Source organism: Streptomyces sp. NPDC022910 (assembly GCF_055561075.1).
The window spans coordinates 54,047-108,575 of sequence record NZ_JBVHHL010000026.1; the positions used below are offsets into that span (position 1 = coordinate 54,047).

54 protein-coding genes, 1 rRNA gene and 2 pseudogenes are annotated in these 54,529 nt (G+C 70.0%); 27 read left to right on the forward strand and 30 right to left on the reverse strand.

What is annotated here, in order from left to right; genetic code table 11:
• Window positions 1–11: 11 nt before the first annotated feature.
• From ACZ3TS_RS23995 to ACZ3TS_RS24005, 3 genes are all read right to left on the reverse strand, one after another.
• A complete protein-coding gene (locus tag ACZ3TS_RS23995; protein ID WP_467621266.1) occupies window positions 12–404 on the reverse strand; it encodes a hypothetical protein in 393 nt (130 codons plus the stop codon).
• A gap of 562 nt (window positions 405–966) precedes the next feature.
• Window positions 967–1,233: a hypothetical protein gene (locus ACZ3TS_RS24000; protein WP_467621269.1), complete on the reverse strand. Its 267-nt coding sequence runs from the start codon at window positions 1,231–1,233 to the stop codon at window positions 967–969.
• Between the two features lie 60 nt (window positions 1,234–1,293).
• Window positions 1,294–1,710: a hypothetical protein gene (locus tag ACZ3TS_RS24005; RefSeq protein ID WP_467621272.1), complete on the reverse strand. Its 417-nt coding sequence runs from the start codon at window positions 1,708–1,710 to the stop codon at window positions 1,294–1,296.
• A 211-nt stretch (window positions 1,711–1,921) separates the two neighbouring features.
• Here ACZ3TS_RS24005 and ACZ3TS_RS24010 point away from each other — a divergent pair, with 211 nt between their 5' ends.
• Complete coding sequence (locus ACZ3TS_RS24010; RefSeq protein WP_467621275.1) at window positions 1,922–2,284, forward strand: DsrE family protein; 363 nt, start codon at window positions 1,922–1,924, stop codon at window positions 2,282–2,284.
• A gap of 33 nt (window positions 2,285–2,317) precedes the next feature.
• On the opposite strand, the gene ACZ3TS_RS24015 is transcribed toward ACZ3TS_RS24010, so the two are convergent.
• The 8 genes from ACZ3TS_RS24015 to ACZ3TS_RS24050 all read right to left on the reverse strand — a co-directional run bounded on the left by ACZ3TS_RS24015 (window position 2,318) and on the right by ACZ3TS_RS24050 (window position 7,467).
• Window positions 2,318–2,575 (reverse strand): DUF3099 domain-containing protein, encoded by a 258-nt coding sequence (locus ACZ3TS_RS24015; RefSeq protein ID WP_467621277.1) that lies wholly within the window; start codon window positions 2,573–2,575, stop codon window positions 2,318–2,320.
• A 122-nt stretch (window positions 2,576–2,697) separates the two neighbouring features.
• Window positions 2,698–2,985 carry a DUF1416 domain-containing protein gene (locus ACZ3TS_RS24020; RefSeq protein WP_467621280.1) on the reverse strand — a complete coding sequence of 96 codons (288 nt, stop codon included), beginning with the start codon at window positions 2,983–2,985 and terminating at the stop codon, window positions 2,698–2,700.
• 36 nt (window positions 2,986–3,021) lie between these two features.
• Entirely contained in the window at window positions 3,022–3,867 is an 846-nt protein-coding gene (locus ACZ3TS_RS24025) for a sulfurtransferase (protein WP_467621282.1), read from the reverse strand.
• 141 nt (window positions 3,868–4,008) lie between these two features.
• Window positions 4,009–4,089, reverse strand: a complete 81-nt coding sequence (locus ACZ3TS_RS24030) for a putative leader peptide (RefSeq protein ID WP_355139345.1) — start codon at window positions 4,087–4,089, stop codon at window positions 4,009–4,011.
• A gap of 201 nt (window positions 4,090–4,290) precedes the next feature.
• Window positions 4,291–5,028: an LmeA family phospholipid-binding protein gene (locus tag ACZ3TS_RS24035; RefSeq protein ID WP_467621285.1), complete on the reverse strand. Its 738-nt coding sequence runs from the start codon at window positions 5,026–5,028 to the stop codon at window positions 4,291–4,293.
• Between the two features lie 126 nt (window positions 5,029–5,154).
• Complete coding sequence (locus tag ACZ3TS_RS24040) at window positions 5,155–6,312, reverse strand: hypothetical protein (RefSeq protein WP_467621288.1); 1,158 nt, start codon at window positions 6,310–6,312, stop codon at window positions 5,155–5,157.
• A gap of 8 nt (window positions 6,313–6,320) precedes the next feature.
• Window positions 6,321–6,575: a MoaD/ThiS family protein gene (locus ACZ3TS_RS24045; RefSeq protein ID WP_467621405.1), complete on the reverse strand. Its 255-nt coding sequence runs from the start codon at window positions 6,573–6,575 to the stop codon at window positions 6,321–6,323.
• Between the two features lie 37 nt (window positions 6,576–6,612).
• On the reverse strand, window positions 6,613–7,467 hold the full coding sequence (locus tag ACZ3TS_RS24050; RefSeq protein WP_467621291.1) for an alpha/beta hydrolase: 855 nt from the start codon (window positions 7,465–7,467) through the stop codon (window positions 6,613–6,615).
• Window positions 7,468–7,719: 252 nt separating this feature from the next.
• Here ACZ3TS_RS24050 and ACZ3TS_RS24055 point away from each other — a divergent pair, with 252 nt between their 5' ends.
• Both ACZ3TS_RS24055 and ACZ3TS_RS24060 read left to right on the forward strand, forming a co-directional pair.
• Window positions 7,720–8,499, forward strand: coding sequence for a winged helix-turn-helix transcriptional regulator (locus ACZ3TS_RS24055; protein WP_467621293.1), 780 nt, complete (start codon window positions 7,720–7,722; stop codon window positions 8,497–8,499).
• A 49-nt stretch (window positions 8,500–8,548) separates the two neighbouring features.
• Complete coding sequence (locus ACZ3TS_RS24060; RefSeq protein WP_467621296.1) at window positions 8,549–9,574, forward strand: LacI family DNA-binding transcriptional regulator; 1,026 nt, start codon at window positions 8,549–8,551, stop codon at window positions 9,572–9,574.
• 19 nt (window positions 9,575–9,593) lie between these two features.
• Here the strand turns inward: ACZ3TS_RS24060 and ACZ3TS_RS24065 are convergent.
• Window positions 9,594–10,553: pseudogene (locus ACZ3TS_RS24065) on the reverse strand (S1 family peptidase); the annotation flags it as partial.
• A 163-nt stretch (window positions 10,554–10,716) separates the two neighbouring features.
• Here ACZ3TS_RS24065 and ACZ3TS_RS24070 point away from each other — a divergent pair.
• The 5 genes from ACZ3TS_RS24070 to ACZ3TS_RS24090 all read left to right on the forward strand — a co-directional run bounded on the left by ACZ3TS_RS24070 (window position 10,717) and on the right by ACZ3TS_RS24090 (window position 15,333).
• Window positions 10,717–11,853: a S1C family serine protease gene (locus ACZ3TS_RS24070; protein ID WP_467621299.1), complete on the forward strand. Its 1,137-nt coding sequence runs from the start codon at window positions 10,717–10,719 to the stop codon at window positions 11,851–11,853.
• 37 nt (window positions 11,854–11,890) lie between these two features.
• Window positions 11,891–12,136: a hypothetical protein gene (locus ACZ3TS_RS24075; protein ID WP_467621302.1), complete on the forward strand. Its 246-nt coding sequence runs from the start codon at window positions 11,891–11,893 to the stop codon at window positions 12,134–12,136.
• Window positions 12,137–12,265: 129 nt separating this feature from the next.
• Window positions 12,266–12,997 carry a response regulator transcription factor gene (locus tag ACZ3TS_RS24080; RefSeq protein ID WP_467621304.1) on the forward strand — a complete coding sequence of 244 codons (732 nt, stop codon included), beginning with the start codon at window positions 12,266–12,268 and terminating at the stop codon, window positions 12,995–12,997.
• Window positions 12,994–14,451, forward strand: coding sequence for a sensor histidine kinase (locus ACZ3TS_RS24085; protein WP_467621307.1), 1,458 nt, complete (start codon window positions 12,994–12,996; stop codon window positions 14,449–14,451). The genes ACZ3TS_RS24080 and ACZ3TS_RS24085 overlap by 4 nt, the downstream gene beginning before the upstream one ends.
• Window positions 14,452–14,631: 180 nt before the next feature.
• Entirely contained in the window at window positions 14,632–15,333 is a 702-nt protein-coding gene (locus ACZ3TS_RS24090) for a response regulator transcription factor (protein ID WP_467621310.1), read from the forward strand.
• A 10-nt stretch (window positions 15,334–15,343) separates the two neighbouring features.
• Here ACZ3TS_RS24090 and ACZ3TS_RS24095 read toward each other — a convergent pair whose 3' ends face one another.
• The 3 genes from ACZ3TS_RS24095 to ACZ3TS_RS24105 form a co-directional block, all read right to left on the reverse strand.
• Window positions 15,344–17,122, reverse strand: coding sequence for an ABC transporter ATP-binding protein (locus ACZ3TS_RS24095; RefSeq protein WP_467621313.1), 1,779 nt, complete (start codon window positions 17,120–17,122; stop codon window positions 15,344–15,346).
• A 96-nt stretch (window positions 17,123–17,218) separates the two neighbouring features.
• Window positions 17,219–17,341 carry a hypothetical protein gene (locus ACZ3TS_RS24100; protein ID WP_467621315.1) on the reverse strand — a complete coding sequence of 41 codons (123 nt, stop codon included), beginning with the start codon at window positions 17,339–17,341 and terminating at the stop codon, window positions 17,219–17,221.
• Between the two features lie 475 nt (window positions 17,342–17,816).
• Window positions 17,817–19,601: a bifunctional metallophosphatase/5'-nucleotidase gene (locus ACZ3TS_RS24105; RefSeq protein WP_467621318.1), complete on the reverse strand. Its 1,785-nt coding sequence runs from the start codon at window positions 19,599–19,601 to the stop codon at window positions 17,817–17,819.
• Window positions 19,602–19,800: 199 nt separating this feature from the next.
• Between ACZ3TS_RS24105 and mshD the strand changes: the two genes are divergently transcribed.
• Window positions 19,801–20,739 (forward strand): mycothiol synthase, encoded by a 939-nt coding sequence (gene mshD / locus ACZ3TS_RS24110; RefSeq protein WP_467621321.1) that lies wholly within the window; start codon window positions 19,801–19,803, stop codon window positions 20,737–20,739.
• A gap of 30 nt (window positions 20,740–20,769) precedes the next feature.
• On the opposite strand, the gene ACZ3TS_RS24115 is transcribed toward mshD, so the two are convergent.
• The 5 genes from ACZ3TS_RS24115 to ACZ3TS_RS24135 are packed head-to-tail and all read right to left on the reverse strand — an operon-like array spanning window position 20,770 to window position 25,241.
• On the reverse strand, window positions 20,770–21,435 hold the full coding sequence (locus ACZ3TS_RS24115) for an ABC transporter (protein ID WP_467621324.1): 666 nt from the start codon (window positions 21,433–21,435) through the stop codon (window positions 20,770–20,772).
• Window positions 21,423–22,970 (reverse strand): ABC transporter permease, encoded by a 1,548-nt coding sequence (locus ACZ3TS_RS24120; RefSeq protein WP_467621327.1) that lies wholly within the window; start codon window positions 22,968–22,970, stop codon window positions 21,423–21,425. Before ACZ3TS_RS24120 ends, ACZ3TS_RS24115 begins: the two co-directional genes overlap by 13 nt.
• Window positions 22,967–23,836: an ABC transporter ATP-binding protein gene (locus ACZ3TS_RS24125; protein WP_467621330.1), complete on the reverse strand. Its 870-nt coding sequence runs from the start codon at window positions 23,834–23,836 to the stop codon at window positions 22,967–22,969. The genes ACZ3TS_RS24120 and ACZ3TS_RS24125 overlap by 4 nt, the downstream gene beginning before the upstream one ends.
• Entirely contained in the window at window positions 23,833–24,705 is an 873-nt protein-coding gene (locus ACZ3TS_RS24130) for a zf-HC2 domain-containing protein (protein WP_467621333.1), read from the reverse strand. Before ACZ3TS_RS24130 ends, ACZ3TS_RS24125 begins: the two co-directional genes overlap by 4 nt.
• Window positions 24,702–25,241 (reverse strand): RNA polymerase sigma factor, encoded by a 540-nt coding sequence (locus ACZ3TS_RS24135; protein WP_467621335.1) that lies wholly within the window; start codon window positions 25,239–25,241, stop codon window positions 24,702–24,704. The genes ACZ3TS_RS24130 and ACZ3TS_RS24135 overlap by 4 nt, the downstream gene beginning before the upstream one ends.
• 228 nt (window positions 25,242–25,469) lie before the next feature.
• Between ACZ3TS_RS24135 and ACZ3TS_RS24140 the strand changes: the two genes are divergently transcribed.
• The 7 genes from ACZ3TS_RS24140 (at window position 25,470) to pstB (ending at window position 34,151) form a co-directional block, all read left to right on the forward strand.
• Window positions 25,470–27,881 (forward strand): RNA degradosome polyphosphate kinase, encoded by a 2,412-nt coding sequence (locus ACZ3TS_RS24140; protein ID WP_467621338.1) that lies wholly within the window; start codon window positions 25,470–25,472, stop codon window positions 27,879–27,881.
• Window positions 27,862–28,962: a CHAD domain-containing protein gene (locus tag ACZ3TS_RS24145; protein ID WP_467621341.1), complete on the forward strand. Its 1,101-nt coding sequence runs from the start codon at window positions 27,862–27,864 to the stop codon at window positions 28,960–28,962. The genes ACZ3TS_RS24140 and ACZ3TS_RS24145 overlap by 20 nt, the downstream gene beginning before the upstream one ends.
• Window positions 28,963–29,062: 100 nt before the next feature.
• Complete coding sequence (locus tag ACZ3TS_RS24150) at window positions 29,063–29,479, forward strand: NUDIX hydrolase (RefSeq protein ID WP_467621344.1); 417 nt, start codon at window positions 29,063–29,065, stop codon at window positions 29,477–29,479.
• Between the two features lie 550 nt (window positions 29,480–30,029).
• Window positions 30,030–31,166: a phosphate ABC transporter substrate-binding protein PstS gene (gene pstS / locus ACZ3TS_RS24155; protein WP_467621347.1), complete on the forward strand. Its 1,137-nt coding sequence runs from the start codon at window positions 30,030–30,032 to the stop codon at window positions 31,164–31,166.
• Window positions 31,167–31,270: 104 nt separating this feature from the next.
• Window positions 31,271–32,278 carry a phosphate ABC transporter permease subunit PstC gene (gene pstC, locus ACZ3TS_RS24160; protein ID WP_467621350.1) on the forward strand — a complete coding sequence of 336 codons (1,008 nt, stop codon included), beginning with the start codon at window positions 31,271–31,273 and terminating at the stop codon, window positions 32,276–32,278.
• The gene (gene pstA / locus ACZ3TS_RS24165; protein WP_467621354.1) at window positions 32,275–33,336 is read left to right on the forward strand and encodes a phosphate ABC transporter permease PstA; all 1,062 of its coding nucleotides are present in this window, start codon (window positions 32,275–32,277) and stop codon (window positions 33,334–33,336) included. The genes pstC and pstA overlap by 4 nt, the downstream gene beginning before the upstream one ends.
• A 38-nt stretch (window positions 33,337–33,374) precedes the next feature.
• On the forward strand, window positions 33,375–34,151 hold the full coding sequence (pstB, locus tag ACZ3TS_RS24170; protein ID WP_467621357.1) for a phosphate ABC transporter ATP-binding protein PstB: 777 nt from the start codon (window positions 33,375–33,377) through the stop codon (window positions 34,149–34,151).
• A gap of 103 nt (window positions 34,152–34,254) precedes the next feature.
• Here pstB and ACZ3TS_RS24175 read toward each other — a convergent pair whose 3' ends face one another.
• From ACZ3TS_RS24175 to ACZ3TS_RS24185, 3 genes are all read right to left on the reverse strand, one after another.
• Window positions 34,255–34,455, reverse strand: coding sequence for a DUF5988 family protein (locus tag ACZ3TS_RS24175; protein ID WP_467621359.1), 201 nt, complete (start codon window positions 34,453–34,455; stop codon window positions 34,255–34,257).
• A gap of 537 nt (window positions 34,456–34,992) precedes the next feature.
• Entirely contained in the window at window positions 34,993–35,991 is a 999-nt protein-coding gene (locus tag ACZ3TS_RS24180) for an inorganic phosphate transporter (protein ID WP_467621362.1), read from the reverse strand.
• Window positions 35,992–35,998: 7 nt separating this feature from the next.
• Window positions 35,999–36,619 carry a DUF47 domain-containing protein gene (locus tag ACZ3TS_RS24185; protein ID WP_467621365.1) on the reverse strand — a complete coding sequence of 207 codons (621 nt, stop codon included), beginning with the start codon at window positions 36,617–36,619 and terminating at the stop codon, window positions 35,999–36,001.
• A 293-nt stretch (window positions 36,620–36,912) separates the two neighbouring features.
• On the opposite strand from ACZ3TS_RS24185, the gene ACZ3TS_RS24190 reads away from it, so the two are divergent.
• A complete protein-coding gene (locus tag ACZ3TS_RS24190; RefSeq protein ID WP_467621408.1) occupies window positions 36,913–37,266 on the forward strand; it encodes a metal-sensitive transcriptional regulator in 354 nt (117 codons plus the stop codon).
• A gap of 54 nt (window positions 37,267–37,320) precedes the next feature.
• Here ACZ3TS_RS24190 and ACZ3TS_RS24195 read toward each other — a convergent pair whose 3' ends face one another.
• Entirely contained in the window at window positions 37,321–37,497 is a 177-nt protein-coding gene (locus tag ACZ3TS_RS24195; RefSeq protein WP_467621367.1) for a hypothetical protein, read from the reverse strand.
• Between the two features lie 117 nt (window positions 37,498–37,614).
• A complete protein-coding gene (locus ACZ3TS_RS24200) occupies window positions 37,615–38,457 on the reverse strand; it encodes an SCO4651 family lipoprotein (RefSeq protein ID WP_467621370.1) in 843 nt (280 codons plus the stop codon).
• A gap of 121 nt (window positions 38,458–38,578) precedes the next feature.
• On the opposite strand from ACZ3TS_RS24200, the gene ACZ3TS_RS24205 reads away from it, so the two are divergent.
• Together ACZ3TS_RS24205 and ACZ3TS_RS24210 are read left to right on the forward strand one after the other, a co-directional pair.
• The gene (locus ACZ3TS_RS24205; RefSeq protein ID WP_467621372.1) at window positions 38,579–38,797 is read left to right on the forward strand and encodes a hypothetical protein; all 219 of its coding nucleotides are present in this window, start codon (window positions 38,579–38,581) and stop codon (window positions 38,795–38,797) included.
• A 121-nt stretch (window positions 38,798–38,918) separates the two neighbouring features.
• Window positions 38,919–40,463, forward strand: a complete 1,545-nt coding sequence (locus tag ACZ3TS_RS24210) for an FAD-binding oxidoreductase (protein WP_467621375.1) — start codon at window positions 38,919–38,921, stop codon at window positions 40,461–40,463.
• 72 nt (window positions 40,464–40,535) lie between these two features.
• Here ACZ3TS_RS24210 and ACZ3TS_RS24215 read toward each other — a convergent pair whose 3' ends face one another.
• From ACZ3TS_RS24215 to ACZ3TS_RS24225, 3 genes are all read right to left on the reverse strand, one after another.
• Complete coding sequence (locus ACZ3TS_RS24215; RefSeq protein ID WP_467621378.1) at window positions 40,536–41,234, reverse strand: phosphatase PAP2 family protein; 699 nt, start codon at window positions 41,232–41,234, stop codon at window positions 40,536–40,538.
• Between the two features lie 277 nt (window positions 41,235–41,511).
• Complete coding sequence (locus ACZ3TS_RS24220; RefSeq protein ID WP_467621381.1) at window positions 41,512–42,519, reverse strand: C40 family peptidase; 1,008 nt, start codon at window positions 42,517–42,519, stop codon at window positions 41,512–41,514.
• Between the two features lie 205 nt (window positions 42,520–42,724).
• Complete coding sequence (locus ACZ3TS_RS24225) at window positions 42,725–43,480, reverse strand: trypsin-like serine peptidase (protein WP_467621384.1); 756 nt, start codon at window positions 43,478–43,480, stop codon at window positions 42,725–42,727.
• 586 nt (window positions 43,481–44,066) lie between these two features.
• On the opposite strand from ACZ3TS_RS24225, the pseudogene ACZ3TS_RS24230 reads away from it, so the two are divergent.
• The 8 genes and pseudogenes from ACZ3TS_RS24230 to ACZ3TS_RS24265 form a co-directional block, all read left to right on the forward strand.
• Window positions 44,067–44,324, forward strand: a pseudogene (locus ACZ3TS_RS24230) (peptidase S8); the annotation flags it as partial.
• Between the two features lie 279 nt (window positions 44,325–44,603).
• Window positions 44,604–45,935, forward strand: coding sequence for a S53 family peptidase (locus tag ACZ3TS_RS24235; RefSeq protein WP_467621386.1), 1,332 nt, complete (start codon window positions 44,604–44,606; stop codon window positions 45,933–45,935).
• 474 nt (window positions 45,936–46,409) lie between these two features.
• Window positions 46,410–46,718: a hypothetical protein gene (locus ACZ3TS_RS24240; protein WP_467621411.1), complete on the forward strand. Its 309-nt coding sequence runs from the start codon at window positions 46,410–46,412 to the stop codon at window positions 46,716–46,718.
• 232 nt (window positions 46,719–46,950) lie between these two features.
• On the forward strand, window positions 46,951–47,781 hold the full coding sequence (locus ACZ3TS_RS24245; protein ID WP_467621389.1) for a DUF8175 domain-containg protein: 831 nt from the start codon (window positions 46,951–46,953) through the stop codon (window positions 47,779–47,781).
• Window positions 47,771–49,108, forward strand: a complete 1,338-nt coding sequence (locus ACZ3TS_RS24250) for a hypothetical protein (protein WP_467621391.1) — start codon at window positions 47,771–47,773, stop codon at window positions 49,106–49,108. Before ACZ3TS_RS24245 ends, ACZ3TS_RS24250 begins: the two co-directional genes overlap by 11 nt.
• Window positions 49,105–50,664 (forward strand): SCO6880 family protein, encoded by a 1,560-nt coding sequence (locus ACZ3TS_RS24255; RefSeq protein ID WP_467621393.1) that lies wholly within the window; start codon window positions 49,105–49,107, stop codon window positions 50,662–50,664. The genes ACZ3TS_RS24250 and ACZ3TS_RS24255 overlap by 4 nt, the downstream gene beginning before the upstream one ends.
• A 7-nt stretch (window positions 50,665–50,671) precedes the next feature.
• Window positions 50,672–52,096 (forward strand): ATP-binding protein, encoded by a 1,425-nt coding sequence (locus ACZ3TS_RS24260; RefSeq protein ID WP_467621395.1) that lies wholly within the window; start codon window positions 50,672–50,674, stop codon window positions 52,094–52,096.
• 13 nt (window positions 52,097–52,109) lie between these two features.
• Window positions 52,110–53,732 (forward strand): type IV secretory system conjugative DNA transfer family protein, encoded by a 1,623-nt coding sequence (locus ACZ3TS_RS24265; protein WP_467621397.1) that lies wholly within the window; start codon window positions 52,110–52,112, stop codon window positions 53,730–53,732.
• On the opposite strand, the gene ACZ3TS_RS24270 is transcribed toward ACZ3TS_RS24265, so the two are convergent.
• Together ACZ3TS_RS24270 and rrf are read right to left on the reverse strand one after the other, a co-directional pair.
• Window positions 53,729–54,274, reverse strand: coding sequence for a GNAT family N-acetyltransferase (locus tag ACZ3TS_RS24270; RefSeq protein ID WP_467621399.1), 546 nt, complete (start codon window positions 54,272–54,274; stop codon window positions 53,729–53,731). The two genes, ACZ3TS_RS24265 and ACZ3TS_RS24270, sit on opposite strands and share 4 nt — an antisense overlap.
• Before the next feature lie 170 nt (window positions 54,275–54,444).
• A 5S ribosomal RNA gene (gene rrf / locus ACZ3TS_RS24275) occupies window positions 54,445–54,529 on the reverse strand; the annotation flags it as partial.

The window sequence follows — 54,529 nt, forward strand, 5'->3', positions numbered from 1 at the left end:
TGCCCGCAAGCTCAGTCGAGCAGTTCGGTCTGCAGGGTCACCGTCTGCTGGAAGGGAACGGCGGGGGCGGTGCCCTTGCGGGACTGGAGGATCACCGCGAGGGTGTCCCCCGCCGAGAGGTACGCCTGGCGCACCTGTTCGGCGCCGTACGGCTTGGCCTCGACGTAGACAGAGTCCGGGATGTCGGCGATCTTGGCCGCCTCGGGGAATTTCTCGTCGTAGACGCTGGCGTCGGCGCCACGCACCTGGTAGTTCGGGCTGTTGCACTGGGCGAGTGCCTCGACCAGATCGTCCACGAGGGCTGCGCTGTCGAACTGGAGCAGGTAGATCCGCGTGTGCGTGCCCTCCTGCGTCGTCCAGCCGCGGGCGGCGATGTGCCGCAGGCCGTCCATCTGGGACAGCACGATCTCGACGCTGAAGGCTGCTCCGCGTACGACGTGGAGTTGGCCGCGTTCTCGGTGCTGAGGTAGCTGCGCAGCACCATGCCCGTGATGTGCTGCTTGTCGATCTGCTTCTCCAGCAGCCGCCGCTCGGAGCGGGGCAGGTTCCGCAGCGACTCCTTGCGCAGCGCGGTGGCCTGCGCGCCGCTCAGCTCGGCGTCGGAGCCGAACTCACCCATGTCCGGACCACGCCCGTAGCCGCTGGTGCCGAAGGGCAACAGCATGCCCTTGAGGCCGACGGCCCGGGTCTTGACCTTCTTGTCGGCCTCTGCCTTCGGCAAGCGCCAGACCGGCGCGCCGGCGTCGTGCTCGGCGTTCTGCACGGTGACCACGGTGAAGCCGGTGCCGCCGACGACTGCGGCGAGCAGCACGACGCACCCGGCGACCACGCCGGCGCGTCGACGCCGGGGGGACTTCGCGGGTGCGGCGGGCTGCGGCGCCGGGGGCGACCCGGCCTGCGCCACGAGGTCCACCGGCCCTACCTCACCGACCGGGCCGCTGGTCGCCTCCGTTCCCGGGTACTCGCTCACAGCCGCCCCACCTGCTGCTCGGCCAGACTCATGATCTCCTTCTTGGAAATCGGCTTGGTGTCGTAGATGTAGATCTCCATGGCGATGTCGCCGCGCCAAGCGTGTGCCTCGGCCGAGTACAGCGGGACGTAGCCCGACTTCCGGTCGGGCGTGCTGTCCGCGTACGCCATGCCGTCACCCGTGCCGGGGACGGGCCAGCTGCGGACACCGGAGCTCCGCTCCGCCCAGTACATCCCGTTGTCGGCCTGGTCCGAGGCCGCCACGGCCTCCTCCTGGCGGTACTGCGCGAGGCGGATCTCGACGAAGTGCGTGTCGCTCGTCCGTCAGGAGGTGACGGCCGCACGCCGGAACTCGCTCGCGATCTGGTCGGTGAAGGCCACGGCCGGCTTCTCATAGTTCTCCGCGTACTCAGCGAGGCCCATCCAGCCGTCGTCACCCTGTGGGTACGGGGTGTTCCGGGCTCCTTGCGGGTGTGCGACCAGCAGCTTGCGCAGGTCCCCGTCGGTCTTCACGCGGCGGTCCTGCACCGCAGTCAGCGGCTCCACCTCACCCTTGGCCTGCTTGACCACCGGCTGGGACAGCGGCGGCAGCGCGGTGGGCTCGCGGCCCGCCTGCACGACGTAGCCCGTACAGGTTCCGGCGACGACGCCGAGCACGGCGGCCCCGCCGACCAGCATCGCGCTCCGGCCGCGCCGACGACGGCGGGGTGCGCCCTCCACGGGCCCGGCCGGTGTCTGCACGGACCCTCCGGCCGGGTCCTCGGCACCCTCCGACGGCTCGGCTTCCGGACTCTCCGGTGCCGCGCCAGGACTTTCCGGCCGCTCTTCGGGTCTTTCCGGTTCTTCCAAGACGTCCCCCACAGAACGTTGAAACGCGCCTTCCGTATAGGCGCCTCGCAGGAGACCCATGGCTGAGGTCCGGAGTTGTAAGGGACTTGATTACGATTCGGGTATGGCAAAGAAGCTCGTGATCAAGGTGACGGCCGGAGTGGACGCCCCCGAGCGCTGCTCCCAGGCGTTCACCGTCGCTTCCGTGGCCGTTGCCAGCGGGGTCGACGTCTCACTCTGGTTGACCGGCGAGTCCTCGTGGTTCGCGCTGCCCGGCCGGGCCGCCGAGTTCGAACTGCCGCACGCGGCGCCGCTGCCCGACCTGATCGAGTCGATCATGGCGGCCGGGCGGATAACCCTGTGCACGCAGTGCGCGGCCCGCCGTGACATCACGGAGAAGGACGTCATCGAAGGCGTACGGATCGCGGGTGCGCAGGTGTTCGTCCAGGAGGCGCTGGCGGACGGCACGCAGGCACTCGTGTACTGAGCCGTGCCCCGGCGGCAGCCGCGGGGGCACGGCCTAGTGCCGCTTCTTCCCGTCCAGCTCGTCCCACCACTCGTCGGACTGCTGGTCCCCGGACGGGTCGTCCCACCAGCGGTCCTTGGGGCCGCGCCGGTTCGCCACCATCGCGGCCAGCGGCGGGATCACCATCGCGACCACGCACATCCCCACCGCCACGGGTACCGACCAGATACGCACGACTCCCCACGCCAGGACGAACAAGCCGATGCAGGTCCCCATCATGGCGAAGTAGATGTGACGTCGCCGTGCGTACATACCTCCAGGCTATGCCCGGACAGGCCGAAGGGCCGCACCCCGTCCGGCAAGCGTCCAACCCGCGGCGGATGCGGCCCTTCGGCCGTGCACGTACAGTCCCTCGACCGTCGTGGAGTGCGCCGTCAGACGGCGATCGCGACCTCCGCGAGGCCGCCCGTCTGCGCGACGACCGTACGGTCCGCGGTGGCGCCCGGCACCAGGGCGCGTACGGTCCAGGTGCCCTCGGCCGCGTAGAAGCGGAACTGTCCGGTCGCCGAGGTCGGGACCTCGGCGGTGAACTCGCCGGTCGCGTCCAGCAGGCGCACGTACCCGACCACGGGCTCGCCGTTGCGGGTCACCTGGCCCTGGATCGTGGTCTCACCGGGCTTGATCGTCGAGGCGTCGGGGCCACCGGCCTTCGCTCCACACATGGTTCTTCCTTCGGGGTAGGTCCGGGGGATCTTGGATTACTTGGCGGCGCCGAGCTCGATCGGGACGCCGACGAGGGAGCCGTATTCGGTCCAGGAGCCGTCGTAGTTCTTGACGTTCGGGACCTCGAGCAGCTCGTGCAGGACGAACCAGGTCAGCGCGGAACGCTCACCGATGCGGCAGTACGCGATGGTGTCCTTGGCCAGGTCGACGTTCTCCTCGGCGTAGAGCTCCTTGAGCTCCTCGTCCGACTTGAACGTGCCGTCGTCGTTGGCGTTCTTCGACCACGGGATGTTGCGGGCACTCGGCACGTGGCCCGGACGCTGCGACTGCTCCTGCGGCAGGTGCGCGGGAGCCAGCAGCTTGCCGGAGAACTCGTCGGGCGAGCGGACGTCCACCAGGTTCTGCGCGCCGATCGCGGCGACCACGTCGTCACGGAAGGCACGGATGGAGGTGTCCTGCGGCTTGGCCTTGTAGTCGGTGGCGGCGCGCTCGGACACCTCGGTGCCGTCGACCAGCTCGCGGGCGTCCAGCTCCCACTTCTTGCGGCCGCCGTCCAGCAGCTTGACGTTCTCGTGGCCGTACAGCTTGAAGTACCAGTAGGCGTAGGACGCGAACCAGTTGTTGTTGCCGCCGTACAGGATCACCAGCGTGTCGTTGGCGATGCCCTTCGACGACAGGAGCTTCTCGAAGCCGGCCTGGTCGATGAAGTCGCGGCGGACCGGGTCCTGAAGATCCTTCGTCCAGTCGATCCGGATCGCGTTCTTGATGTGGTTCTTGTCGTACGCGGACGTGTCCTCGTCGACCTCGACGATGGCGAGGTTCGGGTCGTCCAGGTGGTCCTGCAGCCAGTCGGCGTCTACCAGGACGTCGCTGCGGCTCATGCTCTTTCTCCTCCGGGGCAGTTGCGGCGGGATGTGCGAGTCAGAAGGGGCGCGGGTACGCGGCTTCGCGGTGGCGTACACGGCGCACGGGTGGCCCTGTACCAGGACCAGGGCCGGTGATACGGGAGTGCGCTCTCCCGTTCAGGAAGTGCGACAGAGCATGGCGGCAACGCGGCACAGGTCTACTGCCCGCCGCTTCGTGAGATCCGCCTGTCGCTGCATGGGGTCGATCGTAGGGACGGACCGCCGGGCATGTCACCGGCGTGTCGAATGATGAGATGCGATCGTCCGCAATGTGGGACCAGATGGGCGACAGAACCGTCACCGTGCGGCCTCCGGTCGTCCGCGCCCGTCGTCGCATCTGCCGTACGGACCGGGACGTCTCGCTCTACGGACATCGGCTGTCCACGGCCCTGGTTCGTCCTACCCCGCGAGCCTGACGCCCGAACCCTTCACCGTGATCTCCACCCCGGTCTTCGCCGCCTGCACCTGGTCGAGTCGTATGCCGCCGGGCAGTCGGTCGATCGCCTGCTGGAAGTCGGTGATGGCGCGGATCCGGTTCTCGGCGAGCTGGGCCCCGCCGAACTTGGGCAGGGTGTCGGCGTGCACCTTCACCTTGTCGCCCTGCACCGTCACCGAGCTGAGGACGTAGACCGGGCTCGCCAGCTTCTTTCCGAGGACCGTCGCCTCGACGGCGACCTTGATCTTGCCGTCACCGCCGTCCGAGAGGCCGATGACGCGGGCGGTGACCCCGGGCGCCACCTGGGTGGGCTCGGACTTGGCGGTCCTCAGCAGCTCGTCGTAGGTGATGAGCGCGGTGCCGGAGGCACTGGCCGCGGTGGCGGAGCTGTAGTTCCCGGAGAACTTCACGCCCTTCATGTCCGCGTTCAGGTCGTCGATACGGATCTTCTCGTTGCCGTTGCCGGTGGGCGCCTCGTAGCCTTCGATGCCGACCGCGACGTCGTCCAGCTCGCCGCCGGCCACCTGGGTGAGGAAGGGGAAGCCCTTGATGGACACGTCCGGGGTGTCGGCCAGGTTCTCGGTGGTCTTCAGCTTGTCGGCCGCCTCGCTCTCCGCGAAGTGGACCGCGACGCGGTCCACGATGACGAAGAGCACCCCCAGGACGACGGCGACGATCAGCAGTATCCGCAGTGCGCGCATGCTCGGTGTTCCCCCACCTCGGCGGTCATCGACAACGCCGGTCGCTGACGACCGGGTGGCCGTCGACGCGACTGTAACCCCGTACGGCCCGGCGGCCGCCGAATTGTCGATCATCTGTGACACGCACTAGCCGAGGGCGCGCCCCAGCAGATAGACCACCGGCGCCGCCGCCGCCAGCGGCAGGGCGACGCCCGCGGTCAAGTGGACGAAGCGGGACGGATAGTCGTAGGAGGCGACCCTGTGGCCGATCAGGGCGCAGACACCCGCGCCCAGGCCGAGGAAGGCTCCTGACGTGCCCAGGCCCGTGGGGCCGCCCATCGCGATACCCGCGCCCGCCGCCGCCAGCAGTGCCACCACCACGGAGGCCACGCTCGGCAACGGCAGCGCCCGCGCCAGGACCGCCGCGGCGACCGCGACGGCGCCCACCGTGACGGCGTGCGGCGTGGCCGCAAGGTGCCCGGCCGCCACGATCGACAGCGCGGCCGAGGCGACGGTCGCCATCAGGCCGTGCATCCGCGTGTCCGGATCGGCGTGCGACCACAGCTGCAGGACGAGAGCGAGCAGCACCCACACGCCGAGGGTGCCGAGGATCGCGGCGGGAGCGTGCTCCCGGCCGGCCACGAGCAGCGCGACGTCCGCGGTGACCGCGCCCAGGAATGCCAGCGCGATGCCCTGCCGGGCGGGCCACATGCCGTTCAGCCGGAACCATCCCGCGGCCGTCAGGCCCTGCAGGATCACGAGCGGCACGACGAGGGCGTACGTCCCGAGGGCCGCGCCCCCGGCGAGCAGCACCCCGAGCACGGCGGTGAGCGCGGCGGGCTGCAGCCCGGGCTCGATGATCGGGGAGCGCCCTTCCAGCCGTGCCCGCTGGTTGGCGGGGAGGCTGGAGAGGTCGACGACGGGAGCCTCGGGCGGCGTCGTGGTCCGCGTACCGCCACGGCCCTGGGTGGCCGCCCAGCCCTCGCCGCTCCCGCTGCCACCGCCCTGGGCCCTGGTCCCGCCGGGGCCGGACGGGTGGGCCAGGCCGTCGGCACCGGGGGCCGCGTAGCCGTGGGACTCGTAGACCTGCGCTTCCGGCGGCAAGGGCTGTGCGGGCCCGTACCCCTGCCCCTGCCCCTGCCCCTCCCACTGCCGCGCGTACGGCTGCTGCTGTTGGGGATACGCCGCGTTCGGGTCGTACCACCCCTGCTGCTGCGCCTGCGGCGGATAGGGCTGCTGCTGATAGGGCTGCTGCTGATAGGGGTCGTGCCCCGCGTCGTACCCCTCGTACGGCTGGTTGCTCATCGCTTCGCTCATCCTCCTGCGAACGGCGGGAGCACCTCGACCGTGCCGCCCTCGGCCAGCCGTACCGTCTCATGCTCACGGGTCCCGACGGGGTCACCGTCGATGAGGAAGGAGCATCGCCGCAGGACGCGGACGAGTTCGCCGGGGTGTCGCTCGCGGGCCGCGTCGAGCGCCTCCGCGAGCGTGGTCGCGTCGTACGGCTCCTCGGCGGTCCCGGCCGCGGCCTTGGCGGCGGCCCAGTAGCGCACCGTGCCCTTTGCCATCTGCTTCCTCAACTCGGTCGTGGTGAACATCGTCAGGCTAGCCCGCGCGCGTGGCCACCCACGCCCCGATCCGCGCCAGCAGCTCCTCGTCGCTGGCGTGCTCGGCGTGGCCCATGCCGGGCTCCAACCACAGTTCGGCGTGGCCGGGGGCGGCGTCGGCCAGCATCCGAGGGTGGTCCACGGGGAAATAGCCGTCCTGGTCGCCGTGCACGATCAGCAGCGGGGTCGGCGCGATCAAGGGGACGGACTCCACCGGCGAGGCGGGGGCCGGGTCCCAGTCGCGGTGGTGGATACGGGTGCGCAGGCCGTAGCGGCCCACCAGACGTCCCTCGGGCCGGGTCACCAGCCAGTGCAGCCGCCGCATGGGCGCCGTGCCCCGGTAGTACCAGCGGGCGGGGGCACTGACGGCCACCACCGCGTCCGTGTGTTCCCCCTCCTGGTGCCGCGCCGCGTGTCGCAGCACCACGGACCCGCCCATCGAGAAGCCCACGGTGGCCACGCGCCTGTGCCCCAGCTCGCGCGCCCACCGCACGGCGGCGGCCAGGTCGTACACCTCGCGGTCGCCGACCGTCGACCTTCCCCCCGACGCGCCGTGGCCCCGGAAGGAGAACGTCACCACCGCACCGAACCGGGAGAGAACGCCCGCCACCCGGCGGACATGGGGCCGCTCCAGATCACCCGTGAAGCCGTGCGCGACCACGATCGCGAGATCCTCGAGATGGCCGGAAGGTGCACGTCCGGTGCCGTATACAACGGACCCCGGATCGTATGCAGCGTCGATCGTCACGGCGTCGACCGTGCGCAGAAACGTCCGTAAAGGCCCACGACGCGCCGTCTCAGAGTTCGGACGAACCGTGGATCGTGCCATATGACCTGCCGAACCAGTGCTCATGTGGGCTATTCTGCTGGGCAGAGGACTCGGGCAGCGTAGCCCCCGGGTCCTTTTGTGCTTTCGGAAGCGTTGTATACGAAGCGGGAAACCGCAGGTGTACGGGCCGTCGGACGCATAGCGGATCTCAGGGGCACGGGATTCGCACCGTACAAAGCAGTGCCGCAAACGTCCTCGCAGGGACCGAGGAGGAACCGACGTTATGGGCGAGCGAACCGTGCACGAACGTATGACGACCAAGGCGGGTGGGGCACGATGAGTTCTCTGCTGCTCCTGACCAATGCTCTTCAGCCGTCGACGGAGGTGCTTCCCGCTCTCGGCCTGCTCCTGCACAACGTGCGAGTGGCCCCGGCGGAAGGCCCCGCTCTCGTCGACACCCCGGGTGCCGACGTCATCCTGATCGACGGACGCCGGGATCTTCCGCAGGTGCGCAGCCTGTGCCAGCTGCTGCGGTCCACCGGCCCCGGCTGCCCGCTGGTCCTCGTCGTCACCGAGGGCGGCCTGGCCGCCGTCACCGCCGACTGGGGCACCGACGACGTCCTGCTGGACACCGCGGGTCCCGCCGAGGTGGAGGCCCGGCTGCGCCTCGCCATGGGCCGCCAGCAGATCGTCAACGACGACTCCCCCATGGAGATCCGCAACGGCGACCTGTCCGTCGACGAGGCGACCTACAGCGCCAAGCTCAAGGGCCGCGTCCTCGACCTCACCTTCAAGGAGTTCGAGCTCCTGAAGTACCTCGCCCAGCACCCGGGCCGCGTCTTCACCCGCGCCCAGCTGCTGCAGGAGGTATGGGGCTACGACTACTTCGGCGGCACACGCACGGTCGACGTCCACGTACGACGGCTGCGGGCCAAGCTCGGACCCGAGCACGAGTCGCTGATCGGCACCGTCCGGAACGTCGGTTACCGCTTCGTCACCCCGGAGAAGGCGGACCGGTCCACGGACGAGGCGAAGGCCAAAGCGGCCCAGCCGAAGCCGGAGGATGCGGGCGAGACGGCCACTGTGTCCGCGGCCGAGGTCACGGCTGAGGCATAGAAAGGCGTACGCCCTGCCCAGAGGCGGTCCATCCGCGTAGACTCCGCGCGTGGCCAAGGTGACTCGGGACGATGTGGCACGGCTGGCGGGAACTTCCACCGCCGTCGTCAGCTATGTCATCAACAACGGACCCCGGCCGGTCGCCCCGGCCACGCGCGAGCGCGTCCTCGCCGCGATCAAGGAACTGGGATACCGGCCCGACCGGGTCGCCCAGGCCATGGCGTCGCGGCGCACGGACCTCATAGGCATGATCGTGCCGGACGCGCGTCAGCCGTTCTTCGGCGAGATGACGCACGCGGTCGAACAGGCCGCCGCCGAGCGCGGCAAGATGGTGCTCGTCGGCAACACCGACTACGTGGCCGAGCGCGAGGTCCACTATCTGCGCGCCTTCCTCGGTATGCGCGTCTCCGGGCTGATCCTGGTCAGCCACGCGCTCAACGACCACGCCGCCGCCGAGATCGAGGCGTGGGACGCCCGGGTGGTGCTGCTGCACGAGCGGCCCGAGGCGATCGACGACGTCGCGGTCGTCACCGACGACCTCGGCGGCGCCCAGCTCGCCGTCCGCCACCTCCTGGAGCACGGCTACGAGTACGTCGCCTGTATGGGCGGCACCGCTCAGACCCCGGCGGTCGGCGACCCGGTCTCCGACCACGTCGAGGGCTGGCGGCGCGCCATGCAGGAGGCCGGGATCTCCACGGAGGGCCGGCTCTTCGAGGCGCCCTACAACCGTTACGACGCCTACCAGGTCGGCCTGGAGCTGCTGTCCGGCCCGAACCGTCCGCCGGCGATCTTCTGCTCCACCGACGACCAGGCGATCGGCGTGCTGCGCGCGGCGCGCGAGCTGCGCATCGACGTGCCGGGCGAGCTGGCCGTGGCAGGCTTCGACGACGTCAAGGAAGCCGCGCTCACCGACCCGCCGCTGACGACCGTCGCCTCGGACCGGTCCGGGATGGCCCGCGCGGCCGTCGACCTGGTGCTGGACGACGGGCTCCGGGTCGCCGGCTCCCGGCGCGAGCGGCTGAAGCTGTTCCCTTCGCGCCTGGTCGTACGCCGTTCCTGCGGATGCGAGGACTGAGCCCGGAGCTCGCGCTGTCGCTGCGGGGCGCTGTGCCGCAGTCGTAGGTCAGGCCCCAGCCGTACACCGTGGCACTGGTGCCCGGCCGGTACAGCGTGCTGTCGTTCGAGGCCGCGAGGCGCAGCCACGGCTGCTCCAGCGGGCGGTCGAGGGTGAGGACGGCGATGTCGTTCTGGGTGGTGTCGGGGTTGTAGTGCTGGTGGGTCCACTGGCGCATGACACCCGCGACGGTTCCGGAGCTGTAGTCGTCGAGAGCGGTGGCACCGGCCAGTACCGAGCCGTTCTTGACCCAGTTCAGACCCGCGACACAGTGCGCGGCGGTGAGGACCTTGTTCGGGGCGACCAGAGTGCCGCCGCAGAAGTAGCCCTCGCCGGCCGCGGCGTCGTAGTAGCCGAGCTGAACCATCCAGGGCGCCGAGGCGATCGTCGTCTGGGTGCCGCCGATGATGAACGGAGACACCTTGTTCGACCCGGCGGTGGCGGCAGGTGCCTCGGTGGCCGCCTGCTGCTTCTGCCCCTTGTTCCGGGCCGCCTGCTTCCTGGCGGCGTCGAGCAGTCGGTCGCGCAGTTCCTTGGCGGAGGCGGTGGGCTGCGGGGCGGCGGTCCGCTGCTGGAGGACTCCCGGCTCCGGCAGTCCGTCCGCGGCGGCCGCCGACTGGGCCGCCAGAGCGCCGGCGCAGGTCAGGGCCAGCGCGAGGGCGGCCGCGGGAAGCGCTGTGGCAGGGCGTCTCCAGCGGCCGCGCAGGGCACGTATCACTCGGGGCTCCTGGGGTGATGTCGTAGACAGGGCCCGGGAAGGGCATACGACACACCGGCCCGACGCAGCGCGCGCGAAGCCACGCCGTACAGTCGGGCGAAACCGCGGAGCCCCCTTCCGGTCGCCGTGACCGTAGGCCGCAGGAGTCCCTCTGCACACGCGCCTGACAGGTGTCAGACAAGTATTCGTCCGCCGCCCTTCTTTTTCACACCTGACGGACACCCCGTGTTTCCTCGGCCCACGGGGTCACGAGCCTCACCCGCACGACCCCTCGTTTCGGGGCCGACCTGCTCCGAGGCGCCTTTATATCGGGCATACGCGGTTCTGTCGGGCTTCTCAGGGACGACTCAGCTGGCTCTCATGATCCAGGGACACTCTCTATTACATGACCGAGAGCTTCCGCCGCAGCGGCGAGTACGAGCACCCCGAGGGTGACGGGCACCAGTTCGCGTACCCCCAGCAGCAGCACGCCTCCACCCCCGTGAACCCCGAGTGGCCGCCCCCGCCGGCGTACGAGCCGGCCCAGCCGGTGACCGTCGAGCCGGGGACCAGGGTGTGGCCGGGTCAGCCGGCCGCCACGGCTGCCTCGGGTCACGGCGGCGACGGCGGCGGTACGGCTCTCTTCACGGCGGTCCCCGCCGAGCCCGGGCCGAAGAAGCGCGCCAAGAGCCCGCTCGCCCTCCTCGCCGCCGTGGCGATCGTCGCAGCGGCCGTAGGAGGCGGCACGGCCTACGGCTTCCAGGAGCTGACCGGCAAGAACACGGTCTCCTCCAGCTCCACCAGCACCACCGTGGTGCCCTCGAGCAAGAAGGGCACGGTGGCCGGAGTGGCCGCCGCGGTCAGCCCGAGCATCGTGGAGATCCGCGCCACCTCGAACGCCGGCGAGTCGACCGGTTCCGGCGTGGTCATCACCAGCAACGGCGAGATCCTCACCAACAACCACGTCGTCTCCGGCGCCTCCTCGATCAAGGCGACGACCAGCAACGGCAAGTCGTACACCGCGCAGGTCGTCGGCACCGACAGCAAGAAGGACCTGGCGCTGATCAAGCTGGAGGGCGCCTCCGGCCTGAAGACCGCCACCCTCGGCAACTCCGACGGCATCCAGGTCGGCGATCAGGTGGTCGCGATCGGCTCCCCCGAGGGCCTGACCGGCACGGTCACCAGCGGCATCGTCTCCGCCCTCAACCGCGACGTCACCGTCTCGACCGACGAGAACCAGGGGCAGGGTCAGGGCAACGGCCAGTGGCCGTTCGAGTTCGGCGGCCGGCAGTTCAACGGCGACACGGGCTCGTCGACGACGACGTACAAGGCGATCCAGACGGACGCGTCCCTGAACCCGGGCAACTCCGGCGGCGCCCTCATCGACATGAACGGCAACATCATCGGCATCAACTCGGCGATGTACTCGGCCACTTCCGACTCGACCTCGTCGAGCGCCGGCAGCGTGGGCCTCGGCTTCGCCATCCCGATCAACACCGTCAAGTCCGACCTGGCGAAGCTGCGCTCCGGCTCCCAGAGCTGAGCCTGCGTCCCGCCGGGCGATCGGTAAGGAGTACGACATGATCAAGCAGGTTCTGCACGAGGCGACCGCCCCCGTCGGCCCCGCCAAGGTCGCCCTGGCCCTCGCAGTGGCGTACGAACTCCACGCACCTGCGACGCGGGAGCCGGAGACCTTCGAACTCCCGGCACGCGAGTTCCGGGTACCGGAAGTGGCGGTCCCGCAACTGATGGGCCTGCGCACCAGTGCCGCACGGCCCCACCGCCGCAAGGTGCCGCTGAACCGGCTCACCGCGGTGCTGGGCTGAGCCGTACGCCGGACGGCCCGGAAGTCCCCGGCAGACAAGCCCGAGCCGTCCTTTCCGTCCCTGCCGGGAAACGTGCGAGGCTGAATGCGTTCAGCTCCGTCCCATCGCACCTCTAGGAACTCCACACCCATGAGCCCCGCCGAAGGCGACCGTGAACCCCAGCGCATCCTGATCGTCGACGACGAACCGGCGGTGCGTGAAGCACTCCAGCGCAGCCTCGCCTTCGAGGGCTACGACACCGAGGTCGCTGTGGACGGCGCGGACGCGCTGGAGAAGGCGACGGCCTACCAGCCCGACCTGGTCGTCCTGGACATCCAGATGCCGCGCATGGACGGTCTCACCGCCGCGCGCAGGATGCGCGGAGCGGGCACCACCACGCCCATCCTCATGCTCACGGCCCGTGACACGGTCGGCGACCGTGTCACCGGCCTCGACGCCGGGGCCGACGACTACCTGGTCAAGCCCTTCGAACTGGACGAGCTGTTCGCCCGCATCCGCGCCCTGCTGCGCCGCAGTTCGTACGCGGCCACGGCGGTCGGCGCGCCGGAGGACGAGGCGCTGACGTTCGCCGATCTGCGCATGGACCTGGCGACGCGCGAGGTCACGCGGGGCGGGCGCCCGGTGGAGCTGACCCGGACCGAATTCACGCTCCTGGAGATGTTCATGGCCCATCCGCGCCAGGTACTGACCCGCGAGCAGATCCTCAAGGCCGTCTGGGGCTTCGACTTCGAGCCGTCGTCGAACTCGCTCGACGTGTACGTGATGTACCTGCGGCGCAAGACGGAGGCGGGCGGCGAGCCGCGCCTCGTGCACACGGTCCGCGGCGTGGGCTACGTCCTGCGACAGGGCGGCGCCGAGTGATCAAGCGGTTCCGCTCCCTCCCGCTCCGCTCCCGGCTGGCCCTGCTGGTGGCCGCGGCGGTGGCGTTCGGGGTGGCGGCGGTGTCGGTGAGCTGCTGGTTCATCGTGCAGGGCAAGCTGTACTCACAGCTGGACAGCAGCCTGAAGAACGGCAGCGGGCCGGTCCGGCCGGGGGGGCTGGCGAACGTCCTCAGCTCGTGCACCACCACGCCCTCCCCGCAGGACGACCGCGGCCCCCAGCCCGACACCTACTACACACAGGTGGTCAGTACGACGGGCGGGGTCTGTGTCTACTCGAACTCGGCAGGCCTTGTCACGGTCACGAGCAGCGACACCGACATCGCCAAGAACCCGACTCGGGGCGTCCTCCACAACAGCACCGACAGCAAGGGCAACCCGGTCCGGGTGTTGACGACGCCCCTGTTGATCGACGGCCCGGCGGGTCCACAGCTGTACCCCGACTACGCCCTGCTCGTGGCGTACCCCCTCAAGGACACCGACAAGACGCTCAACGACCTGGCCCTGATCCTGCTGGCCGTCTCCGGCATCGGAGTCGTGGGCGCCGGCGCGCTCGGCCTGGCCGTGGCCCGTGCGGGCCTGCGACCCGTCGACAAGCTCACGGAAGCGGTCGAACACATCGCCCGCACCGAGGACCTGACCACCCGCATCCCGGTGGAGGGACACAGCGAGGACGAGATCGCCCGTCTCTCCCGCTCCTTCAACTCGATGACGTCCGCCCTGGCCAACTCCCGCGACCTGCAGCAACAGCTCATCGCGGACGCGGGCCACGAGTTGCGTACGCCGCTCACGTCGCTGCGTACGAACATCGAACTCCTCACCCGCAGTGAGGAGACGGGTCGCCCGATCCCCGCAGAGGACCGCAAGGCGCTGCTCGCCTCGGTGAAGGCCCAGATGACGGAGCTGGCCTCGCTCATCGGCGACCTGCAGGAGCTGTCACGGCCGGAGAAGGGCCAGCACACCGGCAAGACCCAGGTGGTGGAGTGGCAGGACATCGTCGAGTCCGCGCTGCACCGGGCCCGGCTGCGCGGCCCCGAGCTGACGATCACGGCGGACCTCAAGCCGTGGTACGTACGGGCGGAGCCGTCCACGCTGGAGCGGGCGATGGTGAACATCCTCGACAACGCGGTGAAGTTCAGCCCCGAGGGCGGCTCGATCGAGATCTCGCTGACGGAGGGTGTCCTGACGGTCCGCGACCACGGCCCCGGCATCGCGGACGAGGAACTGCCTCATGTCTTCGACCGCTTCTGGCGCTCCCCGAGCGCGAGGGCGCTGCCCGGCTCCGGCCTCGGCCTGTCGATCGTCGCCCGCACGGTCCAGCAGGTGGGCGGCGAGGTGTCCCTGACGCCTGCGGGGGGCGGCGGCACGGTGGCGACGGTACGGCTGCCGGGCGCGCCCACCCCGCCGCCGACGACGGCACGGCAGGAACTCGGATAGTCCCCGTCGCGGAGATCGCTCATGAGGGGCGAGGTCGCGCCCGGACGTGCCTTGACGACCGGACTCGCCGGTGACGAGCAACCCTTCCCGACCCTGGCGCTGAGCCCCACAGCCCCACTCCCCAGCCTCCGCACACTCCCCTCCAAGGCTCCGCACAGAAGCCCGTAACACGTTGGAGTGATGACGCGGAAGATCCTGTTGGCCGATGACGACCCGGCCGTACGTGAAGGGCTCGACCGGGTGCTCAGGTTCGAGGGGTACGAGACCGTCCTCGCGGAGGACGGGCGTACGGCCCTCGACATCGTGGGCGAGGCCGAGCAGCGACCCGACCTCGTGTTGATGGACGTGATCATGCCCCGTCTGGACGGTCTCGCCGCGACCCGGCGGATCCGGGCCTCCGGCTCCACCGTCCCCATCCTCATGCTCACCGGCCGCGACGCCGTCGGCGACCGAATCGTCGCCCTCGACAACGGCGCCGACGACTATCTGATGAAGCCGTTCGCCGTCGAGGAGCTTCTCGCGCGCGTGCGCGCCCTGCTGCGGCGCAGTCCCCAGCGGCCCGACCGCCGCGCCGTCCCGGACGACCTGCTGTCCTTCGAGGACCTCCTGATGGACCGGCGCACCCGTACCGTCACCAGGGCCGGACAGGTCCTCGACCTCACCAAGACCGAGTACACCCTGCTGGAGTACCTCCTCCGACACCCCGGCAAGGTGCTCGGTCGCGCCCAGATCCTCAAAGACGTCTGGGGCTTCGACTTCGAGCCGACCTCCAACACCCTCGACGTGTACGTCATGTATCTGCGGCGGAAGTTGGAGCGGCACGGGCGGGCCCGGGTCCTGCACACCGTCCGCGGGCTCGGGTACAGCCTGCGCGGCAAGTGAGACGAGCGGCTCACACGCGGAGGATCAGCGTGTCGTCCGCCGACCCGCCCGTCACCGTCTCCGGCAGCGGCGCCGCAAGCCTCGCGTACGTCCCTTGCCGCGCCAGCAGCTGCGCGTGCGTGCCCGCCTCCACCAGCCGGCCGGACTCCACCACCAGGATGCGGTCCGCGTCCGCCGCCAGGCTCAGATCATGGGTGATCATGATCGTCGTGCGCCCCGTCATCAGGCGGCGCAATGGCTGCACGACGCGGCGTGCGGCCAAGGCGTCCAGGCCGGCCGTCGGTTCGTCCAGGACCAGGACCGGAGACGGGCGGAGCATCGCGCGGGCGATGGCGATGCGCTGGAGCTGGCCGCCGGACAGTGCCGCCGTTCCCGGGGCGATCTCCATGTCATAGCCGTTCGGGAGCGCGGTGATGAAGTCGTGCGCCGCCGCGTGCCGTGCCGCCCGTTCGATCTCCTCGTCACTCGCACCGGGGCGGCCGGCCTCGATGTTCTCCCGGATCGTGCCGCTGAGGATCAAGGTCTCCTGCGGCAGCAGGGTCACGTTGTCGCGCAGGAACTCCAGCGCCAGGTCCCCCAGGGGCACGCCGTCCAGGCAGATCACGCCCGCCGTGGGGTCGTAGAAGCGCGTGAGGAGCTTGGAGAGCGTGGACTTGCCGGCGCCGCTCGGGCCGGTGACCAGGATCAGCTCGCCGGGACCCGCGGTGAATGTGACGTCCTCCAAGGACGCGCGCTCCGTGCCCGGGTAACGGAAGGACGCGCCGTGGAGGCTCACCCAGCCGCGCACCGGCCACGGGGCGGCCGGTTGAGCAGGGTCGGTCACCGCGGGCCTGGCGTCCAGGATCTCGTTCAGGCGCTCCGCGCCCGCCGTGGCGGCGGTGAAGGTCAGCCCCAGCCGGCCGAGGTTGCGGATCGGCGGGTAGAGGTAGCCGAGGAAGGCGGCGAAGGCCAGCAACTGGCCCAGAGTCATACGGTCCTGGGAGATCTCCCACGCACCGAGCCCGATCACCGCGAGGACGCACAGCGTCTCGACGACCTCGACGAACTGTTCGTACATCTCGCTCGCCCGCGCACCCCGCACGGACGCCCGCATCCAGGCGCGCGCCTCGCGCTCTAGGCGCTTCTCCTCCGCCTGCCTGCGGTTGTACGCCTGGGTGAGGAGGACGTTGCCGAGGGACTCCTCGACGACCGAGGTGATCGCTCCGTCGGCGGTCCGCTCGTCCCGGGACGCCTGCTTGATCCGGCCGGAGAAGCGACGCGCCGTGAAGAGGAACAGCGGGGCCAGCAGGAACGTGGCGAGGGCCAGGTCCCACCGCAGCCAGAACGCCGCGGCCGCGTAGAAGACCGCGGAGAAGGCGGCGGCGATGGTGCCGACGACCCCCGACACGACCATCTGCTCGATGGCCTCGACGTCGCCGGTCAGGCGTTCCACCAGGTCACCCTGGCGATGCCGCTGGAAGAAATGCGGCGGCAGGTCCTGCACATGGCGAAAGACGTTCGCCCGCAGACGCAGGACGAATCTCTCCGCCGTCCAGGTGGCGAGCGAGTTTCCCAGGTAGCCGACGAGCGCGCCCAGCGCGGCGGCGACCAGCCAGGCTCCGGCCGGCCCCCAGAAGGCGGAGAGCGAACCCGCCTTCAGCGCGTGGTCGGTGAGCTGCGCGAAGAGCAGGATCGACGCGGTCTCGGCGAGCGCGGACACGATCACGCATACGATGATCAGCGCCAGCCACTTGCGGTCGCCGCGTGTCAGCGGCCAGAACCGGGCGAAGGCGTCCTTGATGTCACGCATATCGGCTTCAGCTCCTCTGCGACTCGTCGGGGTGTCGTGTCACGGCCGAGGCGGGGCCCCGGAGGTGTTCCGGTGACCCCGCCTCGTGGCGAAGCGTCAGCCCTGGTGGCCGACCGGGCGGCAGCGCCCGTGCTTCTTCGGGGCCGGCTTCTTGGGGGCGGGCTTCTTCGGAGCCGGCTTCTCGGCCTTCTTGATGGGGGCGATCTTGCGGAAGCTCATGGGAATTTCTCTTTCTGCTGTGCGATGAATTCAGGCTCGGCGTAGCGGCCCTAAGGCCCTGCGGTTACGACTCAACCGTGGCTCTTGTGGCCGACCGGGCGCTTCGGCGCGGGCTTCTTCGGAGTCGGCTTCTTGGGCGCCGGGGCGGGCTTACGGTGCTTCTTGACCGGGATGATCTTGTGGAAGCTCATGGGCTTCTCCTTGTCTGCTTGCGGGTGGATTCCCTTTGCCTAAGCGCCGTTCGCTTTCGACATGGAAAACATTACGGGACCCGCGAGCCGGAAAAAGCCAATTCCGCTGAGACCTCGATGAAATGCACCTGAATCAATTTTCAGGCGATCCGTGGAACCGGACCGGCACTCACATAGAATTTATTACGTGCCTCACCTGGAATTTACCGAGGTAATTGCCAGAATGTGAAAACGGCCCGCCCCTGTCAAGGGACAGGGACGGGCCTTCGATCACCGCTCGCCGATCACCGCACGACCGTGATCCGGTTCGCCGCCGGCACCGGATACGGCGCCGCGGCCGACGAGTTGGCCGTCAGGTATGCCTCGAGGGCCGCCAGGTCGTCGCCGCCGACCAGTACGTTCGCACCCTTGCCGAGTTCCGCGAAGCCGTCGCCGCCGCCCGCGAGGAAGGAGTTGAGCGCGACCCGGTACGTGGCGGCCGGGTCGATCGCCGTGCCGCCCAGCTTCACGGAGTCCACGACCACGCGCGCGGCGCCCGACTTCGTCATGTCCAGCGTGTAGGTCAGGCCGCCGGACACCTGCAGGATCATCGGCGAGGCCTCGTTGGCGCCGCTGACCTGCTGCTGCAGCGCGGCGATCAGCTGGGCTCCGGTCAGGTCGATCAGGTTCACGGTGTTGGCGAACGGCTGGACCGCGTACGCCTCCCCGTACGTCACCACACCGTCTCCCTCACCGCCGCTCGCCGTGTAGGTGAGGGGCGCGCGGATGCCGCCGGGGTTCATCAGCGCGAGGTCCGCCCCGGCGTCGAGGGTCTTGGCGTAGGCGAGCTGCGCGTCCGCGATCAGATCGCCGAGCGGGGACTCGGTACCGCTGTTGCCGATATCGCCCGCGATGTGACCGATGGGCCGGGAGGCGACGGGCGCGGCCCGCGTCTTCCACTTGGTGATCAGGTCCGCCATGTCGGCCGCCTTGGCGACGTCACGGGTGACCACGTGGTTCGCGGACGTGACGGCCGTACGGGCGATGTCGCCGGTCCAGCGGTCGTACGTCAGAGTGGTGTCCGTGTACAGACGGCCGAACGAGGCCGCCGACGTCACCATGCGAGGACGGCCTGCCGGGTCGTCGATCGTGCACACGTAGGCCTGATGGGTGTGACCGGTGACCAAGGCGTCCACGGCCGGGGTGACGTGCTTGGCGATGTCGACGATCGGACCGGAGATGCCGTCGCCCGCGCCCGGGCTGTCGCAGTCGTAGTTGTACGCGCTCGACGCGGGCGCCCCGCCCTCGTGGATCAGGGCGACGATCGACTGGACGCCCTGCCCCTGGAGCACCTTGGCGTACTTGTTGATCGTCTCCACCTCGTCGCCGAACTTCAGGCCCTTGACACCCTCCGCGGAGACGATGTTCGGGGTGCCCTCCAGCGTCACGCCGATGAAGCCGACCTTGACGCCGTTCTTCTTCCACACCCAGTAGGGCTTCAGGATCGGCTTGTCGGTCGTCTCGTCCGTCACGTTCGCGGCCAGATAGGGGAAGTTCGCCCCCTGGAACTCCTCGCTGTCGTCGTAGCAGCCGTCTGTGGGGTGACAGCCGCCGTTCTGCAGCCGGGCCAGTTCCCTGGCGCCCTCGTCGAACTCGTGGTTGCCGACGCTGGTGACGTCCAGGTCGAGCTTGTTGAGCGCGTCGATGGTCGGCTCGTCGTGGAACAGCCCCGAGATCAGCGGGGAGGCACCGACCATGTCACCCGCGGCGGCCGTGATGGAGTACTGGTTGCCCTGGCGTGCCTGCCGCAGATGCGTGGCGAGGTACTCGGCGCCACCCGCGTCGATGGTCTTGGTGGTGCCGTCCTCCTCCTGCTCGGTGACCCGCCCCGAGGAACCGGTCGGCGGCTCGAGGTTGCCGTGCAGGTCGTTGAAGGACAGCAGTTGAACGTCCTGGTAGCGGCCGGGGTACCCGTGACCGCTCCCATGGGCTTCGGCCGGCAGCGCCGCCACCAGGGCCCCGACGGTGGCCAGGCCCGCGGCGGCCCCGAGGATGCGGTGAAGACGTCTGCGCCGGTTTATCGACGGCATATGCCCCCCTCTGTGAAGAGCGCGCAGTCCTCCCGGGTGTGCGACGGCCGGACTGCCTGCGCGCGTTGTGTAAAGAGCGTGCCAAGAAGGCCGTTCGCGCAGCCTAGGGTCAACGCGCGTAGCGCAACAGGGGGTTCAGGGTTACAAGCGCATTGCCTTTGCCTCCCCTTTCCCCGGTCCTCCCCTTACCCTCGTACCCATGACCAGCGACGACACCGCCCGCCCGGCACTGCCCCGTTCCATCGAGACCGTCACCGCGCTTTCCCCCGATCAGTCCGAGGCCGTGCTCGCGCTGCTCGCCGAGGCCGCCCGGGTCGACGGTCAGCAGGCCGTGTCCGAACAGGGGCGGCTGCAGTTGCGCGGCGGCGAGCGGGAAGGCGTGTCCCACCTCCTGCTCTCGGTCGACGGCACGCTCGTCGGTTACGCGCAGCTGGAGGACACCGACCCGGTGGAGGCCCCGGCCGCCGAGCTGGTGGTGCACCCCGCGTACCGCGGCCATGGGCACGGCCGCGCGCTCGGCTCCGCGCTCCTTGCCGCCTCCGGCAAGCGGCTGCGGGTATGGGCCCACGGCGGTCACTCCGCGGCCCGGCACCTCGCCCAGGTCCTCGGCCTCACTCTCTTCCGCGAACTGCGCCAGCTGCGCCGTTCGTTGACCGACCTCGACCTGCCCGAGCCGAAGCTGCCCGAGGGCGTCACCGTGCGCACCTTCGTGCCCGGCCAGGACGACGCTGCCTGGCTCACCGTCAACGCGGAGGCCTTCGCCCATCACCCCGAGCAGGGCTCCCTCACCCAGCGCGACCTCGACGACCGCAAGGCCGAGCCGTGGTTCGACCCCCAGGGCTTCTTCCTCGCCGAGCGCGAGGGCGAGCAGGGCCCCGAACTGCTCGGCTTCCACTGGACCAAGGTCCACGCGGAGGAGCAGCTCGGCGAGGTGTACGTCCTCGGCGTCCGCCCCGGCGCCCAGGGCGGCGGCCTCGGACGCGCCCTCACCACGATCGGACTGCGGCACCTCGCCGCCCAGGCCCTCCCGACCGCGATGCTGTACGTCGACGCCGACAACACAGCCGCGCTCGTCGTTTACGAGCGGCTCGGCTTCGTGACCCACGAGACGGATCTGATGTACCGCACCGAGACGTGAGAAACGGGTGACCTCGGCCGACCGGCAGCGTCAGCGGTAGGCCCGGACCAGCGCCGGACACCGGCGTATCGGCTCGGGCAGAAGCGCCGCGCCGAGCGGCAGGGTGAGCAGCAGAAGCGCCGCCCACCGCTGATGGGCCGCTGCCCAGCCGGGCGCGTCCACCCCGACGAACAGGGCCCATCGCTCGGGCAGCAGCACCGTGAGTACCGTGCCCACCAGGAGCGTCATCGCCACGCCCGCTCCCGGCTGCGGCTCGTCGCTGAACCGCACGGCTGCCACCGCACCGGTGAGCGCCAGGGCCGCGAGCGCCGCCGCCTCCAGGGTCACCTCCCCGGCCGGGGGCCGTATCTCCCCCGGGACAAGGAGCAGAGCCGCCGTCCAGGCCAGAGCGGCGAGCGGGGCGGCGAGCGCCAGCCGCAGTCCCGTCCGCACCGCCCGTCGGACCGGCACCGCCGCGGTGATCCCCCGTGCCGGGTCGTCCAGCAGGAACGCCAGGCCCAGGGCGAAGGCGACCGCGGCGGACCTCAGAAGAACGAGGACGAACGCGGTGTCGAACCCGCCGGGCGTCAGCCGAGTGACCCCGGCGAGAGCCAGGCCCAGCCCGCACGCCACCTCGAGGATCCGCCAGGGAAGGGTGCGCCACACCGGCGGAAGAAGGGCACGCACCCCCGCGTACCTCTCTGCTACTCCTGGCACGACTTCCCCTTGTCGGCACCCTTCGCCGACTGCACCCCGAGCAGCTCCGCAGCCCGCGCCACCGACGTCTTCGGGGACGTCAGCTCCGTCCAGTGGGCCTTCACCCTGGCCGTGACGCTGTAGTGCGGGCGCTTCAGCAGTTCCCGAACGATCCGGGTCTGCTCGGCACTCATGGAGAGCGGTTCCGTGGGGGTCAGGGAGACGGCGGAGCCACTGATGCTGTCGTCCACCCGGACGTCGCGGAACGCGGTCATCGGGTGGTCCTGCGCGGCCAGCGCCAGCCACGTCACGGTCACCACACGGGCGTCGCACATACCGGATACCGCCTGCTCGTCACCGGCGACGAGGACCGACGCGACTCCGACGGCGAACTCGGGAACGCGGTTGCCGCCCCAGCGCGTACCGACCGTGACCTCGCCCGGTGTGTGCAGGGGCTCGATGGCGGAGTCGCTGTCCAGGTCATAGAGAACCGGTATCCGCTGCCGGATCGTCAGCCGCGCCCCTTCGGCACCGCCGCCCGCAAGATCCAGGACCCGATCGACCACCCGCGCCCAGTCGTCCCGCCAGGCGGTCCACTCAGGGAAGGAGCAGTAGGTCGATCGGCCGTGCGTCGCACAGGACTGGAACGTGTCCGGCGTACGGCTGAGCTTCGCGCGGGCCGCGGTCAGGGCTGCCTCATGGCTCGGGGACTGTCCGGCGATCCCCGCGACGGTGGCGCCGAGCGCGACCACCGTCAGCGCCTTCAGCATCCGTGTCCGCCCCCTGCTCAACAGGACAGCCACACACAGCAGCAGTGCGGTGAGGCCCGCCAGATACAGGGCATGCCAGGCGGCCGGGCGGCCCAGGGCGTCAGAGGGGATCGGCGGAGCGCCGTCCTCGGAGACGACCGGGTGCAGCCAGTTCAACCAGTGCACCCGCCCTCCTGTGACAGCTGAGGTGACCATGAGCGTGGCGAACCCCACGACCACGAAGAGCGGACCGCCGGCCACACTGGGGTACAGCCGCGCGATGAGCACCCCCAGGACTCCGGACAGGAGCACCACAAGGGGCCCCACCGCCAGCTCGGCCATCGATCCGTGGCCGACCGCGCCCGGCCTCAGCGCCGCCCAGCCGAACTCGACGGCGGCGACCAGTGCGGTGACCGCCGCGAACGGCACCACGGACAGCACGTGCGCCACCGTACGCCGCCAGGGCTCTATGACCAGGACGTCGAAGTGCCGGTCCGTGCCGTGGCGCCGAGAGCGCAGCGCGGCGACGTTCACACACATGAGGACGGCGATACCGAGGAACAGAGTGCCGGACTGGGTGGCACGGTCCGTGTCCTGAAGGATCGGGAAGTCGTCCATGCCGCCACGGGAGAAGAACAACGTCCAGACAGTGGCGCCTATGTAGAGCGTGAAGAACACGAACACCGGGATCGTCAGCAGCAGTTCTCGGGCCTCGAAGCGGGCGAGGGCGAGAACGGCGGAGGCCGAGTGGCGGCCTGTCCGCACGGGAGCGGGGACCACCGGGGCCTTGTCGATGACCGTGCTCATACGGACGCCACCTCCGCGGGCTCTCCGTCCAGGACGAGCAAGTAGCCGTCCTCCAGTGTGGGTTCGAGGAGGTCGGCGCCCTCCGGCGGGTCGCCGACGTTGCGGAACGTGCCCAGGCCGGTGCGCCAGCCGGCGCGGGCGGCCGGGTCGCGTTCCGTACTGCTCCAGACTCGGCCCGCCGCCCTTGCCGTCAGCTCGGCCGGGGTGCCCTCGAAACGGACGCCGCCACGGGCCATGACGATCACACGGTGGCAGAGCATGGCCACGTCCTCGGTCTGATGGGTGGACAGCAGCACTGTCCGGCCCTCGCCCGCCTCGGAGATCAACTCCCGGAACCGCATGCGCTGTTCGGGATCGAGGCCGACGGTCGGTTCGTCGAGCAGCAGCAGACCCGGGTCGCCGACGAGTGCCGCGGCGAGGGCGACGCGCTGGCGCATACCGCCGGAGAGCCGCTTGATGCGCTTGCCGCGCACATCGGAAAGGTCGACGGCCTCGAGCACGCGCCGCACCTCGAGGTGGCGGGCCGCACGGTCCGTGAGCTCCTTGAGGATCGCCACATAGTCGACGAACGCGAAGGCCGTGAACTCCGGGTGGAAACCCGGAGTCTGCGGCAGATATCCCAGTCGGCGCCGCACCTCCTGGCGTCCCGTGGCCGTGCCCGGATCGTGGCCCAGGACGGTGAAGGCGCCCCGGTCGGCGGGCAGCGCGGTGGCGAGCACCCGCAGCAAAGTCGTCTTGCCCGCGCCGTTGGGCCCGAGCAGGCCGGTGACGCCCTCGCTGAGGCGGAGGGAGACGTCGTCCAGAGCGGCCATGCCGCCGTAGCGCAAGGTCAGGCCGGAGGCCGAGACGGTGGGGGCGGTGGTCATGAGGTGCTCCTGTGGGCGAAGTCGGTGAAGAAGGAGGGCGCCTGAGAGGCGTCGAACCTGTCGCGCAGACGGTGCAGCAGGGCGGCTGCGCCCGCGGCGAGCAACGCCGCCACGCCCTGGCCCAAGCCCGTGAACGGGGCGGGGGTCCCGTGGGTGGTCGCCTGGGTCACCACCAGCAGGGCGACCCAGCCGCCGCTGACCAGGGCCGGGGCGAGGACCGGTCCCAGCCGGGCGGTCAGCGCGAGCCCCATGGCGGTCAGCGCGAGGGCGGGCAGCAGCCAGGCCAGGGCCCGCAGTCCGTAGCCGGGGAGGGCCAGCGTCGCCAGGCCGTTCAGCCCCAGGCCGGCGACGAGCACCGCGACCGTCCGGATCATCAGCAGGCGGAAGCCGTGCAGCGGGGCGACGACCGTCAGCTCGTACGTGCGGTCGAGGGCCGGGCCGTACGACAGTGCGACGCCTCCCAGCGGCAGCAGCGGGGCCAGGGCGAGGAAGAGCGCGGGCGAATCCTGCGTGTACACGCTGGCCACGGTCATGGCCAGGACCAGCAGGACCGCGCCCAGCCAGGAGGCGCGCAGCACGGGTGTCGCGGCGAGCAGCCGCGCGGTGTGATCGGCGACGCCGAGCCGCGTCAGCAGTCCCTCGAAGACGCCGGGCCTCGGGGCGTCCAGCTCGGCGTCGAGCCGCTCCCAGCCGATGTCCAGGACGAGCGGATCGCCGTCCTCGGCCAGTGCCTCGCGACAGGCCGCGCATGCGATCAGGTGCGTGTCGACGGACCACAGCCGGGGGGTCTCGAGCTCGCCGCGCGCATAGGCGCGAAGGTCGTCGGCGTCCGCGTGCCATCCGGCGCCGTCGTGCTTCTCGTCCCTCATGCCAGCTCCTCCCGCAACCGCTTCCGTGCGCGCTGCGCGCGCGTCTTGACCGTGCCGGGGGGAATGCCGAGCAGGACGGCCGCCTCCCTGGTCGTCAGTCCGTCGATCACCGTCGCCTGGAGGACGGCCCGCAGCTCGGGCGAGAGCCTGGTCAGGGCACCAGCCAGGTCGCCGTGCTCCACTCCTGCCAGGACCCGCTCCTCCGCGGACGCCTCGTGGCGGTGCCGCAGCCGGGCCAGCGTCTGGCGCAGCCGGCCGCGCGCGCCGTCGCCGCGCAGCGCGTCCACCAGCCGTCGGGCCCCGACGCGCCAGAGCCAGCCGGCCACGTCGCCGTCCTCGTGATAGCGCGCGGTGCCGCGCCAGACCGCCAGGAACGTCTCCTGCACCACGTCGTCCACGACTCCCGGGTCGGCGCACCGACCGCGCAGCCGTGCCGTGAGCCACGGCGCATACCGCCGGTACAGCTCCTCGAAGGCGCGACGGTCCCCGTCTGCCGCGGCACGCAGCAGCTCCCCGTCACTTCTCGTTTCCCTCACGCCCCTTCATCGGACGAGCTCCCGCGACCGGTTCACGTTTCCGAGAAGAATTTCAGCGGGCTCGGCGGCCCGCCCGTACGGCGACCCGGACCCGGACGGCACACGCTTCCCTTCCAGCCCCCTCGTACGCCACGGCGCCGCCTGTAGACGTCCGCGAGCCCCTCCCCGCTATCCCGCACGTCATGTCGCCGTAACCATTGATTCAGACGAGCTTGCGACGCTCAGCCAATGAACGCCGCCGTGCCAGAGCCCTCACCGCCCCCGCACAACGGGGCCGGTGCGGAACGCGGGCGTCCCTTCGCCCTGCCGCCCGGGCCCTCCGACGCGCCCGTCACCCGGTCGGCGCGGAAGAATGGGTTTATGAGCCAGCAAAACGCCCAGGCACCGGCCCACCCGTCCCCCGCCACCCCTCAGGATGGAGGGCCCTCGGGTCGCGCGAACATGCAGAACCAGCAACCCTCCGTGGGGTCCATCGCCGCGCACCGCCCGCACACCGTGGCCGCGACGGTTTCCGAGCTGGAACCGGACATCGACGCCGATCTCTCCTCGTACGAGGTGGCCGAGGGCGCCCAGCTGCCGCAGGGCCGCTTCCTCGACCGGGAGCGCAGCTGGCTCCAGTTCAACGAGCGTGTGCTCGAACTGGCCGAGGACCCGAACACGCCCCTCCTCGAGCGCGCGAAATTCCTGGCGATCTTCGCCAGCAACCTGGACGAGTTCTTCATGGTCCGGGTGGCGGGTCTGAAGCGTCGTATCGCCACCGGTGTCGCCACCCGGTCGGCATCCGGTCTCCAGCCCCGCGAGGTACTGGAGATGATCTGGGCCCGCTCCCGAGAGCTCATGGCCCGGCACGCGGCGTGCTTCCACGAGGACGTCGCCCCGGCGCTCGCGGAGGAGGGCATCCATCTCGTCCGCTGGAGCGAGCTGACGGAGAAGGAGCAGGCACGCCTCTTCACGCTCTTCCGCCACCAGATCTTCCCGGTCCTCACCCCGCTGGCCGTGGACCCCGCGCACCCCTTCCCGTACATCTCGGGACTCTCGCTCAACCTCGCGGTCGTCGTGCGCAACCCGGTCTCCGGCCACCGCCACTTCGCGCGGGTCAAGGTCCCCCCGCTGCTCTCCCGCTTCCTGGAGGCCTCCGCGCAACGGTACGTCCCCATCGAGGACGTGATCGCAGCGCACCTGGAGGAGCTGTTCCCGGGCATGGAGGTCCTGGAGCACCACACCTTCCGGATAACGCGCAACGAGGACCTCGAGGTGGAGGAGGACGACGCCGAGAACCTGCTCCAGGCCCTGGAGAAGGAACTCATGCGGCGCCGCTTCGGGCCCCCGGTGCGTCTGGAGGTCGAGGAGTCCATCGACCGGTACGTCCTCGATCTCCTCGTCCGCGAGCTGAAGATCTCCGAGGCCGAGGTGTACCCGCTGCCCGGGCCCCTGGACCTCACGGGCCTCTTCGGCATCGCCAACCTCGACCGGCCCGAGCTGAAGTACCCGAAGTTCGTCGCGGGCACCCACCGCGACCTCTCGGAGGTCGAGTCGGCGTCCGCGCCCGACATCTTCGCGGCGCTGCGGGAGCGGGACGTCCTGCTCCACCACCCGTACGACAGCTTCTCCACCTCCGTGCAGGCGTTCCTGGAGCAGGCGGCCGGCGACCCGGACGTGCTCGCCATCAAGCAGACGCTGTACCGCACGTCGGAGACCTCCCCGATCGTCGACGCGCTCATCGACGCGGCCGAGTCCGGCAAGCAGGTCCTCGTGCTGGTCGAGATCAAGGCCCGCTTCGACGAGCAGGCCAACATCAAGTGGGCCCGCAAGCTGGAGGAGGCGGGCTGCCATGTCGTGTACGGGCTCGTCGGCCTCAAGACGCACTGCAAGCTGTCGCTCGTCGTACGGCAGGAAGGCGAAACGCTCCGCCGCTACAGCCACGTCGGCACGGGCAACTACCACCCGAAGACCGCGCGTCTGTATGAGGACCTGGGGCTGCTGACTGCGGACCAGCAGGTCGGCGCCGACCTGTCCGACCTCTTCAACAGGCTCTCGGGCTACTCGCGCCGCGAGACCTACCGCCGGCTGCTGGTCGCCCCCAAGTCCCTGCGCGACGGCCTGATCTCGCGGATCGACAAGGAGATCCAACACCACCGGGCCGGCCGGCCCGCGTGCGTCCGCATCAAGGTCAACTCGATGGTGGACGAAGCGGTCATCGACGCCCTCTATCGGGCGTCGCAGGCCGGCGTCCCGGTCGACGTGTGGGTGCGCGGCATCTGTGCGGTGCGCCCCGGTGTCACCGGCCTGTCCGAGAACATACGCGTACGGTCCATTCTCGGCCGCTTCCTCGAACACTCCCGTGTCTTCGTCTTCGGCAACGGCGGCGAGCCCGAGGTGTGGATCGGCAGCGCCGACATGATGCACCGCAACCTCGACCGCCGCATCGAGGCACTGGTCAGGGTCACCGACCCGGCGCACCGGGCGGCCCTCAACCGGCTCCTGGAGACGGGAATGTCCGACACCACCTCCTCCTGGCACCTGGGTCCGGACGGTGAGTGGACCCGGCACGCGACCGACGAGGACGGCCAACCCCTGCGGAACATCCAGGAGATGCTCATAGACGCCCGGAGGCGCCGGCGTGGCACAGCAACACCTTGAACCCCCGACCGACCCCACGGCCGGGCCTGTGTCCGGGGACGCCCTCGCGGGCTACCTGCGGGCCCAGGCCACGGAGTTCCTGCGCTCGCTGCGGCAGCACCGGGAGACCGGTGCCGCCGGGGGTACCCCCGCGCGCGCGGAGGCGAGACCGGGGGAAGGCGGAACGGAGGACTCCGGCGACGCGGCGCTCGCACTGCGCCGCTCGGCCCGCCACATCAGCGGAACGCTCCACACCTTCCGCCCCCTCCTGGACGCCGACTGGTCGGAGGCGATGCGTCCCGAACTCGCCTGGCTGTCGGGGACGCTGGCCCGCGAGCACGCGTACGCGGCCCGGCTCGAACGGCTGCTCCTCGCACTGCACCGGCTGTCCGGCTCGTCGGTCTTCCCGGCGCAGGCGGGGGGCGCCGCGGAACCCACGGGAACCGGCCCGCGCACCCAGCCCGCCGTCCCGGAGCGCGGCAACCTGACCGTCGGCGCGGCGAAGGCAGGCGCCCTGCTGGAGCGTCAGCTGACCCTGGCCCGGACGCGGGCCCACTCCGCGGCCCTGCAGGCCCTCGGGTCGAGCCGCTTCCACGCGGTGGCGGACAGCGTCGCGGTGCTCGCCAGCGAGGTACCGCTGTCCCCCGCTGCGGCGACCGCCGACCTGCGCCCGCTGGCCGCGGCGGCCGAGGAACGCCTGTGCGACGCGGTGGCCACGCTGCCGCTGGTCGTCGCGGGCCACCCGTACAACGCAGAGGCCCTGATCCACGGCCTGTCCCCGGACCCGGCCCCGCACCCGCAGGACGGCCCCTGGCACCAGGTCCGGCTGCTGCTGCGGCTGCACCGCTACGCCCGTGAGGTGCTGCACGGCAAGGACGCCGCCGTCGACGTACGGCTCCTGGCCGCGGGCCAGGCCCTGAACCGGCACCGGGACGCCTCGGAGGCCGCGGCCGCGGCGGCCGCGGCGGCGCGCACCCCGCGCATCGCCCCGGCGACGGCCTACGCACTGGGCGTGCTGCACGCCGATCAGCGCCACGAGGTGGAGGCCGCACGCTTCGCCTTCCAGCAGTCGTGGCAGAAGCAGACGGTGGGGACTCCGTAGAGACATCCGCACCCGCGGGCTCCCCTGCGACAGGCACTCGTACGACGGCACCGCGCGCCCCGGGCGCGCCGCAGGCACGAGGAAGGAGCCGGAGCATCCGATGACCGACGACGACATGATCCGAGCGGCGGGCTGTGTCCTGTGGCGCCGCTCCCCCGTCGACGGCGAACTGCAGATCTGTCTGGTCCACCGGCCGAAGTACGACGACTGGTCCCACCCGAAGGGCAAGCTCAAACGCGGGGAGGACCCGCTCGCGGGTGCGCTGCGGGAGGTGCGGGAGGAGACGGGGTATGCCGCGGCGCCCGGCGCACGCCTGCCCACCGTCCACTACGAGGCGAACGGTCGCCCCAAGCAGGTCCACTACTGGGCGGCCGAGGCGACGAGCGGCTTCTTCACCCCGAACCGCGAGGTCGACCGCATCCTCTGGCTCGCCCCGGCCGCGGCCAGGAACCGCCTGACCCAGCCGCGCGACCGCGACCTGGTCGACGCGCTCCTGAACGCGCTGAACCCGACGTAGTCGGCATCCGAGGGGCCGCCCCGCATCCGGAGCCGGCCCCCCTGTCTGTCCGCCGGCCCTTCTGTACACAATCCCGCCGTCCGTCGGCCCTCGAATGCCCGCCGACGCCCGGTTCTCGGGTGACGATGCATGCGCGGCTTCACACATCGGTCGGCACGTACGCGTTCGCTGTGCCCTCCATGTTCACCGTGCCGCCCAGAGACGGTGCCATGCTCACCAGGGCCGGTGGCCCCTGGGTGGACCCGCGAAGCGGGGCGGAACGCTGGGCTCCGTTCCAACATGAGCGGGCCGGGTCGGTTGCGTAGGGTTACGAGCGTCGTGGGTGCCGCCCGGGACCACCCCGTGTCCTCGATGTAAGCGTTCCGTGACCTAACCGCACCGACCACAGGGGTTCACCCCTCGTTCACTTACGGCCATAAGCGGCTTCACCTGATCTGCCTAATTTCGGCCTTACCTGATGGCGGGCGCGACCCTGGAGTACGCGTCCACATCACCCACACTTCGCACGCCGCCGATCAGGACGGCGGCTCCTCGGAAGGAACTCCCGAAAGTGAAGCTTCAGCGCATGAACCGGCGGGCCCTCACCCTCGGTGCTCTCGCGGTCTCCGGCGCCCTGGCCCTCACGGCGTGCGGCTCCGACGACACGGGCGGCAAGAACGGCGGCAGCAGCGCCTCGTCGTCGTCGACCACGAACGCCAGCTCCATCAAGTGCGACGACGCCAAGGGCCAGCTGCTCGCCGACGGCTCCTCCGCGCAGAAGAACGCGATCGACGCGTGGGTCGCGCAGTTCAGCCAGGCCTGTGGCGTGCAGATCAACTACAAGGCCAGCGGTTCCGGTGCCGGTGTGACCTCGTTCACCCAGGGGCAGCTCGCCTTCGCCGGCTCCGACTCCGCGCTGAAGCCGGAAGAGGTCACGGCCTCCAAGAAGGTCTGCACCGGTGGCGGCCAGGGCATCGACCTGCCGATGGTCGGCGGCCCGATCGCCCTCGGCTACAACCTCCCCGGCGTCGACAACCTGGTGCTGGACGCCAAGACCATCGCCGAGATCTTCAACAACCAGATCAAGACCTGGGACGCCCCGGCGATCAAGAAGCTGAACCCGAGCGCCAAGCTGCCCTCCACCAAGATCCAGGCCTTCCACCGCTCGGACGAGTCCGGCACCACGGACAACTTCACCAAGTACCTGAAGGCCGCGGCTCCGTCGGTCTGGGGCAAGTACGAGGGCGGCAAGGCCTGGGAGGCTCCGGGTGGCCAGTCCGCTCCGCAGTCCGCCGGTGTGGCCCAGCAGGTGAAGCAGACCGCCGGCGCGATCGGCTACTTCGAGCTGTCGTACGCCAAGGACATGTCCACGGTCAAGATCGACACGGGCGCCTCCGCCCCGGTCGAGGCCTCCGTCGACAACGCCACCAAGGCCATCGCGGACGCCCAGGTCGTCGGCACCGGCAAGGACCTGTCGCTGAAGCTGAACTACAACACCAAGGCCGACGGTGCCTACCCGATGGTCCTGGTCACCTACGAGATCGTCTGCGACAAGGGCAACAAGGCGGACACCCTGCCCGCCACCAAGGCATTCCTTCGCTACATCGCCAGCGAGGACGGTCAGAAGATCCTGTCCGAGAACAGCTACGCGCCGATCCCCGACGCGATCATCTCCAAGGTCCGCACCACCATCGAGGGCCTGAGCTGACCTGAGTGTGCGGTCCGGTCCCCCCGCGGGACCGGACCGCACCGTCCGGTGCACCGCCGCCAGGAGCCGCACCCTGCGTACGGCTCCGCAGACCGGAGAACCCGATGGACATATCTACACACAACACAGAAGCACCTCCCCCCATCCCCCAGCCGACCCCGGCCGAACAGAAGCGCGCGGCCCGTGGTGCCACCCGAGCCGGAGACCGGATCTTCCTCGGTCTCTCCCGAGGCTCGGGCATCCTGCTGCTGGTGATCATGGCCGCGATCGCGGTCTTCCTCACCTACCGTGCGTCTCTCGCCATCAGCAAGGACCACGGCAACTTCCTGACCACCTTCGAGTGGAACACCAACCTCAATCCGCCGGTCTTCGGTATCGCCGTACTGGCCTTCGGCACGGTGGTCTCCTCGGTCGTCGCCATGGTCATCGCGGTCCCGATCGCGGTCGCCATCGCGCTGTTCCTCACGCACTACGCCCCGCGCAAGATGTCCGGGCCCATCGCATACGTGATCGACCTGCTCGCCGCCGTGCCCTCCATCGTCTACGGCCTGTGGGGCGCGCTGGTCCTCGTACCGCAGTTGGACGGCCTCTTCAGCTGGCTGAACGACTACTTCGGCTGGACCGGCATCTTCTCCTGGGACGGCGGCGCCCCCCGCTCGATGCTCACCGTCGGCATCCTGCTCGCGATCATGATCCTGCCGATCATCACCAACGTGAGCCGCGAGGTCTTCCGCCAGGTCCCGCAGATGCAAGAGGAGGCGGCCCTGGCCCTCGGCGCCACGCGCTGGGAGGTCGTCCGCATGGCCGTGCTGCCCTTCGGCCGCTCCGGTGTGATCTCCGCCTCGATGCTCGGCCTCGGCCGCGCGCTCGGCGAGACGATGGCCGTGGCCACCGTGCTCTCCCCGGACTTCATCATCCACGCCAGCCTGCTCAACCCGGGCGGCGGCACCTTCGCCCAGAACATCGCCAGCAAGTTCAGCGAGGCGACGGAGGACGGCCGTGACGCGCTGATCGCCTCCGGTCTAGTCCTGTTCGTCATCACCCTGCTGGTCAACGGCGCGGCCCGGGCGATCATCGCCCGCCGCAAGGAGTACTCGGGGGCCAACGCATGAGCACCGCAGCCGCCGCCCACAAGCGCACCAGCACCCTGCGCGGCGCCAGCCTCCCCAAGTGGTCCCCCTGGGCCATCGCCGTCGGCTCGATCGCCGTAGCGAGCGCCATCGGCGCCGCCGCCGGGCTGACGAGCCACATCCAGTGGGGCCTGATCGCCGCCGTCCTCTTCCTCCTCGGCACGTACGGCATCGCCGCCCGCGTCGAGGGCCGTCGCCAGGCCAAGGACCGCATCGCGACCGCCCTGGTGTGGGTCGCCTTCCTGATCGCCGTCGTGCCCCTGGTCTCCCTCGTCTGGACGACCGTCCAGCGCGGCGTGAAGGTCCTCGACATCTACTTCCTGACCCATTCGATGGGCATCGTCGCCGACTCCCAGCCGGGCGGTGGCATCTACCACGCCATCCTCGGCAGCCTCGAGCAGGTCGGCCTCGCCACCGTGATCGGCGCGCCGATCGGTGTGCTCACCGCGATCTACCTCGTGGAGTACGGGCGCGGCCGGCTCGCGCAGGCCGTCACCTTCTTCGTCGACGTGATGACCGGTATCCCGTCCATCGTCGCCGGTCTGTTCATCCTCAGCCTGATGCTGATCTTCAAGATGGAGCCCTTCGGCTTCGCCGGTTCGCTGGCCCTGGCCATCCTGATGATGCCGGTCGTGGTCCGCTCCACGGAGGAGATGCTCAAGCTCGTCCCGAACGAGCTTCGCGAGGCCTCCCTGGCGCTGGGCGTGCCCAAGTGGCGCACGATCCTGAAGGTGGTCCTGCCGACCTCCATCGGCGGCATCACCACGGGGATCATGCTGGCGATCGCCCGCATCGCGGGCGAGACCGCGCCGGTGCTGCTGCTGGTGTTCGGCAACCGCTTCATCAACGCCAACCCCTTCGAGGGTGCACAGCAGTCGCTGCCGCTGTACATCTACCAGCAGTACGCGAACAGCGCGGGAGCCAACGCGGCGTACGACCGTGCCTGGGCGGCCTCGCTCACACTGATCGCCTTCGTGATGATCCTCAACCTGGCGGCCCGCGGCATCGCCCGCTGGAAGGCCCCGAAGACCGGTCGCTGACGCGGCCATCAGCGACTGATACTGGAAGTGAAGTAGTCATGGCCAAGCGAATCGACGTAAGCGGGCTCACCGCCTTCTACGGCTCCCACAAAGCGATCGAGGACATCTCGATGACGGTCGAGCCGCGATCGGTGACGGCGTTCATCGGTCCCTCCGGCTGCGGCAAGTCGACGTTCCTGCGGACGCTCAACCGCATGCACGAGGTCACGCCCGGCGGGCGTGTCGAGGGCAAGGTGCTCCTGGACGACGAGAACCTCTACGGCGCCGGTATCGACCCGGTCTCCGTCCGCCGTGAGGTGGGCATGGTCTTCCAGCGCCCGAACCCCTTCCCGACGATGTCGATCTTCGACAACGTGGCGGCGGGTCTGCGCCTGAACGGCAACTACAAGAAGTCGGAACTGAACGACATCGTCGAGAAGTCCCTCAAGGGCGCCAACCTCTGGAACGAGGTGAAGGACCGCCTGAACAAGCCGGGCTCCGGCCTGTCCGGTGGTCAGCAGCAGCGCCTGTGCATCGCCCGCGCGATCGCGGTCGAGCCGAACGTCCTGCTGATGGACGAGCCCTGCTCCGCCCTGGACCCGATCTCCACCCTTGCCATCGAGGACCTGATCGGCGAGCTGAAGGAGCGCTACACGATCGTCATCGTGACGCACAACATGCAGCAGGCGGCGCGAGTCTCGGACCGTACGGCGTTCTTCAACCTGGCGGCCGTGGGCCAGCCCGGGCGGCTGATCGAGATCGACGACACGGAGCGGATCTTCTCCAACCCGTCGGTCCAGGCGACCGAGGACTACATCTCGGGCCGCTTCGGCTGAGCCGACGGTCCGCCGAGGACCCCTCGCGGTGCTGCATGGCGGTGCCACCGTGAGGCCGAAGAGGGCCCGCCCCTGGCTCCCGGGGGCGGGCCCGTTCGCGTGGTCATTCGGCCACCTCTGTCCGCTCCCACCACTGGTAGACGTTCACCTGCCCCTCCTTGGTGTCCTCGTGGCGCGACGTGACCTTGTAATGCTCGTATCCACCACGGTGAGGAATCTTCAGCTCTTGTCCCGGAGGAACGACCGGCACGAGCTTGCCCGCCAGATCGTCCGGCCCGCCTTCGAGAAGTGCCTTGGTAGTCATAGCTCCAGTCTTCTCACCCCACCGACACCCGCATCTCGAACCGATCCCGCGCCACACGAACCGGGCAGGCACCGGACTCGAGGGTGTCGGCGGAACCGGCACAGGCGACCGCGGGTGGGCGGCAGGGACGGACCCCAGGGTGGGGCCGGAAGCCGGGGGCACAAGTCCCACGGCAGGGGGCCGAGGGCGAGAGCCGAGCGACTCGTAGCCCGGCCGGAAGCCGGGCGGAGCCCCGAGCAAGACGCCTTACAAGCAGAACCCCGCAGCGGAGGCCAGGGGCGAGAGCCGCGATCCAAAGGCCGAGGAAGCCTGGGAGCACCAGGGACGGGCGCGCCAGGGCCCGAGGAGACCCGCCGTCCAAGCAGGGTCCAGGACGCGGGGCCGTCCCGGGTCGGGTCCCTGGTAACCCGGAAGAGCGGCTCAGGGGACGCAGCCTCCGCCTGGAAGGGGCCGTGCCGCATCGACGGAGCCGGCGTCCGGGCACGCCTCACGATGCCGTGCAGAAACCTTCCCGTCGGCGGGCGGGCCGCCGGGCCGCTACAGGAACGTCAGGTTGATCAGCCAGAAGCCGCAGGCCGCCACGAGCGCCGCAGCCGGCATCGTGATGAACCAGCCCAGGACGATGTTCTTCGCGACGCCCCACCGCACGGCGTTCACCCGCTTCGTCGCGCCCACGCCCATGATCGCGGACGTGATCACGTGCGTCGTCGAGATCGGCGCCCTGAACAGGTACGCCGTCACGAACATGATCGAGGCACCGGTGGTCTCCGCCGCGAACCCCTGGGGCGGGTCCAGTTCGATGATCTTGCGGCCCAGCGTACGCATGATGCGCCAGCCACCCGCGTACGTCCCCAGCGACAGCATCGCCGCGGAAACGAGCTTCACCCACACCGGGATCGGATCCCCGTAATTCTCGACGTCGCCGATGACCAGTGCCATCACCACGACACCCATCGTCTTCTGCGCGTCCTGCAGACCGTGGCCGAGCGCCATACCGGCCGCCGACACCGTCTGCGCTATACGGAAACCCCGCTTGGCCTTGTGCGGATTGGACCGGCGGAAGATCCACATGATCGCCGTCATCACCAGGTAGCCGACGATCAGGCCCACCACAGGGGACAGGAACATGGGTGTGACGATCTTGTCCAGGACCCCGGACCAGTACACGGTCGTACCGCCCGCCAGCGCCGCACCCACGAGTCCGCCGAACAACGCGTGCGACGAGGACGACGGCAGGCCGAAGTACCAGGTGATCAGGTTCCAGACGATGGCCCCGATCAGCGCCGCGAACAGGATCCCCATCCCCTTGCCGCCCTGAGGCGTCTGGATCAGGCCCTCGCTGACCGTCTTCGCCACCCCGCTGCCCAGGAACGCGCCGGCGAGGTTCATCACCGCCGCCATCGCCAGCGCCGCCCGCGGGGTCAGCGCACGCGTCGACACCGATGTCGCGATGGCGTTCGCCGAGTCGTGGAAGCCGTTCGTATACGCGAAGAAGAGCGCGACCAGGATGGTCAGGATCAGAGCAAAGGTGTCCATGGACGCCTCAGGACTCCTTGACCGCGATGGTCTCCACGGTGTTGGCCACGTGCTCGAAGGCGTCCGCCGCCTCCTCCAGCACGTCCACGATCTGCTTGAGCTTGAGGACCTCGATCGCGTCGTACTTGCCGTTGAACAGATGGGCGAGCAGCTTCCGGTGGATCTGGTCCGCCTGGTTCTCCAGACGGTTCACCTCGATCCAGTACTCGGTGAGGTTCTCCATCGTGCGGAGGTTCGGCATCGCCTCCGCCGTGAGCTCCGCCGCCCGCGCCAGCACCTCGATCTGCTGCTCGACACCCTTCGGCAGTTCCTCGATGTTGTAGAGGACGACCAGGTCGACGGCCTCCTCCATGAAGTCCATGATGTCGTCGAGGGAGGACGCGAGGGAGTAGATGTCCTCGCGGTCGAACGGTGTGATGAAGGAGGAGTTCAGCTGGTGGAAGATCGCGTGCGTGGCATCGTCACCGGCGTGTTCCGCGGCCCGCATACGCTCTGCGATCTCGGCCCGGGCGGAGGCGTCCGCCCCGAGCAGTTCCATCAGGAGTTTCGAGCCGGTGACGATGTTGTCCGCGGATGCGGAGAACATGTCGTAGAAGCTCGTCTCCCTGGGGGTCAGACGAAAGCGCACGTGGGGTCCTCGGGATGCTTCGGTTGCGGTCAGGCTGATGCTAAGCGCATCATCCGGCCACGGCTAAGGGGCCGTCGTCCAGTGTCGCCCATCGAGCAGAGTGGTCGGCACGGGGGCGGTACGGGGGGCGGTACGAGGGCGGCCAAGGAACTGGCCAAGGGCCCTATACCCAGGGAAGTTCGTTACCATATACCCTCCAGGGGTATATGTCCGTATCGGAATCCGCGCAGTCCAAAGGCACGGACCGACTGTCCGGATTCGTATCCCCGGGCAACCGTCTACGGGAGGACGCGATGACGACCGAGGCCGGCGCGACGGTGCCCTCCGAGGGCACCGGGACCGTGGTGACCGATCACGACCGGGGCATCCACGGTTATCACAAGCAGAAGGACGAGCACCTCAAGCGGCTGCGCCGCATCGAGGGCCAGATCCGCGGTCTGCAGCGGATGGTCGACGAGGACGTCTACTGCATCGACATACTCACGCAGGTCTCCGCCTCCACGAAGGCCCTGCAGTCCTTTGCGCTCCAGCTCCTGGAGGAGCATCTGCGCCACTGCGTGGCCGACGCCGCGCTCAAGGGCGGATCGGAGATCGACGCGAAGGTGGAGGAGGCGACGAAGGCGATCGGCCGCCTCTTGCGTACATGACATCGGGGACGCCGCGCGGAAGGGGCCGGTGGGACGTCCACCGCGGCGCACGGCTCACCCGCCGGAGGCGTCCCTTTCCTCGGCCACCTTCAGCACCTCGTCGATGCTCTCAAGACTGAGCCGGTCCTCATGTGCGGCCGAGGCCGCGATGATCAGGTCGCCGCACAGCTCGATCTCGGCGAGGGCCACGTGGTCCTGAACTGCCGTACCGCCGACCGGAGCCACGTGCATCACCTCTTTCTGCCATCACCGGCTTCCTAGAGTAGGGAGCGGCCTACACGCCGCGCATGGCACGGACGGACCATTTCCAGCCCCTCAGCCGCGCCACTTCCCGGACCGCCTCCGGCGCTACTGCACCGCGATCTTCCCGGCGAAGATGTCCTTGGACGCCGGCAGCCGTACGTCGGCGGGGGTCCCGAAGTCGTACAGCAGAGTCGTCGAGGCCACCGCGACCGCGGTCTTCTGCCGACCGTTGACGAAGCTGAACCGGTGACGGACCTTCCGGATACGTCCCTGATCGTCGAGGTAGGCGTCGAACGGCACCTCGGCCGTGGCGAACCCTTTCGCCGCCGCCAGCAACGGCTCCTTGTTGTCGGCGGACGCGCTCCGCGCCGCGAGCCCGATGTCGGCGACCCCGCGGTAGTGCCGCACCAGGGTCCCCGCGACCTCGGTGCGCCCCACGTACGTCGCCTCCCGGACCCCGCGCAGCAACTCGGCCGCCGCGTACGGGTCGGTCGCGCCTCCGGTGACGAGGTTGCCGTCGGTGAGCGTGGTCGTGTCGACCCGCACCCACTTGTCGGGGGGCACGCCCGCTCCGCGGTTCTTCATGAACAGGGCGCCGGGGGCGAGCAGTTCGGTGATGGGGCGGTGCTCCTCGTCGCCGGCGGGATCCTGCGGCAGCGTCACCTTCAGGCGGCCGAGCCGGCCCCGGTAGTCGTAGACGCCCTCGCCGCGGATGGTGACCCGGGTGCCACCGGTGGCCATCTCCATCGACGTACGGGCCTTCGAGCTGCCCGCGCGCACCAGGGTCGCGGCGGCCTGCCGGAGCGCCTCGACGGCTTCCGTGCCGGAGCGCGCGCCCTCGGCGGCGGCCCCGCCGGTCGAACACCCGGTGAGCGAGGCGCCGCAGACCAGGAGTCCCACCGTCGCGACGACCGCCGCACCGACCCGACCGTGCTGCCGCACCACCATCGCCTGCCTACCCCCAGCCGGTCCGTCCCGGTGCCCTCCTGTCGTTCCGCTTAACGACGCGTAGGGGGAGCCGTCACGCGCGCCACACGGCAGAACACCTGCCCCGGGTAACCTTGTCGGCGTGGAGCAACAGGACACCCCCACAGGTCCGGAAGAGCACCGCACGACGACCGCTGAACAGGGTCGTTTCTGCGTGGCCCGGTGCAGCTGCGGCTGGCGGGGACCGGCGCGCAGAGCCCGCAGTCTGGCGAGGGCGGACGCCGAGGGGCACAGAGCCGTCCAGGACGGCCCGGCGATTCCGGCCGATGCGGCAACCGGCCCGGGGCATGGGCACACTTGACCCGCACCGGGCACTCCGGCGGCACGAGAGACCCACGCTGTAGCGATTCTGTGGCACTCCCCTGCGGAACCCCGCGGCACGAGGACCCGTCTCGTTCCACGGAACCCACAGGGAGGCGCACATGCAACGGCGTACGTTCATCGGCGGAGCCACCGCCGCGGTCGCGACGGCCGCCACCACCGCGTGCAGCGGCGGCGGCAGCAGCAGCGGCACCTCGTCCGCCACCGGCACGTCCCTGCGTACGGCCACGACCGGCACCCGCGCCGCCGCCGGCTGGACCGCGCTGGCCAAGGACCTGGACGGCACCCTGGTCCGCCCCGGCGACCGCACCTGGACCACCTCCCGCCAGCTCTACAACACCCGCTTCGACTCCCTGACGCCCGCGGCGGTCGCGTACGTGGCGCACGCGGACGACATCCGCACCGTGGTGTCGTACGCCCGCGCCCACGGCATCAAGGTCTCGATACGCAACGGCGGTCACTCCTACGCCGGTTGGTCCTCCGGGAACGGCCGCCTGATCATCGATGTGGGGAGACTGAACAAGATCCGCGCGAGCGGGGGCGAGGCCGTCGTCGGCGCGGGTTCCAAGCTGATCGACGTCTACCGTGCGCTGGCCGCGAAGGGCGTGACGATACCCGCCGGTTCCTGCCCCACCGTCGGAGTCTCGGGTCTCACCCTCGGCGGCGGCCACGGCGTGGTCTCCCGGGCGTACGGGCTGACCTGTGACAGCCTCACCCAGGCGACCCTGATCACCGCGGACGGCAAGCAGCTCGTCGCGAACGCCACCGAGAACAAGGACCTCTTCTGGGCCCTGCGCGGCGCGGGCAACGGCAACTTCGGCGTCGTCACCGAGCTGCGGTTCAGGACGCATCCGGCACCTCAGGCGGTGTCGGCCTATATGACCTGGCCCTGGTCCAAGGCGGCCGCCGTCCTCACGGCCTGGCAGGAGTGGGGCCCGGGCCAGCCCGACGAGATCTGGTCCTCCTGCCACCTCGAGAACGGCGGGACGCCCACCGTCTCCGTCGCCGCGTTCTCGCTCGGCACTTACGGCGAACTCCAGAACGCGGTCGACCGCCTGGCCGCGAGGATCGGTTCCCCGGCACGCAGCGTCTCGCTCAGGCGGCGCTCGTACGAGGCGGCGATGGAGGTGTACGCAGGGTGCTCCTCCTTCTCCTCCGACGCCCAGTGCCATCTGCCGGGCTCGACGCCGGGCCGCTCCCCGCAGGGCGCCCTCGGCCGCGAGACGTACGCGGCCCGCTCCGACTTCTTCGACCGCTCCATCCCGGCCGCCGGCATCCGGACGATCCTGAACCAGGTGGCCCAGGCGCGGGGCGGTGCGGGCAGCGTCGCGTTCACTGCGCTCGGCGGCGCGGTCAACCGGGTCTCGCCGACGGCCACGGCGTTCGTCCACCGCCGTTCGCGCATGCTGGCGCAGTACATCGCGAGCTGGCGCGCGGGCACCTCCGGCCCGACGGCCCAGTCCTGGTTGACGTCCGCGCACACGTCCATGCGCAGCTACGCGTCCGGGGCCGCTTACCAGAACTACACGGACCCGACCCTGACGAACTGGCGGAAGGCGTACTACGGCGACGCGGCCTCCCGGCTGGCACAGCTGAAGCACCAGTACGACCCGAACGGCTTCTTCACGTTTCCGCAGGCACTGTAGCGAGCGTGTATGCGCGGGGCGGCGTGCCGAGGCAGCCCCGCGACGCAGGAGGCTCGGACGAGAATCCGTCCGCTACGCCGCCAGGTCGCGCTCCTCCGGTGCCGGTTCCGTCCGGGCACCGGGGATCACGGCCTCCGCGGGTTGTGCCCCGCGGGCGCGGATCAGCCGTCCGGCGCGGGGCGATTGCTCGATCGCCCTGGTGAGCGGGGTGAGCAGGGCCGTGGCGAGCGGGGAGAGCAGCAGGGCGACGGCGGTGCCGAGAGCGAAGCCGCCGATGACGTCCGTCGGGTAGTGCACGCCCATGTAGACCCGGCAGAACCCTTCGAGGAGCGCGAGCCCGAGGCCGATGAGGCCGAACTTCCGGCTGGCGACGAAGAGTCCGACCGCCATCGCCATGGTGAGGGTGGCGTGGTCGCTGACGAAGGAGTAGCCGCTCTTCCCGGTGACGAGGACGTCGAGTCCCTGGTGGTCGACGAACGGCCGCGGGCGTTCCACGAAGCCACGGATCGGCACGTTCACCAGCACGGCGAGGCCGGCGGCCAGCGGGGCCCAGACGAGCGCGGCCACGGAGGACGCCGCGTCGGCGCCGCCCCGCCGGCGCACACTCCACCAGCACCACAGGAGCAGCAGGACCATGGCGAGCAGGAGACCGTACTCGCCGGCGAACTCCATGACGCGGGCGAACCAGTGGGGCGCGCCCTTGGCCAGGCCATTGATGTCGTAGAGCAGATCGACGTCGGGGTTCGACCCGGATTCGGCGAGTCCAGCCATGGTGCGCGGCCCCTTCGTCCTCTGTCCCGTCCACGGACGCGCCCGTGCGCGTCGCTCCACCACCCCCGTGGTCGTAGATCCGCTCCACGTCAAGCCGGTGCCGTACGTCGACGCTCTACGTCAGCAGGAACGCACACTCCTCTTCCCTACGTTCCGCATTCCACCGAATGATCACGCAGACGTTATCGAAGAGAGACACGTCTTCGCAGCTCAGGGGTGCGAATAACGGAGAGTTCCGGCCAGCGCGCGCCCTTTCGCGCGCCGTTCACACCCCGATTCACACCGTCGTGGGCAGCGCTTTCGCGCCATCTTCGGTGACACGCGTCGCGCCGAAGTAGTCAGAGGTGTCGATCGGGTCGAAACGGATCACGGCCCCGGTTCTGGGCGCGTCGATCATGTAGCCGCCGCCGACGTAGATCCCGACGTGATGGATGGCGCGGGAATCGGTCGGGTCGTGCGAGAAGAACACCAGGTCGCCCGGGAGCAGTTCGTCCCGTTTCGGGTGCGGCCCTGCGTTGTACTGGTCGTTGGCGACGCGCGGCAGCGTGATGCCCACGCTCGCGTACGCGGCCTTGGTCAGCCCGGAGCAGTCGAATCGTCCGCCCTGGTCGGCGGTGCCGTTTCCGCCCCACAGATAGGGGGTGCCGAGCTTCTTCTGGGCGTAGTAGATGGCACCTGCCGCCTGCTTCGACGGGTCGAGCCGCTGGACGGGCGCGGCGAAGCTCTTCTCCAGGCTCGTGATGGTCTTCACGTAGTTCTGGGTCTCCTTGTACGGCGGCACGCCCCCGTACTTGATGACCGCGTACGCCCCCGCGTTGTACGCGGCGAGCATGTTCTCCGTCAGGTTGCCGGGCGCGTCCTTCACATAGGAGGCAAGCTTGCAGTCGTACGAGGCGGCCGACGGGATCGCGTCGCGCGGGTCCCAGACGTCGGCCACCCCGTCGTCGTTGCCGTCGATGCCGTGGATGGCCCAGGTGCCCGGGATGAACTGCGCTATCCCCTCGGCCTTTGCGGGGCTCCTGGCGTTCGGGTTGAAGCCGCTCTCCTGGTAGAGCTGCGCGGCGAGCAGCGCCGGGTTGATCGCGCTGCACAGGTTGCCCCACTTCTGCACGATCGCCGCGTACGCGGCCGGCACGGCGTTCTTGGCGAGCCCGACGGATCCCGCGCCGATGCCGTTCGCCAGGTTCCCGGCGACCATGTAGACCCCGACGACGAGCACCATCACGAAGCTCAGCGCGGCACCGACGGCGACGGTCGCCCAGATCCACGCCTTACGCACCCTCAACCGCCCCTCGCCGCACGGGAGTCCGCCGAGGGTCAGTGTAGGGGCGTCAGGGGGCGGCGTACCCTGAAAAGTCCTGGTCCGGCCCCACGGACGCACAGGATCGGCCACTCACGGGACCACAGGTGACGGCTGGCGAGGACGCTCCGGCGTACGCATGCCGCAACCGCGCGCGTACGGCCGCCCGAACCGGCGTGAGCTGTCGCGGCTACCGGTCCGAAGCGGCCCGGTACAGGTCCGCGGCCGCGTCCCCCAGCACGACGCTGTAGGAGACGTCCGGGGTCGAGCCGCCCTGCTCATGGCCGCCGAGGACGCCCACGACCTCACTGTCACCGTTCACCCAGGGGCTGCCGCTCGTGCCGCCGGTGAAGTCGGGGCACTCGATGCGCTGTTGTGTACTGCTGTGGACGGTCGGCTTGTTGGTGCAGGTGATCGGGGTGTCCTGGGAGTCGGGGTACCCCGTGACGGTGACGGCGGTGGCACCCGTCTCCCGCCCCGTGACGAACTTGTTGGCCCCGACGATGTCCTCGACCTCGACGCCGCCGATGGACTCCAGCGTGACGAAGGCGATGTCACTGTCCTCGTCCTGGTCACCGTTCCAGGCGTCGCCGACGAACGTCCTGGTCACCTTCCACACCCCGTACGGCGCCTTGCCGTCCCGGTATCCGGGCGCGAACCACAGCGTGCCGCTGCCCACGCAGTGCGCGGCGGTGACGATCAGATTTCCCTGTTCGCTGTGCACCACGGAGGCCGTGCAGAAGTGACCACCGTCCAGTGCGCCGCTCGCGCCGAAGAGCGCGCCGACCTTGGCGCTGGCCGTGGAGGGCTCCGCCTCCCTGGTCACGCCCAGGGGTCCGGGACCGCCGTCGGCCGCCGACACGGAGGAGGTCGTGACGGCCAGCAGCACGAGAGCACCGAGGAACGCGTGCCGGCGGTTACCAGAGGGGCGCCTGATGCGGTTCATCACCTCTCACTGTGACCCACCAAGGTGAGAAAAACGCTGTGAGCACTCTGAAATTCCTCTATGAGGCTCCATTGGCGCAGGTCAGCGGACGCTTCCAGGCCAACAGCAAGTTTCCTCCATCGGACGTATCCCGGTTCTGAGGGCAGCGATACCCCCAGAAGTCGGCGCACACACGTACGACTGTTCAACCGGGCGTTCCAGACGTTGCCTCAAGAGCAGGGCCAGCCGCCCGTGTACGCCGCCGTCGTCCGCTCCGCCGCCGCCCGGGCCGACTCCTCAGGAGCGCTCGTCGTCCACGTGAGCGATGTTCTCCAGTTCGAATCGTGTCCTGTCGTCCTCCACCGGCGTCAGGCGCAGCTCGATCCAGCTCACCTCACCGCCGTACTCCCAGGTCGCGAAGAACCCCTACGGCGGATCGCACCGCTCGATCGTGCCGCTCGCGTGGCCCTCGAGCTGGTAGCGGCCACCGACACGGAGGTTTCCCGACACCGGCAGGAACCAGCGCAGGATGCGCTCAGGGTTCGTACCGCCGTCCCAGACGTCGTCCAGCAGCGAGTCGTACGTCCGCGAGACCGTCACCACCCGCGGTCCCAGCGACCTCCCGTCCGCCTACGGCCTGACCGACGCCTCCGCCGCCAACGGCTCGGGCGGGACCATCGCGATCGTCGACGCGTACGACGACCCGAACGCCGAGTCGGACCTCACGGCGTAACGCTCCTCCTACGGCCTCCCTCCCCTCCGCCGACAGCGGCTGGCCGGTGAGATCTCGCTAGACCTGGACCTGGACATGACCAGCGCCATCTGCCCGAACTGCAACATCTTGCTCGTCGAGGCCAAGTCGTCCCGCGTCCGGCGGCAGTGCGCTCACCAGTCGAAATCCCCTGAACGGGCTGTGAGTTGAACCAAGCCGCAGCCAGCAATGGGCCATCGGGCGGCCATCGGCGCGTAAGGCGCAGGCCTCGTTCGGTAAGGCGGAAGTCAGGATTCCAGAAGGACCCTTGTTGTCACGTACTCAACAAGTCATCGTCTTCCGCAAGCCGCTCGGCTCCTCGCCGGGGACACCGTACCGGCGTGAAGCACGCACCCGCACCGCCCCTGTCACCCATTCTCAGGAGGCAGTACGTTGCGCACCTCACCCTCTGACAGAGCGAACAGACCTGCCACACACCGCGGATGGCGCCGCATCGGCTCCGCCGCCGCGGCCACCGTCGCCCTCGTGTTCGCCGGCTTCGGTACCGCCGCCCACGCGGACGCCGCGGCCGGCGCCACGTCCTCCAAGGTGACGTGGACCCGCGCCTGTGCCGTGCCGAGCAAGGCCGGTGAGATGGCCTGCAAGGCGCTGCGTGTCACCGGCGGCGTCACCGCCTTCGAGAAGGCGCAGGCCAAGGCGGAGGGCGTCACCCCCGAGGCCGTCTCGCCGAAGGCCGCCGCCGCCGGCCCGTCCGGCTACGGTCCGAGCGACCTCCAGTCGGCCTACGGCCTGACCTCCGCGGCCTCCGCCAACGGCTCCGGCAGGACCATCGCCGTCGTCGACGCGTATGACGACCCCAACGCGGAGGCGGACCTCGCCAAGTACCGCTCGAACTACGGTCTTTCGGCCTGCACCACCGCCAACGGCTGCTTCAAGAAGGTCGGCCAGACCGGCTCCCCGTCCTCCCTCCCCTCTGCCGACAGCGGCTGGGCCGAGGAGATCTCCCTCGACCTGGACATGGCCAGCGCCATCTGTCCGAACTGCAGCATCCTGCTCGTCGAGGCCACCTCCGCCACCATGACCAACCTCGGCACCGCGGTGAACGAGGCGGTCGCACTCGGCGCGAAGTACGTCTCCAACAGCTACGGCGGCTCGGAGTCCTCCTCCGACACCACCTACGACTCCTCCTACTTCAACCACCCGGGCGTCGCCATCACCGTCAGCGCCGGTGACAGCGGCTACGGCGCCGAGTACCCGGCCGCCTCGAAGTACGTGACGGCCGTCGGCGGCACCGCCCTGTCGAAGTCCACCTCGACCTCCCGCGGCTGGACCGAGACCGTGTGGAAGACCAACGGCTCCGAGGGCACGGGCTCCGGCTGCTCGGCCTACGACGCCAAGCCGAGCTGGCAGACCGACACCGGCTGCACCAGGCGGACCATCTCGGACGTGGCAGCCGTCGCCGACCCCGCGACCGGCGTCGCGGTCTACGACTCGTACGGCGTCACGGCCGGCTGGTACACCTTCGGCGGCACCAGCGCGTCCTCGCCGATCATCGCGGGCGTGTACGCCCTCGCGGGTACGCCGTCCAGCGCCTCGTACCCGGCCAAGTTCCCCTACAACGCGGCCGGCACCTCGGCACTGAACGACGTGACCAGCGGCAACAACGGGCACTGCACCACCGCCTACCTGTGCACCGCGCAGACGGGCTACGACGGCCCGACCGGCTGGGGGACCCCGGAGGGAGTCACAGCCTTCACCGGCTGACATCCGGGAACGGGAAGGCCGGCGGCGGGGTACGTGGGGACCCGGTCCGCCCGGCACACCGAGGGAACGGGCCGCGGCACCCAGCCGCGGCCCGTTCTGCGGTTCGGCGATAGCCTTCCGCCCGTATGGGTGACACTCATACGGAACGGTCCGGACGGTCGGGCCGTGCCGCAGGCCGATCCAGGTCCTCGCGACACAAAAAGGGTCAACGACGGAACCACACCACAGGTTTCACTTGGACCTCATTGCCCGGCGTGACCTGCCATGATACACAGAGTAACCATAGGCCCCTTGGTATACCGTCCCACGCTCCCGCGAGGGTCCCGCGCGGGCCGGAGGCAAGGGACACGTACGAAACCCGCCAATCAATGACGCCAAGTCGACATACGACGGCGTCATTGTCGGCGAGAATGACCCTGACCTCTGCGACCGTGGCAGGGGGTACGGAACTACCCACTAGGGGCGGTGACTTACATGCGTCTCGCGGCCGCAAAAGGCGACATCAACACGATCATCGGCGGTATCGCCCCAGACTGGGGCCCGTTCGGCAGCCTGGGCAACGAGGCTCGCGTCATGGTGGAGGTGGTGATGGCCGTCGCCATCCTCCTCTGCCTGGCGATCGCGATCTGGGGCGCGGCCAAGCAGCGCATCGGCGCGACGGCCCTGCGCGACACCTTCAGCGCCGAGCAGGGCAAGGGCCTCATCATCGCGGGCCTGACCGGAGTCTTCATCATCGGCTCGCTGGGCACGCTGTTCACGATCGTGTACGGCATGGCCGTCTAGGCCCGTCCCCCGGACCGCGACCCCCCTGGCACACCGTCAGTCCCCGGCCGGGCTCGCCCGGTTCCCACCCTCCGACCCATCCGTCCGTCGCGCCCACCGGCTGAGGTTGCGTTTCCCTGATGTCGAGTCACCACACCGCGCCCGCGCGGGAACCAGCACGGCTACCGTCGTACTTCTACGCGTTCCGACACGAGGCGCGGAACGGCTATGAGGTCGAGGGGACGTACGCGGCGTGAGTCTCGGTGACGGTGCCTCCGGCGGGGGCGACGGAGAGTACGGCGGTGTCGGACAGACACGGACGCGGCTGCCAGACCGCGGTGGTGACGTGTACGGGGGTGCCCGGCGGGGCCGGTCGTCATCCCGCAGCCTGGTCACGGTCGTCGGGGTGGTCGTCCTCCTGATCGCGGCGATCGCCTTCGCGAACCGCGGGGGCGGGGACTCGACGTCGGACGACACCAACGACAAGCCGAACACGTCCTCCACGGCCGCGTCCGGCACACGCCCGGTCAAGTCGAAGCCGGGAGAAGTACCGTCGGGCTTCGCCCGCGACCAGGAGGGGGCGCAGTCGGCTGCGGCGAACTACGCGGTGGCGTTGGGGTCTGACGGAATGTTCCGAAAGGACAGCCGGCACGCCCTTCTGAGCCTCCTCTACACCCCGAACGCCGCAGCCAAGCTCCAAGGACCGATGGACCAGGCCTACTCGGCGGACTTCCTCAGCAGGATGGGACTCGACGCCGACGGCAACCCGCCGCAGGGCAGCACGTTCGTCTCCCGTGTCGTCCCGGTGGGCACCACGGTGCAGCAGTACTCCGGCCGCAACGCCAAGATCGCGGTCTGGTACATGGGGCTCATCGGCATGTCCGGAGAGGGGTCGACCGACCCCATCACTTCGACGTGGAAGACGTGGACGTTCGTCCTGCAGTGGTCCAACGGCGATTGGAAGATCGCCTCCGACTCGCAGAAGGACGGCCCCGCTCCGGTCCCGGGTGACGACAAGGCCGCTACCTCCGACGAGATCCGCAAGGCCATCGAAGAGTACGGAGGGTTCACGTATGCCCGGTAGCAACCATCGCGTGCTCAAGCTCACCGGAGTCGTGACGGCCGTGCAGACGTCGGCCGTGCTGCTGGCCGGCCGGGCTGTCGCCGCGCCCTCGCCCAGCCCGACACCCTCGGCGTCGACGAGCAAGAACCCCTGTGACGTCATCGTCGGCGAAGCCAAGAAGTACTGCGAAAAGGGCAACTCCGCCAGGAATGGCAGCAACTCCCCCAGTGACCTCACCAACAGCACCCTCGACCCCCTCTCCTCCCTCGCCAAGGGCTGTGCCGACGCGGCCTCCTGGACCATCGACAAGTTGGCCGTCGCCGTCAAGGAGACCGCGAGCGTCGACTTCACCAACCAGAAGTTCCTGCAGCAGTACGCCGTCGTCTTCGCGGCCTCGGCCATCCTGACCCTCCTGCTGTGGCTGCTGGCCGTCGCCAAGAGGGCCGTCCGGGGCGTCCCCCTCGGCACCGCCCTGTCAGAAGCCATCGGCTTCCTCTGGCTCACCGTGCTGGCCTCCGCCTTCACCCCGCTGATCCTTTATACGGTCGTCTCGGCGACCGACAGCGTCAGTGACGTCCTCGCCAAGGCCACCGGCGACCAGACCACCACCTTCTTCGGGGCGTTCTCCGGCGCGCTGAGCAAGGGGACGGACATCGGTGGCGGCCCCATCATGCTGATCCTGGTGTCGCTCGTGTCGATCGTCGCGGCCGGCGTTCTCTACCTGGAACTGTTCCTCAGGGCCGTCCTGCTGTACGTCGGCGCCCTCCTCGGCGTCGTCGTCTACTCGGGCCTCGTGGACAAGAACCTGTGGGGACACGTCCGCCGCTGGGCGGGGATCATGATCGCGGTGATCCTGGTCAAGCCTGTGATCGTCATCGTGCTCGGTCTGGCCGGCGCTCTTGCCACGGACAACGGTCCGGACTCGCTCGCGGCCGTCGTCTCCGGCCTCGCCATCATCCTGCTCGCCATCTTCTCGAGCGCCATGATCTACCGGTTCGTGCCCGGTTTCGGCGACGAGATCGCCGCCTCCCGCAACAACCGCATCATGCAGAGCGCCGAGCGCAAGGCCGCCGCCGTCATCAGCTCCCCGGCGACGCTCGTCGCCCAGGGCATCAGGACCCACAGCACCCGCGCCGACAGCAACGGCGGCGGAGCCACCGGCGGCAGCCAGCCGCCCCGCCCCTCCAACCCCGTGTCCGGCGGTGTGGCCGCGCACAGCACGCGCGCCCCGGGCGGCGGATCCGTCCCCTCCGCCGCGCCCCCGCCGCGTACCAGCCCGGCCGCCACTCCGCACGTCGGCAGCACCCGCGACAGCAGCACCAACCGCACTGGAGGTGAAGGGCGTTGACGACCGAGTCCCACGTGTCCCATCCGGTCACGCCCCGCCGGACATATCTGATCGGCCGCGCCCGGCCGAACGCGATCGTCGGCCGCAACCGCGAGACCGGCGAGATCGCGCTGATCATCGGGGGCGCGTTCCTCGGCATGATGTGCGGGCTCCTCGTCCCCCTCCTCGCCCTGCGCATCGTCCTGTTGATGGGCTTCCCGCTGCTCGCCCTGGCCGCCGTGTACGTCCCGTACAAGCACCGCACGTTCTACAAGTGGTTCGAGATCAACCGCAGTTACAAGCGGACCCTGCGTCAGCGGACCGTCTACCGGTCCGGGGTCATGGAAGCCGGGACCCGTCTCGACGGGCGCGAGATCGAGATCGGGCCGCCCCCGGGCATCGGCCGCATCACCTGGCTCGCCGCCCCCTTCGGGCCCGACGAGATCGCCGTACTTCTGCACGCCGACCGGCGGACCGTGACGGCCGCCATCGAGATCGAGGGCCCCGGCGTCGGCCTGCGCGACAGCGAGGACCAGGAGGCCCTCGTCGACCGCTTCGGAACGCTCCTCAAGCACGTGGCGAACGGCGACGGCTTCGTCACCCGGCTCCAGATGCTCGCCCGCACCCTGCCCGCCGACCCCGACGCGCACGCCAAGGACGTCTCCCAGCGCGGCGACGGCCGGGCCCCGTCCTGGCTGCGGCAGTCCTACGACCAGCTCCAGTCCATGGTGTCGACGAGCAGCGAGCAGCACCGCGCCTACCTCGTGGCCTGTATGCACTACACCCGTGAACTGGCCGCCGAGGGACAGGCCATGGCGCGCGCCGCCCGGCCGCAGGGAGGCAAGAAGGTCGACCGGGACGCGGGGCTCGCCGTCGTCATGGCACGCGAGCTGACCGACATCTGCTCACGGCTGCAGGAAGCCGACATCCGCGTACGGCAGCCACTGGGCCAGGGGCGGCTCGCCTCTCTCATCCACTCCATGTACGACCCCGACCACCCCATCGACCACATTCAGGCCATGACCAAGCGCAACGCCTGGCCCGCCGAGCTCGACGCCATGGAGCCCACCTACCTCCAGGCGAAGACCCGCGAGTCGTCGACGCGCGCGCCCTGGTGCCACGCCACCGCGTGGGTCAAGGAGTGGCCGATGACGCCGGTCGGCGTCAACTTCCTGGCGCCCCTGCTGGTCCACACCCCGGACGTCATCCGGACCGTCGCCGTCACCATGGACCTCGAACCCACCGAGGTCGCCATCGAGCGCATGCTGACCGAGAAGACGAACGACGAGGCCGAGGCCAGCCGCGCCGCCAAGATGAACCGCACCGTCGACCCCCGTGACATCGCCGCCCACTCCCGCCTCGACCAGCGCGGCGAGGACCTCGCGAGCGGCGCCGCGGGTGTCAACCTGGTCGGCTACATCACCGTCTCCGCCCGCTCACCGGAAGCCCTGGCCCGCGACAAACGGACCATCCGCGCCTCGGCCGGCAAGTCCTATCTGAAGCTGGAGTGGTGCGACCGCGAGCACCACCGCGCCTTCGTCAACACGCTCCCCTTCGCCACCGGCATTCGGAGGTAAGGACCTGATGCGGGATCCGCTGTCCGTCCTGACCGACGCCTTCACGTCCTTCCTCTTCGGCAAGGTCGAGACGACCCGGCTGCCCGTCCGCACCTCCACGGGCCAGGCCCAGGCCGTCTACCTGCCGACGGCCGCGCCCGGCCTCGGCGACTCCGGCGTGATCATCGGCCGCGAGGTGTACTCCGGAAAGGGGTACATCTACGACCCCTTCCAGCTGTACGGCCAGCAGCTCCCCGCGCCGCACTGGCTAGTCCTCGGCGAGTCCGGCAACGGCAAGTCGGCTCTGGAGAAGACGTACGTCCTGCGCCAGCTGCGGTTCCGTGACCGGCAGGTCGTGGTCCTCGACGCACAGGGTGAGGACGGGGTCGGCGAGTGGAACCTCATCGCCGAGGAACTGGGGATAACGCCCATCCGGCTCGACCCGATGGCCGCCCTGGACCACGGCATCCGGCTCAACCCGCTCGACCCGGCGATCACGACGACGGGCCAGCTCGCGCTGCTCCGTACGATCATCGAGGTCGCGATGGGGCACGGTCTGGACGAACGGTCCGGGTTCGCGCTGAAGGTCGCGCACGCGTACGTCAACGAGACGATCGTCGAGCGCCAGCCGGTGCTCACCGACATCGTCGAGCAGCTGCGCCACCCCGAGCCCGAGTCGGCGGAGGCGATGAACGTCGCCCTGGACGACGTACGGGCCTGGGGCCTGGACGTGGCCCTGGTTCTGGACCGCCTGGTCGACGGTGACCTGAGGGGCATGTTCGACGGGCCCACAACGGTCGGCATCGACCTGGACGCCCCGTTGATCGTGTTCGATTTGTCCCACATCGACCGCAACTCGATCGCCATGCCGATCCTGATGGCCATCGTGGGCGTGTGGCTGGAACACACCTGGATCCGCCCCGACCGGAAGAAGCGCATCTTCCTGGTCGAGGAGGCCTGGCACATCATCAACAGCCCGTTCGTCGCCCAGCTGTTCCAGCGGCTGCTGAAGTTCGGCCGACGGCTCGGCCTGTCCTTCGTGGCCGTCGTGCACCACCTCAGCGACGTGGTGGACGGTGCGGCGGCGAAGGAGGCGGCCGCGATCCTGAAGATGGCGTCGACCAGGACGATCTACGCCCAGAAGGCGGACGAGGCACGGGCGACCGGCCGGGTGCTGGGTCTGCCGCGCTGGGCCGTGGAGATCATCCCGACCTTGACGCCCGGTATCGCGGTCTGGGACGTCAACGGCAATGTGCAGGTGGTCAAACACCTGGTCACGGAGATGGAGCGGCCGCTCGTCTTCACCGACCGCGCGATGACGGAGTCGGCCAGCGACCGCGCGACCGACGACGCCCTGCACGCCGCGGAGCTGGAGGCGGAGGAAAGGGCGGCGGCGTTCGTGGAACAGCGGCTGAGCGACCTGGACGGCTCGTCCGAGTCCACGGTGGCATAGACATGGGGTCCCGATGAGACCAGGCAAGGAGCAGCGGGAGCAGCGGGACGGCCAGGGAGGCGTCCCCGACGGGCTGTTGGTGGGCGTGCTCGCCTTCCTGATCGGCGTCACGCTCATGGTGTGGACTGCCACGGGCCTCGCGGGCTGGTTCGCACGGGGCGCCTGGCCGGACGGCGTCGGCTTCAGCCGTACGCCGATGGCCATGCGTCATCTGCTCGCCCAGCCGCACGACATCACCGGCGCGTGGCCGGACACACCGCCCGGTCAACTGTCCGGATACGGGCTCTTCTGGGGCCTGTTCATAGGCGAACTCATGGTGCTGTTCGTGCTCACCGTGTTCGCGATCGGCACGGTGGCGCGGTGGAAGGCGGTGCGGGCGCGCCGGAGGGCCACGGGCCTCTCCACAGGTGCGCCGGCCCCGGGCTCACCGGCACCGGCCGCCGACGCGCCCGTACGGGACGCCGTTGGGGTGTTCCCGGGCACCGCCCCGCCCTCGGTCCCCACTCCCGGCCCCGTAGGGCCGGAGCACCCTGCGGGGCATCCCGCGGCGCCTGAGCCGCTTCCTCTCCCGGCCGCCGTGGAGCAGGCGGCCGCCACCCAGCAGACGGGCATGGGCACCCTGCAGACCGCACCGGGCACCGACCAGACCGGTGTCGGCACTGAGCAGACCCGCTTGGCGGCTCCGCGCCACGACACCTGGACACCCCCGTCCGTCGTCCTCGGCGCGCCCGACGCCCGTCACCCCGTCGCCGCCCAGGCCGTCCGCGATGCGGAGGGACCCGCGCTGGTGATCACCTCCAGCCCCGCCCTCTGGGCCGACACCAAGGACGCCCGCGCCAAACTCGGCCCCGTGCTCCTCTACGACCCCTCCCACCTGTGCGACACCCCCGCCCGGCTGCACTGGGCGCCGTCCTCCGGCTGCGAGGACAAGGCGACCGCCGCCGCCCGGGCCACCGCGCTGCTCGCCCCGGTCCGCCCCACGGCCCGTATCGACCAGGCGGTCGCCGACGTCGCGGAAACGCTCCTGCGGAGCTATCTGCACGCCGCCGCCGTCGAAGGCCGCACCATCCGCCACATCCACCGCTGGGCCCAGGGCACCCAGGTCCAGGAGGCGGTACGAGCCCTGCGCACCAACCCCAAGGCCTCGTCAGGCGCGGCCGGCGAACTGGAGGCCGCGCTCACCTCACACCCCGAACGCAGGGACGTGGCACAGGAACTGACGGCACGGGCGCTGTCCTCCCTCTTCACGGTCAATATCCGCGAGGCATGCACATCCAACCGAAATGACAGCCTCGCCTTGGATTCCTTCGTCAACGAAGGGGGCACGCTTTATGTGGTGGGTGAATCCATCGAGGACCCCAGGCAGCACCCCGGCGCGATGCCCCTGCTGACGGCCCTCGCCTCCAGCGTGGTCGAGCGCGGCCGGCGCATGGCCGAACGGTCATCCTCCGGTCGCCTCGACCCACCACTCACCCTCGTCCTGGACGACGTGGCAGCCGTGGCTCCGCTTCCTCAGCTCCCGGAGCTCCTCTCCACCGGAGCGGACCGCGGTCTGCCGACCCTGGCCCTGCTCCGCTCCCGCGAACAGGCCCGCGCACGCTGGCCGCAGTACGAACTGCCGGTCCAGGCCCGCTAGGCCCGCTCGATCACCATCTCCAGCTCCGAGTCCCCCGAGCCCTCCGACAACGGCACGGTGACCCCGCTCGGCACGAAACCCACCTTGCGGTAGAAGGCCTTGGCCCGCTCGTTGTCCTCGTGCACGATCAGCCGCACCCGCTCGGCACCGCGCCCCCACGCCCACTCCAGGCCGGCGTCGAACAGCGCCTTCGTCAGCCCGGTTCCGCGGTGTTCGGGCCGTACGAACACACCGACGACATGCCCCTGCTTCCGCTCCACCGGAAACCCGGCCCAATCCGTCGTCCCGGCCTCCTCCACCAGCACGGTCAGGGTGCCGACCCAGCTCCCGTCCGGGGTCTCGGCGATGATCTGTTGCGCGCCGGCCGACCCCTCGGCGGCCCCCGCCGCCCGCTCCTGCCAGAAGGAGTCCGGCCTGGCGACCGCATCCTCGTAGGTCTCCAGGAAGGCAAGGTGCGCGACCGGGTCCTGGAGCGCGGCGAGCCTCAGCTCCTTCACCGCGGGCCAGTCGTCGGGGCGTATGGACCGGATCAGGTGACTCATGCGGCCACGGTAACGGCCGGACACGGCAGGTGCGGCCCTATTTTCCGCGGGGCCGCACCCCCAGCGTGGCCAGTCGACATGCGGCCAGCCTGCTCATGACAGTGAAATGAACGCGAAAGAGCCCCAACTCACGGGTGAATACCCGGAGTTGGGGCTCTTTCTCAAGATTTGTTCGGCGGTGTCCTACTCTCCCACAGGGTCCCCCCTGCAGTACCATCGGCGCTGTAAGGCTTAGCTTCCGGGTTCGGAATGTAA

What these genes read in the sequence shown, in the direction of transcription:
- ACZ3TS_RS24010 (WP_467621275.1), top strand. Translation starts at nt 1,922, where the DNA reads ATGGCAAAGAAGCTCGTGATCAAGGTGACGGCCGGAGTGGACGCCCCC.
- ACZ3TS_RS24015 (WP_467621277.1), bottom strand. Translation starts at nt 2,575, where the DNA reads ATGTACGCACGGCGACGTCACATCTACTTCGCCATGATGGGGACCTGC.
- ACZ3TS_RS24020 (WP_467621280.1), bottom strand. Translation starts at nt 2,985, where the DNA reads ATGTGTGGAGCGAAGGCCGGTGGCCCCGACGCCTCGACGATCAAGCCC.
- ACZ3TS_RS24025 (WP_467621282.1), bottom strand. Translation starts at nt 3,867, where the DNA reads ATGAGCCGCAGCGACGTCCTGGTAGACGCCGACTGGCTGCAGGACCAC.
- ACZ3TS_RS24030 (WP_355139345.1), bottom strand. Translation starts at nt 4,089, where the DNA reads ATGCAGCGACAGGCGGATCTCACGAAGCGGCGGGCAGTAGACCTGTGC.
- ACZ3TS_RS24035 (WP_467621285.1), bottom strand. Translation starts at nt 5,028, where the DNA reads ATGCGCGCACTGCGGATACTGCTGATCGTCGCCGTCGTCCTGGGGGTG.
- ACZ3TS_RS24040 (WP_467621288.1), bottom strand. Translation starts at nt 6,312, where the DNA reads ATGAGCAACCAGCCGTACGAGGGGTACGACGCGGGGCACGACCCCTAT.
- ACZ3TS_RS24045 (WP_467621405.1), bottom strand. Translation starts at nt 6,575, where the DNA reads ATGGCAAAGGGCACGGTGCGCTACTGGGCCGCCGCCAAGGCCGCGGCC.
- ACZ3TS_RS24050 (WP_467621291.1), bottom strand. Translation starts at nt 7,467, where the DNA reads ATGAGCACTGGTTCGGCAGGTCATATGGCACGATCCACGGTTCGTCCG.
- ACZ3TS_RS24055 (WP_467621293.1), top strand. Translation starts at nt 7,720, where the DNA reads ATGAGTTCTCTGCTGCTCCTGACCAATGCTCTTCAGCCGTCGACGGAG.
- ACZ3TS_RS24070 (WP_467621299.1), top strand. Translation starts at nt 10,717, where the DNA reads ATGACCGAGAGCTTCCGCCGCAGCGGCGAGTACGAGCACCCCGAGGGT.
- ACZ3TS_RS24075 (WP_467621302.1), top strand. Translation starts at nt 11,891, where the DNA reads ATGATCAAGCAGGTTCTGCACGAGGCGACCGCCCCCGTCGGCCCCGCC.
- ACZ3TS_RS24080 (WP_467621304.1), top strand. Translation starts at nt 12,266, where the DNA reads ATGAGCCCCGCCGAAGGCGACCGTGAACCCCAGCGCATCCTGATCGTC.
- ACZ3TS_RS24090 (WP_467621310.1), top strand. Translation starts at nt 14,632, where the DNA reads ATGACGCGGAAGATCCTGTTGGCCGATGACGACCCGGCCGTACGTGAA.
- ACZ3TS_RS24095 (WP_467621313.1), bottom strand. Translation starts at nt 17,122, where the DNA reads ATGCGTGACATCAAGGACGCCTTCGCCCGGTTCTGGCCGCTGACACGC.
- ACZ3TS_RS24100 (WP_467621315.1), bottom strand. Translation starts at nt 17,341, where the DNA reads ATGAGCTTCCGCAAGATCGCCCCCATCAAGAAGGCCGAGAAGCCGGCT.
- ACZ3TS_RS24105 (WP_467621318.1), bottom strand. Translation starts at nt 19,601, where the DNA reads ATGCCGTCGATAAACCGGCGCAGACGTCTTCACCGCATCCTCGGGGCC.
- mshD (WP_467621321.1), top strand. Translation starts at nt 19,801, where the DNA reads ATGACCAGCGACGACACCGCCCGCCCGGCACTGCCCCGTTCCATCGAG.
- ACZ3TS_RS24120 (WP_467621327.1), bottom strand. Translation starts at nt 22,970, where the DNA reads ATGAGCACGGTCATCGACAAGGCCCCGGTGGTCCCCGCTCCCGTGCGG.
- ACZ3TS_RS24125 (WP_467621330.1), bottom strand. Translation starts at nt 23,836, where the DNA reads ATGACCACCGCCCCCACCGTCTCGGCCTCCGGCCTGACCTTGCGCTAC.
- ACZ3TS_RS24130 (WP_467621333.1), bottom strand. Translation starts at nt 24,705, where the DNA reads ATGAGGGACGAGAAGCACGACGGCGCCGGATGGCACGCGGACGCCGAC.
- ACZ3TS_RS24140 (WP_467621338.1), top strand. Translation starts at nt 25,470, where the DNA reads ATGAACGCCGCCGTGCCAGAGCCCTCACCGCCCCCGCACAACGGGGCC.
- ACZ3TS_RS24150 (WP_467621344.1), top strand. Translation starts at nt 29,063, where the DNA reads ATGACCGACGACGACATGATCCGAGCGGCGGGCTGTGTCCTGTGGCGC.
- pstC (WP_467621350.1), top strand. Translation starts at nt 31,271, where the DNA reads ATGGACATATCTACACACAACACAGAAGCACCTCCCCCCATCCCCCAG.
- pstA (WP_467621354.1), top strand. Translation starts at nt 32,275, where the DNA reads ATGAGCACCGCAGCCGCCGCCCACAAGCGCACCAGCACCCTGCGCGGC.
- pstB (WP_467621357.1), top strand. Translation starts at nt 33,375, where the DNA reads ATGGCCAAGCGAATCGACGTAAGCGGGCTCACCGCCTTCTACGGCTCC.
- ACZ3TS_RS24175 (WP_467621359.1), bottom strand. Translation starts at nt 34,455, where the DNA reads ATGACTACCAAGGCACTTCTCGAAGGCGGGCCGGACGATCTGGCGGGC.
- ACZ3TS_RS24180 (WP_467621362.1), bottom strand. Translation starts at nt 35,991, where the DNA reads ATGGACACCTTTGCTCTGATCCTGACCATCCTGGTCGCGCTCTTCTTC.
- ACZ3TS_RS24190 (WP_467621408.1), top strand. Translation starts at nt 36,913, where the DNA reads ATGACGACCGAGGCCGGCGCGACGGTGCCCTCCGAGGGCACCGGGACC.
- ACZ3TS_RS24195 (WP_467621367.1), bottom strand. Translation starts at nt 37,497, where the DNA reads ATGCACGTGGCTCCGGTCGGCGGTACGGCAGTTCAGGACCACGTGGCC.
- ACZ3TS_RS24200 (WP_467621370.1), bottom strand. Translation starts at nt 38,457, where the DNA reads ATGGTGGTGCGGCAGCACGGTCGGGTCGGTGCGGCGGTCGTCGCGACG.
- ACZ3TS_RS24210 (WP_467621375.1), top strand. Translation starts at nt 38,919, where the DNA reads ATGCAACGGCGTACGTTCATCGGCGGAGCCACCGCCGCGGTCGCGACG.
- ACZ3TS_RS24215 (WP_467621378.1), bottom strand. Translation starts at nt 41,234, where the DNA reads ATGGCTGGACTCGCCGAATCCGGGTCGAACCCCGACGTCGATCTGCTC.
- ACZ3TS_RS24225 (WP_467621384.1), bottom strand. Translation starts at nt 43,480, where the DNA reads ATGAACCGCATCAGGCGCCCCTCTGGTAACCGCCGGCACGCGTTCCTC.
- ACZ3TS_RS24240 (WP_467621411.1), top strand. Translation starts at nt 46,410, where the DNA reads ATGCGTCTCGCGGCCGCAAAAGGCGACATCAACACGATCATCGGCGGT.
- ACZ3TS_RS24250 (WP_467621391.1), top strand. Translation starts at nt 47,771, where the DNA reads ATGCCCGGTAGCAACCATCGCGTGCTCAAGCTCACCGGAGTCGTGACG.
- ACZ3TS_RS24260 (WP_467621395.1), top strand. Translation starts at nt 50,672, where the DNA reads ATGCGGGATCCGCTGTCCGTCCTGACCGACGCCTTCACGTCCTTCCTC.
- ACZ3TS_RS24265 (WP_467621397.1), top strand. Translation starts at nt 52,110, where the DNA reads ATGAGACCAGGCAAGGAGCAGCGGGAGCAGCGGGACGGCCAGGGAGGC.
- ACZ3TS_RS24270 (WP_467621399.1), bottom strand. Translation starts at nt 54,274, where the DNA reads ATGAGTCACCTGATCCGGTCCATACGCCCCGACGACTGGCCCGCGGTG.